Source organism: Shewanella donghaensis (genome assembly GCF_007567505.1).
Classification (GTDB): Bacteria; Pseudomonadota; Gammaproteobacteria; order Enterobacterales; family Shewanellaceae; genus Shewanella; species Shewanella donghaensis.
This window is the reverse complement of sequence record NZ_CP041783.1, coordinates 3229602-3287272: the sequence shown is the minus strand read 5'-3', so window position 1 is coordinate 3287272 and position 57671 is coordinate 3229602. Positions and strand designations below refer to the sequence as shown.

Sequence of the window (57671 nt, the reverse complement as noted above, 5' to 3'; positions counted from 1 at the left end):
TGATTAGCATTATCCACTAACACTTGTTGCTGGTTGCGATTTAGTACCGTTAACCCCTCGGGTAAATCTTGGTTATCTGCCAGTTGTACTAAAACAACCTCTTCCCGCAGGGCATCAATTTCTTTAAATAAGATTAATTCACCTTGTTTAAGTAAGGCCACATGGCTGGCAACCCGCTCAATATCAGAGGTAATATGCGATGAAAATAGCACTGCAGAGCCAGACTCTAGTGCCAGCTCGAATAAGTCCGACATGAATTGGCGGCGCACAATGGGATCTAAACTGGCAACGGGTTCATCAAGAATAAGTAATTGCGGGCGGTAAGCCATGGCCATGATTAACGCCAATGATTGACGTTGACCGACGGATAAACGTTGTACTTGTTGTTTAGCTTCTAGCCCAAAGCGCGTTAACCAGTCTGTTTCCAGCTGTTTATCCCAATCAGGATAAAAACTGCTGTGCAATTCAAGGGCACTTTTAACTGAAAAACCTTCATAACCAAATGGCTGCTGCGGTACATAACCAATTTTTTCTTTGGCTTTAGTGCTGAGATTAAGCGCGGGCTCACCTAATGCTGTCACGCTACCAGCATCAACATCTAAAATGCCTAAAGCACTGCGCATTAGCGTAGATTTACCGGCGCCATTTTGGCCCAATAATCCCACAACCATGCCTGCTGATAAACTAAAGCTAAGCTGCTTTAATACCGTTTTATCATCAAATGATTTACTGACTTGATTAAATTCAAGAATCACTTCTGAGCTAGTATCCATTAACTCGTTCCTTGTTATCTGCTGACTCAATATGACCAGCTATATTATTCTTATTTCGTTACTGCTGGTCGTAGGGTTTATTTTATTCGTGAATGGCTTAAAGATTACTTATCCCACTCTTTTGCAAGTAATTGTTGGACTTCTTCCAAGCTAATTCCCAGCTGTTTTGCTTGGCTGATCAAATCGCTGGTTTGAGGTGCTAATAGCTGCAAGCTAGAAGTCGTTGGTGAATCCTGCTTTTGCGCAACCCTCGTTGGCTGACCGCGGCGACGCTCTAGCCAACCTTGCTCAACTAATTGCTGAATGGCACGTGATACTGTCATTGGGTTGACAGCAAGGTGCTCTGCCATCTGCCTAACAGAAGGTAGCACTTGCTCTACTTGTAGCTGCCCACCCACAATCAAACGCACAATTTGTTCATGCAATTGTCGATAAATAGGTTCGCCACTACTGGGGTTGACTTTTATTAGCTCTAGCATTAGCCTTTACTTACTGTATTAATACATTGATACACCGATACACTCATGTTAAGTTAACACAATCATCGTGAAATGCAAAAAGGAAAGATGTTATGAACATCAGAGAGTCACTGTCACAAGGAGAGTTTGACATGGTCAGCCAGCCCATAAAGGCAGCGAGAAAAAAACGTTCTTCATTATTACTGTCGGCATTAAACCTCAGTATTAGTCTCAGTATCGGTATAAGTGCTTATGGATTTTTAAGTAACCCAGCATTAGCCGACGACAGTCAAAGTAAGATTACAGCACCTAATAACGCTATTTTATCAAGTTGCTATCTCGATGGTTTATCAGAGCAAATGCAATGTGGTTCACTTGAGCTACCTGAAAACCCAGCCATGCCGAATGGTAAAACCATCTCGATACATTACGCGGTATTACCAGCAATAAAACCTAGCTTTCAAAAACAAGCCATGTTCGCCATTGCTGGCGGCCCAGGTCAATCAGCCATTGAAAATGCCGCAGGCTTTAACCGTGTGTTAGCGAAAGTGCGCCAAGATAGAGATATCTTACTGGTTGATCAACGCGGAACTGGCCAGTCAAATATTCTAGCTTGTGAAGATAACACCATGTCGGCGCTGTCTTTTAATGATGACAATATCGATATCACCAAAGACACCCAAGTTTGTCTCGATGCCATTGATGCTGATGTCAGCCAATATGGTAGCTTAACCGCGCTAACTGATTTTGAAGCTGTTCGTCAGCACCTAGGTTATGAAAAACTGCACATTTATGGCGTATCTTACGGTACCCGTATGGCGCAGCTTTATATGCGTGAATACCCGCAAGCGATAGCCACTGTCACACTCGACGGTGTGGTGCCAATGCAGCAAAGTGTTATCGCAATTGGCAGTGCCATTGACCGTGGTTACGATTTATTATTTAAAGACTGCCAGCAAAATAGTCAATGTCAGCAGCAGTTCCCTGAGTTAAAGCAAGAATTCGAACAGATGGACTCAGCCTTAGCAAAAACGCCTATCATTACCCAAACCCGTGATCCGCAAACCGATGAGATTGCCAGCTTTACGCTCACACGCGGTAAGTATAATGGCGCGATAAGAATGGCGTTATATATGCCAAATATTCGTGCGCTAATCCCCCATGCTATTCATCAAGCGGCACAAGGTAACTATCAACCTATTCTCGGTATTTATGCCTTAACCACTGACAGCACAGGCATAGCATTAGGCATGCACGCTTCAGTCGTTTGTGGTGAAGATATCCATCGTATTACTGATGAGATGCGCCAACAAGCGCAAGACTCTTATATGAGTCGGACCATGCTAGAGGGATTAGAAGAGACCTGTAAAGTGTGGTCAATCCCGACGGTAGATGACAGTTTCAGCGATGCCATTGAGAGTGATATACCGACGCTTTTACTATCAGGAGAGTTAGACCCAGCAACACCACCAAGTTGGGGCGATATGGCAACAGAAAAGCTCACTAATGCGAAACATTTTACCTCTCAGTATTCGACTCACGGCGTGGCTTATCAAAGCTGTGGTAATGATCTCATTGCTGATTTAGTAAGATCGGGTTCTGTTGACAATATCGATGGTGAATGTCTTGAAAAAGATACTCGCCGCAGTTTTTACCTCAATGCCAATACTGTTGAAACCATTCCAGCAGGGGAAGAATAATCATGATTACCGTATCTAATCTCTCGAAAAAAATTGGTGACGTTCAAGCACTGGATAATCTTAGTTTCAGTGCACACGACGGCCATATTACTGGACTGCTTGGCCCCAATGGTGCCGGTAAAACAACTTGTTTACGCACTGTATTTGGCTTACTTGCCGCTGACGAAGGTCATGCTGAAATTGACGGTATTGATGTCGCCAAAGAACCCACTAAAGCCAAAGCGCAGTTAGGTTTATTCCCTGATCCATTTGGCCTGTATGAGCGTTTATCACCAAGAGAATATATTAGTTATTTTGCTCAGCTAAGTGGCATGTCAAAAGTTGATGCCAAGCAAGCGACTGCCAATGTGATTGCACAACTTAAGTTAGAAGATATTGCCGATAGACGCTGCAAAGGTTTCTCACAAGGTCAACGAATGAAAACGGCATTAGCCCAGGCCATAGTCCACCAGCCAACCAATATTATTCTAGATGAGCCAACACGCGGCTTAGATGTTATGAGTACTCGCCTATTACGTGACATTCTGGTCGAACTCAAAAAAGCTGGGCACTGTGTGTTGTTCTCAAGTCATGTGATGCAAGAAGTTGCTGCGCTATGTGACCAGGTGATTGTTATGGCTGACGGTAAGGTTGTGGCCACTGGCAGCCCTGAAGAGTTATGCCAACAAACTGGTGAAGATTCACTAGAAGAAGCCTTTATTAAACTCATCGGAACTGACGAAGGGATCGCAGCCTAATGAAAACTGTAATAGCCATGGTTCAAAAAGAACTTATTGACGCAATGCGCGACAAACGATCGGTGATGGCGGGATTATACTACGCCATCGGTACGCCTATTTTAATGTGCGGCATGTTCATGGTGCTGATTGGACAACTCTCTAGCCCAGAAGATTTAAACATTAACATCAGCAATGCTGACAATGCCCCGGACTTAGTACGCTTTTTAAATAATCGCGGTATTAACCACAGTGATGATAAAGACACCAAAGAAATTGAATTGGTGATCAGTGATGAATACGCTGCGCAAATGGCAGCAGCAAAACCTGCAGAAGTCACCCTGATTGCTGATAACTCCAATGAGAAACTGCAAAAATCAATTCGCCGCGTAGAAATGCAATTACAAGCATATAGCAGTGAAATGGGCAGCTTACGCTTAATTGCTCGGGGTATTAATCCTGCAGTCGTTCAGCCAATTAAAGTGGTTGTAGAAGACCAAGCGACACCTGACTCAAAAGGCGGCTTTATACTTGGTATTGCGATTTTTACGATGATTTATTCTGTATTTATCTCAGGTATGAACCTTGCCATTGATACCAGTGCAGGTGAACGTGAACGTAACTCACTGGCTTTATTACTCAGCCATCCGATTAGTACTCGCCAGTTGGTCATGGGGAAAATTATCGCAGTTACCTGCTTTGCCTTGCTCGGATTAATCTTGATTTTAATCGTCTCTAAAATCGCTTATGCCTTTGTGCCTTGGCAGCAACTGGGCTTTAGCGTCACCATTTCACCAGACTTTATGGCATTAATGTTACTCATTGGCACGCCATTAGCCATCATGGCAGCAACACTGCAATTGTTCGTGTCATTCATGGCTAAAAGCTTTAAAGAAGCTCAGTCCTATCTGACGATGGTGTTATTTGTTCCGCTAGCATTATCAATGGCCGCCAGTTACAACATCGCCCCAGATATACTTGAGTGGCTGCCAGTCTCAGGTCAACAACAAGCGTTAATGGCCTTTATCAAAGGACGTGAAATTCCAATGTTGCAGTTATTAGCGTCGTCATCTGCCACCATTGTGCTTTCCATCGTATTAGCATTGGGGTTAGAACGACTGTTAAAAAGTGAGAAAGTGGTCTTTGGTCTGTAATTGAATTTGATAAATCAATCGAGGATGACTGGCTTAAGCATTATCGAGTCAGTCATCCTTAATTTAACTAACGTTGGGGCATCTCAACGATCGAGAAGGAGTTTGGTATGGAACAGGAATATGCGATTTTAACCTTAGTGATTGTCATCACTATTGGTACTACGGCTACAGAGATGTTTAAGCACTATATCAAGTCAAAAAATAGTGCCAACGCCAGTAATAATAACAATGAGATGAACTCATTACGTCAACAAAACAGCGAACTACTGCAGCGAGTGGCCACCCTAGAGAAAATCGTTACTGAACCTGATTATGACTTAAAGCAACGTATTGATGCACTGTAATATCTGTTTGATTGAAAGAAGCCAAACAGGCTTAACAGCAAGTATGAGTATTGAATTTTTGTCGATAAGCACGCGGGGTTAAACTGGTTAACTGGATAAACAGCTTTCGAAAAGAGCTAACGTCTTCATAACCGACCCGCTCGACTATCTGCTCAATCCCGAGCTCTGTGGTCTCTAATAACCTTTTAGCTTCATCAACGCGCAGTCGTTGCATATAACTTGCTGGCGTTTCATTAACGGCTTTTTTAAAACGCCTAATCAGGGTGCGTTTACCCACAGCAAATTTATCGGCTATATCATCTAATAGCCAATGCTGACTTATATGCACTTGCATCCACTGCTGCACTTTATGAATTAGCTCATCTTTATGTTGTTCTGGATTAATTGCCATAGTCATAAACGGTTGCTGAGAACAACGATTAGGATCAATCAGTAATATCTTCGACATCTGCTGCGCCATTTGCTCACCAGCAAGAATCGATATTAAGTGCAATGCTAAGCTTAAATTAGAGGTGGTCGCGCCTGCTGTATGCAAATGACCATCAGACACAACCAGCGAATCCATACATAAATTCACGTCTTTAAAGTTGCGTTCAAACATTTCACTCAACCACCACACCGTCGTCGCACGCTTTTGATTAAGCAGCCCTGATGCCGCTAACAATAATGTGCCAGAACAATAAGCTGCCACCGGTTTTTCTGTTGCAGAAAAGGCCACTAGTGGCGCAAATAATGGTTCAAAGTCGGTTAAGAATGCTTGAAATTCTTCGCGATTAGTCACAAATGCCGACGCTAAAATAACTGCGTCTGCCGCCAAAATATCATCAGAATGCTCGAGCCCTTTGGCGGGGATTTCAAAACCTTGATTGGTTTTTACATTTTCCCCATCACTTGAAATAACATGACAATGAAATAAGTCCTCTGTGACATCGGCATTAATACGCCGCCAATAACTATTACAAAAACTAAATACATCTAAAAAGCTCACGAGCCCACTGGCTACGACAGTCCCTGCCGTTAAGATATAAACCGTTTTCATAATAGAAACTCCAAACTTGTCATTTTTAGCCTTATATTTGTCAATAATGACACTTATTATTTTTTTGTCTAGTTTTTATACTGAACACACTAATCATTGAGATACTCAGTAAGGAAACGAGTAATGAAAAAAATCACATCACATATGGCAATCAGTCTTGGCTATCTCTCAATAAGTTGGGGATTATTACTTTGGCTTAATTTCAGTACCGAACCCAATGTATTCGCCCACCTAATCGCGATACCTAGCTTGGTATTATTCACAGGATACAGTGCAAATTTAATCGTCAGAAAAGGGATATAGTCGATGGATTACAAACATAAAAAAACCAGCCATAGCTGGTTTTATTCAATCGCGATAAATGCGTAGCGGCAAATGTTCCGCTAACTAACGTCTTATTTAGCTTTAGGTCTAAATGGCTTGATGACTGACTCATCACATACCAAGAAAGGACCATCCATCAAATCAATACAGTAAGGGATCGCTGGGAATACCGCATCTAAACATTCACGGATAGACTTAGGCTTTCCTGGTAGGTTAACGATTAACGAATCACCACGTAAACCCGCAGTTTGGCGCGATAAAATCGCTGTTGGTACAAATTTAAGCGACTCTGCACGCATAAGCTCACCAAAGCCAGGCATCATTCGATCACACACTGCTTCAGTTGCTTCAGGGGTAACATCACGCTTTGCAGGGCCTGTTCCGCCAGTAGTGACGATTAAGCTACAGTTTTGCACATCAGCCATATCAATCAAGGTTGCTTCAATAACGTCAGTTTCATCTGGGATAACTTTATAAACAGGTTCCCAGTCAGACGTTAAGTACTCATTTAGTACATCGATAATGGCCTTACCTGATAAATCTTCGTACACACCTGCGCTGGCACGGTCACTTACGGTAACAATACCAATTTTAGCTTTAGTCATGGCTGAATCCTTAAACTTAATCACGTCAATAATGACGACTTTAGATGAGGCTAAAATAACATAAATTTTCGATTAAGGCGGAGAGATTGATCAAGAGTTAGGGGACATACAGTTAAATGCGACTCGCGAACCAGTAGCGCGGCTTCCAATAAACGTTATCCATACTGGAAATAATAACGCCCTTCTTGGTGGACACATGTAAAAAACGATTGCCTGACAAATACACGCCGACATGTCGTCCCGAACCCGTGGTTTTAAAAAATACTAAATCACCACTTTGAAGCTCGCTACGATTTATTTTTTTACCCAGCGTAGTTTGCCCTTTGACGGTGCGTGGCAAACTGGGTCCCACAAGATCTTGATAGGCAATATAAACTAAGCCTGAGCAATCTAATCCGGACTTAGTTAAGCCACCATAGCGATAGGGTGTCCCTTGCCACTGGCGATGAAATTGCAGCAACTTAACTTCATTCCATAACTGCGTATCGGTCTTAGCTGAACTCACATATTCTAAATGAGTTGCTGAATGAATTGTTGATTGATGTCTCACAGGATCGGGTTGTGATGAGCAAGCACTAATAAAAAGAAGAACGATTAAGACTAATAACTTACCCAAGATCCTCTCCTTAATTTATTCCGCTACATTTTCATCATTAATAAGCATATTCATCAATTGATAACACCTTAACAGTTTATTGAGCGTCGTCGACACGAATACAGCATGGCAAATACTTAACAATCAGATCAAGATGACATCAAGCCAAACTCGTTACTTAACCCGCGTTCACAAGCTGTTAGCTATTGTCGCAATTGTTTACGCTATCTATATGAATAAAATATAAAATTCGCTGCCATTCTGCTCAAAATACTCACAAAGAGGTATATTGTGATTCCGATGCAGTTTCACCGCAAATGATTATGCTAACTTCAGCTTAAATATACGCTTGCTGATGTGGAAATGACTTATGCCAAAACAACTTTCAAGATTAGACTACTTTACGCTAAAAGTACTGATTGGCTTATTTGAATATAAGAATGGCAGCATTGTAGCCGAGAAGCTCAATAGTACTCAGCCTAAAATAAGCCGAGCATTAAGCACGATGCGCGAAGTCATCAATGATGAGTTGTTTATTAGGCAACAATACGGCTTGCACCCTAATGCGATGGCAGAACGCCTGTATCCATTAGCTCAAGCGATTGTCACTGCTTATGATCACATGGCCAGTGCAGCAAAAACGAAATCAGAACACCAAAAAGTATTGCAAATCTCTGTCCCTGAACATAGCGCATAAAAAAGCCATTATTTTAACAATGGCTTTTTATCACTGAATGCAAGCTTTACCCTATCATTTGTTAAGCACTATTCTGTGATACTAAACTGAGATCAGGAATCGATTAAACCACCACCTGATTAAACAAGTTTTGCACAATGAATAACCCAACAAAACAAGCTACGGCAGATAAAATAGGCGTAATCACCCAACCCACTAAAATCTTACCTAATACCGGCCACTGCACCGGCAAACGCTTTAATAATGCAATCCCAATTACTGCACCAATAACCGCTTGAGAACTCGACACAGGTACTAATGGAATCGCGGGTAAACCTAAGCTCACAAAGCCATTAGATAACGATTGAGATGAGAAGATAAATAACACGATAGAGTGTGCCATAACGACCACCCATGCGGTGACAGGCGTCATCGAAATCAAATTACCACCGACGGTCATCATCACTTTTTTAGAGTAGGTAAATACCCCGACACTGATCGCCACAGCCCCAAGAAAAAACAACTGCATTGCGCCAGTAAATTCAATACCTGCAAAATCAAATGCTTCAAGTGGGGCACTTAATACAAATACGCCCATCACATTAGCAATGTTATTTGCCCCTAAACTGTAGGCACCAAAAGCCCCCGCTAAAATCAAACCAATACGCGTCCATTGATCCAGCTGAAATAATCCAGGTCGCCACCAACCTATCGCTTTGGTCACTGCTTTATACAAAATAACTGCAGTAAAGGCTGCGAGTATTGGGCACATGACCCAAGTACTTAATATTTTGGTCAACACTTCAGGATCTGTCGATAAACCGGTAAACAAATTCCAGCCAATAATAGCACCGACAATAGCTTGCCCAGTTGACACAGGTAAGCCTGACTTTGTCATAAAGTAGACCGTAGTCCCAGCTGATAACGCCACCGTAAAAGCGCCACCAATAGCAGAAACCTTGCCTAAAGCGCCTAACGTATGCGATGCACCAGCACCGCTAATCACCGCGCCAAGAATAACCATCACCGAACAAATCATCGCCGCGGTAGAGAACTTAACCATGCGCGAACCAACAGCGGTGCCAAATACATTGGCTGCGTCATTAGCCCCTAATGACCAACCTAAAAACAATCCACTGGATAAGAATATCCAAATCGCAATATCCATTGGTGCTCCTTATTGCACGCGTTTAAGCGTGAAAATAGCAATGCGGTCACTGATGTCTTCAGCAAGGTTCGCCACCTGATCAATACGGTCGAAGAAGTAACGCAGCTGCACTTTATTGATTAACGGAAGATCAGTATCAAACAAAATAGTTTTAGCGCGGGTGCAGGCTTTATCGGCATCTGTTTCAAATAAAATCACCTTCTGATGATATTCTTGCACTCGCTGTAAATCGGTAAAAAAACTTTTTGCACACAATAAGGTATGGTCAATGGTGTTACCGACGGCAGCTAACAAAATCATTAAGTCAGCTTCTACCGCTTTTGGAATAAGCGGTTTTTCAATTTTTAAATGTAAGCCTATGGTTTCCTGCTTATTGATCAATCGATCGGTTAAATCAATTAAAGAGGCCACATCAGTACGTAAATCAGGGATTAAAGTTTTACGATATAAAGTTTGTTCAATTTCACGCTTAAGCACATCAGCTTCATGCTCAATGGCTTGCAGTTCAGTTAATGCACTTTCAAATTCTTCACTACTCGGACCGTGGGATAAATACATTTGCCACATATACACAAACTTATGTTGAGCAAGGGTGACTTGATCGAGAAATAAATACACGTTGGTTTCGGTAGACTGGCTCTGAGAAAGAAGCGTAGTGATCCGAGAAAAGCCAAACATAGGCATCTCCTGTTATAAATAATATGGAAGGGAAATCAGAGAGGTTGACCGAGTATTAATATGGGAGTGAATCATAATACCCGGTCAGGGGTTAACCGAAAATGAAGCTAGTTAAATCCTTTACTCATTTTAAAAGTCGAACTTGTTTTTGAACCATTGTGTCCTTGTTCATACGGCACCTTTTCTACAGCGTCATACAAATGTTGGTACATTTCTTCTAACTGAGCTTTGTCTTTAACATGCCCTTTAAAAGAAAACTCATGGAAACTAATTCGTGGTTTACGGTAGTACGGAGTCCACACTTGAAAGTCGACTTCTACATTATCAAAACGCTGGTCATTTAATGTGCCCTCCCAGCCATGAGTGCGCATTACCATTGTTTGAATAAAATCTGCTTCGTTGGCTTCATAAATATCACCAACAATATCCCACATCACAGAGTTACGTTTTAAGATTTTAAACACCGCTGCAATATCGACATTTTTAACATCTATGTCAGTAGGTGAATAAGGTACGTCGTAGCTCACACTGTAAGCCGCTTTACCATCGGTATAATCAATTTCAGCTTTACGGTAATTGGTTAACTCACCAAAACTTTCAGGGTTCTCAGCTCTTAACTTAACTGTGATTTTACTTTTACGTGGCTTACTGACATCTTCACGTACGCGGATATTAATATCTTTGGCTTTTAAAGCACGATTTGGAGTATCAATGTAAGTCACTAATTTAACTTTCAACCGTTCTTCTAGGCCAATAAAATCAAACGCTTTTTTAAACTCATCCGTTTGCTTAGATGCCGCATAAGGAAGTGTTTTACCGACACCCGTGTTTACATGGTATTCAAGTGAAGTAAACGCATCCGGTGATAAGGCATAGGCACTTGAGCTTAAACACAAATTAACCAAACCCACTAACAACAAGTTGTTTCTCATAAGATGTTTTCCTTCTGTTAAAACGCAAACTGCAATCTAGCTTGGAATATATTGCCATCTTGTTCGTACATCTCGATACCGTTGATATCTGTGTATGGCTTTTTATAATCCGCTTGAGTGTGAACATAGTTAAACTGGGCTTTAAGGTTGTTTTCTAAATACCAATTAACACCGACGATATAATCTGTTTTCTCACCGCCAGTAACACCGGCATCGGTATCATCAAAATTAGCAATATCGACACGTGCAGCTAATTCCCATGCGCCATAGCCACCGGCAGAAATCGCATTAGCAGGTTTTATTGATTTAAAGGTGCCCTTCTTGCTGCCATATTTCCATTGCTCACCTGTTAGGGTATACACAGCTTGTAAATAGAACGCATCAACAGAGATAGACTCGTCTTCAATTTGATCCGCTTTTGAGGTTATGTATTCGGCTTGTACTAAGAAATTTCTGTGTTGATAAGCCGCTTCAACACCATAAGTTTGCACAGAATCAGCATCAAACTTACCAGTATCAATAGTACGACCTACAGGCTTACTACTTGGACGAGCACGATAACGCATTTCTACTGCAGTGCTATTATTCTTGGTATACATACCACTGGCACCAATGTGTAATAAATGGTCACTGCTTTTAATTGGCGCCATGGTCACGCGGCCATTAAACACATCTTGCTTGAAATTCAAGTCATCATCATTGATGTTGGCACTGGTGCCATAACCCATCATCACATTGTAGTCATTGCCTTTATATAACCACTGCACCCCAACATTACGATCTGGCGCAAAAATATCAGTACTCGCACGTTCTAGAAAAGCGAGATGCGCTGAACTGCCTGTCGCTTCAAGACCAAAACCGTATTTTTGGAAACCAAAGGTTAATTCAGAGTTTTCCCATCCTCGGTAACTTACGTTAGCATCTTTAACTTCAACTTCTGACTCGCCATCAAAATCAAATTCTAATGAATACTTCCATACATTTGAAAAGTAACCTTCGAGCCCAAATCGAACCCGGCGAAAATCAACAGTATTAGCGCCGCCTTCAAACTCACGTTTGCTACCAGTATAAAAATCATCAGAGTTAACGTAATCAAGCTGAATACGACCAGTAAACTCCATAGTAGACTGACCGTCTTTAGACATCAGTTCTGGTGAAGGGCTACCATTAGAGAATTTAACGCGATCAGTTTGATTTACAGCATCCTTCGCTTCAATCAACTCCATCTCTAACGCATCTAAACGCTCTTCGAGTTCTGTTACACGGTCTGTATCAGCGGCAGCAACCACGCCTGAAAAACAAAACAATGATACAGCGACAGCTTTAGCAACGTTCGAAACTGAAAACACATTTTCTTTGTTCATCTTTATCATCCTTAGATTATTTATAATATTTAATGTGGAACAAAAACGTTTCAATCTTGTTAGCTATAGATTAAGTCTTCGCTCATAAAAAAAACATGATCAACATCAACTAATTACAACTTAATCGTACAATTATTCCATATAGTTGATCTGTGGTGTTTTATGAAGAGCGCAAAAAAAGCGCGGATTAATCCACCAATAAAATAATGGCAGTCAGGAATGGTGGAAGAAGATATAAAAATCATAAATAGCTTATTTAAAAGGCTTTATAAGAAACAAAACCCCTTTAAATACTGATTAAAATCGCTTTTTAATTCTAATCTAGCTTCTCTAAACGATGAATACCTTTGCGGCTAGTGGTTAACTTATATCGCTGATATATCGACTCTCCGTCGGTTTTAATAGCAACGACTAAATTAATAGGATACACAGTATGAACCTTAATACTTTTAACATTTACGTCACTTTCAGACCAATGTTGACGAATAGATTGCGGTAAAAAACGTAATCGCTTACTTAAGTTAATTGTCAGTTTATCTTTAAACTTAAACTGAGGGTTCTCATCAGAATTGATATGCGATACATAACGTCGTTTGTACACCAAAGCATCACGAAAACTACGGCTATCCGCTCGAGAAAATAACTTACGTAACTGATTCACCTTTTCAGGCAGCTCTTCGGGACTTTGTCGATACATGGTCTCCTTGGCCTCAAAAATCAGCTTGTTTCGTTCACTCTGATAAAAGCGATAATGATGCTGTGAGTAGCGGGAAAAATACTTCTCCATTAAGTAATTGCGCCCAAGCTCCTTTATCCGGTCTTTAAAAATGTATGACAGCACCAAGGAGATAAAAAACGGTGTCGAAAAATTACCAAAGGCTCTTTGAGTCGAAAACGCGACACCTGTAGCAAACGCCATTGCTAAGGCTGCGGCAAAGCCAAAAATTAATTGTTCGACTACTTCGCCATTTTTAAGCTTTTTGCGGGTTAATTGATAAGGACGATTGATCACCCTTTTAGCTATGTGTAAGCGATTAAGGAGGTTTTCTCTGCCGGTATCAGTGTCATGGGTTAATCTGAGGTTGTGACGTTCGGCTAAAGCAGCCACTTTAACAATTTGCTGGGTAAACCAAATTTTATCGGCTTTTTCGGCTTGATGCTTAGCTTGTAATAAAGCCTGGTGATAATAATAAAGCAGTAAATGAAGCGCTAATTTGTATATCTTTGCTTGCGTTAGTTTTCCTTCATCATCGTGAATGCGGGCAAAATCTTCAATTCTGTCAGCGATATAAGCCAGCTGATCACCATTGGTGCTATTTAATACCTCAAGCATACCGGCAATAAATTCAGACAACGCCCATTTATAGCGAGTTTGATTGGTTTTTGCGGTGGCATAAGCAGTTTGCTTAATGATCATTAAGTCTTTATCAATGGTCTCGCAACTGATCGGCACCACTTTGACTAATTGCTGCTTCTGCAAAATATTGTGATAGAAGTTGGTTTTATCCATCACATCACTATTTTCAGCTAGCTTTGCAGGAAAGAAAAAATACACCTGCAATTGCAAACCACTTAATTCAGGCGGAATTTCCACCTGAATATTTAAGTGGTATTGGTCAGCAATTGATAATGACAACATCGCTAATTACCTGCATTTACCATTGGGTAAATGGCTGCTTCATTAGCATTGAGTTGTAGTAACGTGAATCACCCGTCACTTCTTCTGCTAACCAAGTTGGTTTATGAACGGTTTGCGCTTCATCCGTTAATTCTACTTCTGCAACGGTTAACCCTTGGTTACTGCCATAAAATTCATCAACTTCAAAAATATGACCTTCGTGATCAACCAAGAAACGAGTTTTATCAATTACACCTGGTTCGCAAATTTTCAGTAGTTCCTGCGCTTCTTCAACTGAGATTTCTTTTTCGAACTCGTACCGCGACGCACCTGATTCATTACCAATACCTTTTATTGTTAAGAAGCCTTTATCACCTTTTACGCGAACGCGAACAGTGCGCTCTGGGATACTGCATAAATAACCTTGAATAATTCGCACAGACTTTGCAGCTGATGCTTTAAATTCATCACTTGAGACTAAAAACTTACGTTCGATTTCTTGAGCCATGATCTTTATATCCTATGGTTGTTGGACTGACATAACAGGCCAACGAATGAGTTGTTATCGCGCCAATGGCGGCGAGTTTCTCATGTTGAGAATGAAATAGCCGAATAAGTCGCAAAGGGAGAAAGCACTTATTACGCCCTATTTAAAAACTAAACATGAGTCACTCTAATTGTCAGCGTTATCTAATTGATATGACATTAAAATGCTATTAGTTAGCTAACGGTAAGTTCTTCATGCCGATAACACGTTTAATAGCCTGTAGGTAGTTGATGTTCTCAACTCCTTCAAGGCGTAAGTCTTTCACTGTAGTTTGAATATCATCTAACTCTGTTGACTCACTGTTTACACTCACTAAACGTGCACCATTTACTAATACATTCGCAACTTCACAAATGGTGTTGTTAACCATGTAGCCAAAGCGTTCTTTATGGATTTTAACCGCTTGTAAATCGGGGTGCGCGTCAATGATGGCAATAAATTCATCAAAGCTATAGTTGTCTTGGGACAGCTCTGGTTGCTCTACCATAAATGCAGGGAAAATTTCTTTAATAAGCTGTTCACGAGAAATTGGAAATTCAGCTTTTAGTTTTGGATCCCACTGCTCCAGCCCATCAACGGTTTGCACATAGCTTTTTACATCCATTTTTCCGTCACGGATTTTAGTGTTATTTAAATCATTAGTGCGAGACATAATGTAAATTTCATCACTTTCACGACGCCATACTTTTTCAGGTACAGGTAAAGAAAGACGTGCCATACGCTCTGACGCCTCAGTAAAATCCTGACCAAAAGTACGGAACTCAAAGCGTGGTTTAGAAATTTCACCAATTGTTAACTCAGACATAATGTTTCCTTTCATCCAAAATGATTTGTTATTAAATTCCCATTTACTGTACGCCCTAGAATTATAAAAAAACCCGATCTAGATCAACTTTTATAAAAATTAGTTTAAACCTAATCTTACAGGTGCAATAAACCCACAAATAAACAGTCAAATTAAATTCATTAAAAACAATAACATGCACACCCACACGTAGTTTCCACCAAACTACAGTAAAATATTTATTATAAACTAATCGTTCAATATGTTGATCTTGATCTATTTTTGTAACCAGTTAAAGGGTTAAGGTTATTGCAAATGGACTATGCGCTTAAGGTAAATAAGAATGAATAAAGAATCGCCGGCGAATATTGACCCGCTTGATATGAATCAATACAAGATGGAACGGCTTCCTGTCAGATCAAAATCTAACTTTGAGCTAATACTTGCTAAAAGTGGTGTATGGATAGCGCTGGCAGCTTTTATCTTTTTACTGACAGGTAATCCGGCCAACTTTTTAACCGATTTTGACCCTAGCATGCTGAGTAAGACGGCCTCTGAGCATTTTCAAGAAGTTGGATTAACAGAATTCAGTTGGCATGGTCAGGCAATGCTAGCCATTTTTTGTACCGCAGTTATTCTATGGATAACCGAGCCAATCCCTAATTATTTGACCTCATTAATGGTCATCATTGCCTTAGTGCTGACTGGCGTTTTACCTGAAAGACAAGCTTATGCGCAACTGGGGCACCCTATTATGTGGCTCAACATCTTATCTTTTATCTTAGCTTCGATGTTGGTGTCCTCTGGGGCAGCTAAGCGCTTTGCCTTATGGTTCATCTGCCGTTTTGGTACCAGTGCTACGCCTATCTTTTTTAGCTTCATGGTCATTAATCTTGCCTTATCAGCCTTTATTTCAGCAACCACGGCTAAGGCCGCGATATTAATGCCTATTTTCATGGTCATTGCCGCAGTATATGGCGCCAGAGGTGGCGAGAATAAGAATAATTTTGGTCGAAATTTAGTACTGCAAAACCTATTGCAGATAAACCTGTGCGCCGGTGCATTTGTGACGGGTTCAGGGGCCAATTTATTAGCGGCAAGCCTGATTGCTGGCGCCATTGGTGGTAGCTTCTTCTTCGCCGACTGGATGATTGTCGCTATGCCGATTGTGATATGTATGATTGTCATCGGCTGGTTACTGGCAACCAAGATTTTCTTCCCATTAGCACCAGAAGAACGCTTACCACAAATTGAAGGCGGTATGGATCGCCTCAAAGAAGAGCTTGATAAAATGGGTTCAATTTCACTACGTGAAATAAAATCCATCATTATTTTTGTCACCATTTTAATATTCTGGGCGACTGATAAATATCATGGCGTTAGCGCTACAGCGATTGCCTTTATCGGTGCAATTGTGGCCTTATGTCCTCGTATCGGTGTCGTCAACTGGAACCAAGTGGATGTGCCTTGGCATTTATTATTGTTCTCTGCTGGCGCATACACTTTAGGTGCGGGTTTTAAGCAAACGGATCTACCCAACTTAGCGGTTAATTTCAGCTTAGAATACTTTGGCATGGACGAATCAACCTCTTTTAGCGTGTTCTATATAGCACTAACTGGTGCAATGCTATTGAGTTCACTGGTATTCCAATCAAAAACCATGCGAACCATGTTGTTTGTGCCTATCGCCATTGGGATTGCACAGCGATTTGATTTCCCAATAATGAGTCTGGCGCTACCAGTCGCACTGCTAATTGAGCATGTTTATGTACTGCCCTTTAACAGTAAGCCTGCATTACTCTTGTATTCAACCGACCAATACAGCTTAAGTGATAGCTTTAAGTTCGGCTTTACTATGCTGATGATCGGCTGGGTCACCAGTATTCTAATGGGAGCAACCTGGTTTAAATGGCTAGGATATACCCCGAACGGTGTTTTTTGGTAAGATGAAGATAGTTGGCAAATACTTAACGATAATAAGCAGATATGAATTCAAATAAAAATGAAATTCGCAGCAAACTCGCTCTGCTTCAGTTAGCAACTGAATTAGGGAGTATCAGTAAAGCTTGCGACATTATGGGTTATAGCCGAGACAGCTATTACCGCTTTAAAAAACAATACGAAGAAGCTGGTGAGAGAGGCCTTAAAAACCTGTCACGTAAAAAGCCCGCGCTTAAAAATCGTGTTTCTCAAGAGGTTGAAGATCAGGTCATTGAAATAGCCCTCGATTACCCTAATTACGGTCAAGCCAAAGTGGCGGAATTACTGACAGCGCGAGGTTGTACCATATCAGCCAGTGGCGTACGTACCATTTGGGTTCGCCATAACCTTGAGACCAAGAAGAACCGTTTAGTGGCGTTGAATAGTCGTTTGCGCCAACAAAACCAACTCAGTTTTAAAAGTCAGCACGATATGGAACAGCTCTACAAGCTGGAACAGACAGAGACAGCATTAGAATGTAAGTATCCCGGAGATGTCTGCGTACAAGATACCTATGTCATCGGCGAGATTGACCCAATCGGTCAGTTGTTTCAACACACATTTATTGATGCTTACAGCCAATATGCCATTGCGATTGTCAGTGACCAAAAAGATTCTGTCTCTGCGGCAGAGTTTTTAACTGACGATGTATTAACTTGGTACCACCAGCAAAATATCAACATCAATAATGTATTAACCGACAGAGGGGCTGAGTTTTCTGGTAAGCAAAGCGAACCTTTTAAAGCCATTTTAGAACGTAATAACCTCAACCATATCCAAATGCGTGCTTATAACGGCCCGATTGTGAATGGTCTTGCTGCGCGGTTTCAACAGCTGGCATTTGATGAGTTTTATGCGCCCTACTTGAAAAGTAATCGCATTACTTCAATTATTGAACTCAATCGAGAGTTACAAAATTGGATTCAAAGATATAACCACCAATATGCGATTGCGGGTCGATATACCTTAGGTAAAACTGCCGTTGAAGTGCTTCAGCTCAGTAAACATCTTATCCAGCCATAAGGGCTACGATGCACCTCATCCGGAAATAAGTGACAAAGCCTAACGACTGTTAGGCTTTTTAGTATTTACATAAATATACGCTCTGCTTGTATCAATCATTCTCTATCCCATGTAAGAATACCGTTAACAATCTAATTACATTGAACAAGGAAGCGTTATGGAGTTTTCCGATGGTATTGTGCAGTTAAATTCATTTTTCACTGTCACAGTCGGTATTATCGTATTGTTTATCGGTAGACGACTTAATCAAGTCGTTGGATTTTTGAAAGAATTTAGCATTCCAGAACCGGTATCTGGTGGCATTATTTTCTCGATTTTATTTACCCTGATTTATCTTGTCGCTAGCATTGAGATTAACTTCGACTTAATGGCGCGAGATATATTACTGGTGTACTTTTTTACCACAATTGGTATCAACGCCAGTTTAGGCGACTTACTGAAAGGCGGAAAACCACTGGTAATTCTGTTAGTCGTCACCATTGGTTACATGATTTTGCAAAATCTAACCGGTATTGGGGTGGCAACATTGTTTGGCCAAGAACCTATTGTGGGTTTACTCGGTGGTAGTGTGTCATTAATTGGCGGTCACGGGACTGCTATTGCCTGGGCTCCCAAGATTCAAGAACAGTTTGGCTTATCAAGCGCCATGGAAATTGGTATTGCCAGTGCCACGTTCGGTTTAATCCTAGCAAGTTTAATGGGTGGCCCCATTGCGAAATACTTGATAAATAAACACCAATTAAAACCTTCAGTTGATTTAGAAGCCTCAAATACCCAAGGCAAAGAAACCGATACAGCAGTCAAAATGACCTCGTTTGATTTCTTAGATGCGCTATTAGCAATTCATATCTGTGTCATTTTAGGCTTTATATTAAATGAAGCGGTCAGCAGTTTAGGGCTAGACTTACCCTTGTTCGTTACCTGTCTATTTGCCGGTATTGTAATGACCAATCTAATCCCTAAAAACTACCCCCGCATTACTGGCACAGCTTGGCCTACTCGTACTGCTGCTATTGATTTAATTGCAGACATGTCTTTAGGAACATTCTTAGCCATGTCGCTAATGAGCATGCAACTATGGACGCTAGTTGATTTGGCAGGGCCTATTTTTGCCATTCTAGGGATGCAGTTTATTGTCGCGATTGCAGTTAACTTATTTATTGTATTCCCAGCAATGGGGAAAAATTATGATGCAGCGGTTATCTGCTCAGGTTTTGGCGGGATTTCATTAGGCTCGACGCCGACAGCTATGGCTAACATGTCTGCTGTATCGATGCGTTATGGTTACTCAGCACAAGCCTTTATTATTGTGCCGCTGGTATGTGCGTTCTTTATTGATTTAGCCAACGCATTAATCATCCCTTACTTTATTGGGTTAATGCAGTAACTTTTATGACTTAGTAAGAATTGAATTTAAAAACGGTAATCATGATGATTACCTTTTTTTTGGCGGTCGAACTGAACGGTTATCAATAACAAACTTAACGACCACCAGCAATGTCGATAAAAGTGCCAGTAACATAAGAAGCTTCATCGGATAATAACCACGCGATGGCGTTAGCCACCTCTTCAGGTGTACCGCTTCGCTGTAAAGGCGTTGTAGCCCCTAATCGATATGCTCTGTCTGGTTCACCGCCATCAGCATGTATATCAGTATCAATAAGCCCCGGCCTTACAGCATTCACACGAATACCTAAAGGCGCAATCTCAAGAGATAAACCTGTGGTTAGTGAGTCAATGGCTCCCTTTGAAGCTGCATAATCAATATATTCATTAGGCGCTCCTAGACGAGATGCTGCAGATGAAACATTAACGATGGCGCAGCCCGTACTCATGGACTTTAATGCTTCGCGACAACATAAAAAACAGCTAGACACATTCGTCGTTAATACTAGGTTGAATCGCTCAAGGCTCATATTCGCTAAGCGAGATTGTTGATATAAAATGCCAACGTTATTAACCAAGTGCGTCACTTTACCTAAGCCTTGCTCGACCTCTAAAAATAGCTTATTCACTTCAACCTCTATAGCGACATCAGCTTTAACAGCAATAGCTTGACCACCAGCGGCATTAATATATGCAACAACCTCATCTGCAGCATGGCTCTGGCGTTTATAGTTAACACAGACAGCATAACCTTGGCTTGCGTAACTTTGCCGTAGCAGCCCCAATGCCTCGACTTGCTCCTGTTACTAATGCCACTTTATTCATGTCTTTTCTTCCATGCTGTTGGTTTTAGGTTCTAATTTCGAGCTTCGAGCTTTAAATTAAGCAATTAAGCAATTAAGCGTAATTAGACATAAATGGTGCCAAGTAGATATAAAACGCCATAGCCAGAAACCAATACCCGATCACCATCCACCTGACAATGTAATACCCCGCCACGCTTTGATGCCTGTCGAGCTACGAGCTTGTTGGTACCAAGAATCCCAGACCAGTAAGGCGCTAAACCTGCATGAATAGAGCCAGTAACCGGATCTTCATCACCACCATTAGCTGGCCAAAAATAGCGAGAAACAAAATCGAATTGCACATCCCTCGCGGTCACAACCACATCATAAGGAGCGAGGCTTTTAAGGATTTCAGATTGAGACTCAACCTCTTTAACTTCAGCTGCTGACGACATTACAGCAAAGTAGGCTTGCTCATTTTTGAGCACCGCTTGTGGCGCTATAGATAATCCAGCCAGTAATGCTTCAGGCACTGCGTTAATTGGCGATGGCGCGCAATTAGGGAAACTCATTTGAATGCGTTTATCAGCTAACTGAGTCACTGTTAAGCTCCCCACTTTGTCAGTGATAAACTCAATCTCACCATCACAACTCAAATGTTCAAACAACACGAACGATGCAGCAAGGGTGGCATGACCACAAAAGTCGATTTCAGTCATAGGTGAAAACCACCGAATTTCATATCGATTGGCAGAGAGTGATTTTATAAACGCTGTTTCAGATAAGTTGTTCTCAGCAGCAATGTTCTGCATTAAATCCACTGATAACCAATCAACAACCGGCACCACCGCAGCTGAATTACCACCAAACTGATTATCGGTGAAGGCATCGACCACAAAAATTTCTAATTCCATTTACGCGATTCCTTATTTTAAAAGTTATGTTTTCTTAGACAAGTCACCTGAACGTCCGACAGCTAAAAGTAATTTCCCCGCCAACCAACTACCAATAGCCGTAATACCAAAACCAATAATAGACACACCTTCATATAATGGCGGCACTTCACTGCTCAGCACCATACAACCTCCCAGAAAAATAGCCCCACTGAGTACCCCATAAACAAGGCGATTAATGATGGTATCTAAACTTCTATGGTTAAGATTAATATCGAACTGACCATTACTGACTTTTTGAGTTAATTGCTCAATATCTTCTGGTAACTTATTAATAATCCGCTGCCAACGAATCGATGAGGCGACAGTTTGTTTAAGTACATTTTTAGGTGCGAATTGAGCCGCTTTCATCTTAAACGCATAAGGGCTGATGGCATCAGCTAAGCTGATATTATTATCAATTTGCTTTGATAAGCCCTCAAGCATAATGAGAACTCGAATTAACATTGATATTTCGGTTGGAATAACCAACTTATGTTGTTTGATAATTCGTACAAACTCAGTTAATACTTCAACTAATTTAACTTCATTCATTTCAACGTCTAAGTATTCATAAACGAATTCACTGATGTCCTTTTCAAGAAGGACTTTATCAAGTTGTGGCTGTGCCTGACACAATTGAATCACTTGATAAGTCAATTCTGCAGGGGCTTTTTCAGCTATCGCTATCAGCAGATGTTGCAAGCGTTGTTGAATACTTTGACTCAAACGCGCTGTCATTCCCCAATCGAGAATACCTAATTGATTATTTTCGAGTCGCCATATATTACCGGGGTGAGGATCTGCATGAAAAAAACCAAGTTCGAAAATCATATCCAAATAGACTTTAATTCCGGTAGTGGCAAGCTTACTTGTGTCAGCACCTTCGTGCTTATGAAGTTGGGCTTTCGTTATGCTATCGCCTTTTAAGCACTCCATAACCAGCACCCGCTTACTGGAATATTGACGATAGACTTCAGGGATATGCACATCTGCATTTTGACTAAAGAAACTGCTCGCCCGCTGCATGCTGCGAGCCTCTTTTACATAATCAAGCTCATTGAGCAGCATCTTAGTAAACTCAGCAATCAAGCGAGATGGCTGGTAAAACTTTAGCTCTTTTTGGTACATCTCAGCCAACGGCATTAAGCGCTTTAAAATTTCCACATCAGCAAGAATTTTATCTTCGATCCCGGCATGCTGTACCTTCAACACCACTTCTTGACCATCGACTGTCGTAGCTTGGTGCACTTGTCCTATTGATGCTGAAGCTAAAGGGGTAAAACAAAACTCGCTAAACATTTCATCAAATGACGGTTCGAATTCAGACTCAATGGTTTGTATTACGAGGTCTTGGCTATCAGCGGGAGTATCGGCTTGTAGCCGAGTCAGTTCATCAGCCACTTCTTGGCCAACCAGATCTGCACGGGTACTGAGTATTTGACCCAACTTAATAAAGGTGGTTCCCAGCTCGCCAAATGCCAGCCTTAACCTCACAGCAAAAGATAACGACACTAATTGCTTACCAGTATCATCAACAAAAACGCTCTTAATAAACTCTGGATTATTCTCTTTAATCCAGTTAGCTAAACCATATTTAACTAAAACAGTAATAATTTGCCGAGAGCGCTCGGAGTGATTAATTAGTTGTTTGATATCAGATAACTTCATCAAAGCCCCTTGATTATATTCTCATTATTATGGAAGCGTATACTTGGTCAATTATCGAATTCAGCCCCCAACAATATTGATAATTACTTTAGTTGATATGACCGAAAACAAATACTAAAACTTGGATAAAAAGACAAAAGATTCACACTAGAAAAACGGATAAGGAGAGGGTTTAAAATAAATACATCTGATGGAAGAAAAAAGAAGAGACACTAAATAGTGTTTGACCACTATCGCAGTCAAATACCATTTTTATAAAGGGTTTTATTGAATCAAATATATAACAGTTAAACCGCCATTCCAGCAGCAACACCAGAGCTCCAGGCCCACTGAAAATTAAACCCTCCGAGCCAGCCGCTTACGTCCATAACTTCACCAATGAAGTAAAGGCCAGCAACATTCTTAGCTTCCATAGTTTTAGACGATAACTCGTTAGTATCAATGCCGCCTAGGGTCACTTCAGCGGTGCGATAGCCTTCAGTGCCATTCATGACGATATTCCATTCATTGAGGTCTTGTGCTATTTGGTCACGTTCACCATGACCTAACTGATTTAACGCCTTATCAAGCAAGGCTTCATCAAATAATGTTTCAACTAAGCGCTTGGGTAACCAATGACTTATGGTATTACGTAAGCTTTGTTTAGGGTGGTTAGCAAGTGCCAGTTCAATTTTATCCTTCGCAGATTCGTTAGGTAGCAGGTTAATACTAATGCCTTGCCCCGCTTGCCAGTAATTTGAGATTTGTAAAATTGCAGGGCCTGATAAGCCGCGATGAGTAAACAGTAATGCTTCGCTAAATTGAGTGCCGTCTTCTGCAGTGATTGTTGATGGCACCGCAATACCAGATAACGGTTCAAAGCGCTCTTTTTGCTCTGCATGCCATGTAAACGGGACTAATCCCGCTTGAGTCGGTAATACGCTTAAACCAAATTGTTCAGCTAGCTTGTAGCCATAGGGTGATGCACCCAGCTTTGGCATTGATAGTCCGCCAGTCGCTATCACTAGTGATTCGCAGCTAAAGTCACCGTTTGAGGTAGTAATTTCAAATTTCCAGCTATCATTGCTTACCGTTTTAGTCACTGACACAATATCGGTGCGCAGCTGTACTTGAGCACTAGCCCATTCACACTCTGTCATCAGCATACTGACGATTTCTTTTGCTGAGTCATTACAGAATAGCTGCCCATGATCACGCTCATGGTATTCAATACCATGACGTTCAACCAACTCAATGAAGTCACTTGAGCGATAGCGTGCTAAGGCTGACTTAACAAAATGACTGTTACCACATAAGAAGTTATGGGGTTCCACTTTTTGATTAGTGAAGTTACAACGACCACCACCACTAATGAGAATTTTCTTGCCTGCTTGCTTAGCATTATCCAGCACCAAAACATCACGACCTCGATAGCCCGCTGTAGATGCACACATTAATCCTGCTGCGCCAGCGCCAATAATAATTACATCATGATGTTTCACAAGCTTACTCTCTTCTAACAATAGTTTGGGTCAACATTTATGGCATTAAAAAACGATTATTAATATACGCCTTAAAGGCATACTTGGGTTTATTTCGACCACAAAAAAGGGCGCTATATTAGCACCCTTTTAATCGCATTCACACTTACACTAGTCTGAGATAGTTTCAGACTTTTGCTCACGGCCGAGGAGCTCTTTAGCTGCATCGACTGGTGCTTTACCTTTGTAAAGCACTTGGTATATTTGCTCGGTGATAGGCATTTCAACATTAAGACGTTTAGCTAAAGTGTAAACCTCTTTAGTATTGCGATAGCCTTCAACCACTTGACCAATTTCGACTTGAGCAGTATCGACATCGCTGCCTTTACCTAGTGCTAAGCCAAAGCGACGGTTACGAGATTGGTTATCAGTACAGGTCAGTACTAAATCACCAAGGCCCGCCATACCCATAAAGGTATTAGCATCTGCTCCTAGCGCGACACCTAAACGAGTGAGTTCAACTAACCCGCGAGTGATTAACGCTGTGCGTGCATTAGCACCAAAACCGATACCATCTGACATACCTGCGCCAATTGCGATAACGTTTTTAACAGCGCCACCTAATTGTAAACCAGTAAAGTCATCGTTGGCATAAACACGTAAACGCTTAGGACTATGCAATAGCTCCACTAAATCATTAGTAAAGTCAGGGCAAGTACCCGCCACCGAAATCGCTGTAGGCATTCCTGCAGCAAGCTCTTTTGCAAAGGTGGGGCCTGATAATACTGCTAACGGAAATTTATCGCCTAATTGTTCCAGCGCAACGTCTTGCAATAATCGACCTGTTTCAGGCTCTAACCCTTTGGTTGCCCAAACAATGCGAGCATCATCTCGTAGCAAAGGTTTAGCCTGTTGCAGTACTAAGCCAAATACATGACTTGGTACAACAACCAATACATTTTTACTCGCAGCAAGCGCTGTGGCTAAGTCATCAACAATTTCAAGACTATCAGGGAATGTAATCCCAGGTAGAAATGCATTGTTAGCACGATCATTAGCTAAAGCAGCCATATGCTCAGCCTCATGACCCCATAGTAAAGTCTTGTGACCACTACGAGCCAGAGAAATGGCAAGGGCGGTGCCGTAAGACCCCGCCCCTAATACTGTAATTTCGGCAGTATTATTCATATATTATGCGTTTGCTTCTTCAGCTGCAGGTGCTGCAGCAGCTTCTTGCTGACGCTTTTGAACATATTGTGCAAATAATGCATCAAAGTTCACTGGTGCAAGGTTTAGCTGTGGGAAAGTACCACGAGAAACTAAGTTTCCTACAGTTTCACGAGCATATGGGAATAGTACGTTAGGGCAGTATGCACCTAAAGAATGAGCAAGTTGTTGCTCAGTTAAACCCGTGATAGAGAAAATACCAGCTTGTTGAACTTCACATAAGAAAGCAGTTTGCTCACCATTTTGTGCAGTAACAGTAAGAGACAGAATCACTTCATAAACATCGTCAGAAAGTTTGTTGCTACGAGTATCAAGATCTAGCTTAACTTCTGGATTCCATTCTTTTTGGAAAACTTCAGGGCTGTTTGGCGTTTCAAAAGATACGTCTTTTGTAAATACGCGTTGGATGTTGAATTGTGGTGCTTGCTCTTCGTTGTTTGCTACTTCTTCAGCCATGATTTCCTACCTTCAAATGTTTTATTTAGCTCTTCTGTGAAGCTAATAGTAAAATTGGGTTTATCACTAAGATGTGGTTATTAGGCGACATCTTAGTCCATCCCAGTAAATTGGTCTCACCAGTTTGTAATCTTACTTCTTACCTTTAACAACAGGTAAGTTTGCCGCTTGCCAATCACCCATGCCACCTTTGAGGTTACTTACATTTTCGTAACCCTGGTTTACAAGAAGATCAGCAGCTTGTGAAGATGTCATTCCAGCAGCACATACAATAATAATGGGACTGGTTTTATACTTTTCAAGGGTAGTCGCTTTATTATTTTTAATTTCTGCTAATGGTACGTTTAGCGCATCGACGATATGGCCTTTACGAAAATCGTCTTGTGAGCGCACATCAACCACTTTAGCCCCTTGCTTATTCATCAGCATGGTGAGCTCTTGAGTGTTGACACTTTTAACCTTTGATGTAGCAGACTTAACCGTCATGACAACGACAGCCAAAAACAAACCCACCCACGCAATACTGAGTACTGGGTTTGCTTGAAAAAATTCCATATATTCTTGCATCTTCTCTGCCTACTTTAAAAATGACTAAAATTAATAAGCCACAGAGTATACCGATTGCATCTTTATAATGCAGCAAATTCAGGCCTAATCATCACGCCTAGTGTGGCATGAGCAACACTTTAGCGGTTAAATATTGCATTTTTTTAACAACTATCGGCTAATTTTTTGTAAATGTGGCCTTGATTGCAAACTATTCATCTTGCCGTCGATTCCAAGAAGAACAAGCGATTGATAAAAAATTCTGAGAGCTGAACAATTCGTTATAGGTAAATCGCTTTTTCAGCGGGGGTTTAAGTAGTAATATCCATACCATTAAAATTTTAACTTTCTTTTAAAACTTTTTCTTTTAAAACTTAAAGGTACTCCCATGACGACAACAAAACGTCCACTGGCATTACTTATCTTAGATGGTTGGGGTCATCGTGAAAATACGCACAAAAATGCTGTATTTCATGCGAAAACTCCTGTTTTAGATAAGCTAACAGCTCAATATGCAAATAGTTTAATTTCAGGCTCAGGTATGGATGTTGGCTTACCAGACGGGCAAATGGGTAATTCTGAAGTGGGTCATATCAATATTGGCTCTGGCCGTATTGTTTACCAAGAATTAACCCGTATCAGTAAATCAATTGCTGATAATGAGTTTAATAAAAATGAGGCTCTATGTGCCTCTATCGATAAAGCCATTGCTAACAATGGCGCTGTTCACATCATGGGACTCATGTCGCCAGGTGGCGTACATAGTCACGAAGAGCATATCGAAGCCATGTGCCGTATGGCCGTTGAACGCGGTGCTACCAAGGTTTATTTACATGCCTTTTTAGATGGACGTGATACACCTCCACGTAGTGCTAAAAACTCACTCACCCACTTTGATGAGCTATTTGCAAGCTTAGGCCACGGTAAAATCGCTTCATTGATTGGTCGTTACTATGCCATGGATCGTGATAACCGCTGGGATCGTGTAGAAAGAGCTTTTAAATTAATCGCACAAGGTAAAGGTGAGTTTAACTATGACAGTGCTGTTGATGCACTAGACGCTGCTTACGCCCGTGATGAAAATGATGAATTTGTGGCTGCATCGACTATTGGTGAGGCGGCAAGCTTAGCTGACGGTGATTCGCTCATATTTATGAACTTTCGCGCCGATCGTGCTCGTGAGATCACCCGTTGTTTTGTTGAGCAAGACTTTGATGGCTTCAAGCGTGAAGTTACCCCTGCGATTAACTTCGTGATGCTAACTAATTACGCCAATGACATTAAAGTACCAGTGGCTTTCCCGTCTACGGATTTAGTTAACACCTTAGGTGAAGTATTACAAAACCAAGGTAAAACACAGCTACGTATTTCTGAGACTGAAAAGTATGCGCACGTAACATTCTTCTTTAACGGTGGTAAAGAAGAGCCATTTGAAGGTGAAAGTCGCATTCTGATTAAATCACCTGATGTGGCGACTTATGATTTACAGCCAGAAATGAATTCAGCAGAGTTAACTGACAAGTTAGTAGCTGCTATTGCATCTGCAGATTATGACGCCATTATTTGTAATTACCCGAATGGCGACATGGTAGGTCATACCGGTAATTTTGATGCTGCAGTTAAAGCGTGTGAAGCTGTCGATGCTTGTATTGGCCGCGTAGTCGAAGCACTGGCTAAAGTTGGCGGTGAATGTCTTATTACGGCAGACCATGGTAACGCTGAGCAAATGACTAACGAACAAACAGGTCAGGCTCACACAGCACATACCAGCGAACTGGTTCCATTTATTTATGTTGGCCGTGAAGCCACCATTGCAGAAGGCGGACGATTAAGCGATATTGCGCCGACTATGTTAACCTTAATGGAACAAGAAGTGCCGCAGGAAATGACCGGCCGTTCAATCATTAAACTCAAAGAGTAACTAGCCACTCGTGAAAAAACGACTTTTGTTTAAAGCCAGCATTTTTGCTGGCTTGATGATCCTTACATCATCAGTTCAAAGTGCCGATCTTGGTAAGCGTGAATCTGAGCTTAAAGCCATTCAAGCTCAGATTAACCAACAGCAAAGCTCTTTGAAAGACACCAGTCGTCAACGAGAAAAGCTCATGTCGTTACTTAAACGAGATGAGCAAGCTATCTCTAATGCTGCACAAAAAGTCAATCAAACACTGGCGTCGTTATCAGGCGTGAATAAAAAACTGCTTGAACTTGATTCAGAAAAAATCAACTTAGATACCTTGCGTCAAACCCAGCAAAAAACCTTATCAAAGCAACTATCCAGTGCTTATCTTGCGGGTAATCATGACTATTCAAAAATGATGCTCAATCAACAAAATCCCGCCACAGTAGAGCGAATGTTGGCATATTATCAATATCTCAATAATGCCCGCATTAAGGCGATTACCAGTCTAAAAGTGACCATAGAGCAAATTGAAACCATTGAGGTTGAACAGGTTTCTGAGCAACAAAAGCTCAATGCATTGATTCTAGAGCAACAAAAACAAGCAAAACAACTTGGTAAAGAGAAGTCTCAACGCCAACTCACTTTGGCACAAATCCAGCGTACACTGACCAACAAAGGTGCTGAGCTAGAGCAGTTACAAATAGAAGAAGCCAGTTTAAAACGACTAATAGAACAAGCAGTTTTAGCTGCAAAAAGCAGTCCTTCGATGGACGGATTGGCAAAACTTCGAGGCAAATTAGGTTGGCCAACAAAAGGCCGTTTAGCTTCAAAATTTGGGAGTAGTCGCTCAGGACAAATTAGGTGGAAAGGTGCTGTTATTGCCGCGCCAGAAGGTCAAAATGTCAATGCCATTGCCCATGGTACGGTCATTTATGCGGATTGGTTACGAGGTTTTGGTATGGTGATGGTAATTGATCACGGTGAAGGTTATATGAGCTTATACGGCCACGCACAAACATTGCTAATTCAACCAGGTGAAACGGTTAAAAAAGGCGAATCCATTGCACTTGTTGGGAGTTCAGGCGGACAAACAGAATCTGGCCTATACTTTGAAATAAGACACAAAGGGCAAGCCATTAACCCAGCGAAATATTGTCGGTAACATACTAAGCTTAAAGTCATTTAAGCCCAAAGGCATCCACCGCCTTAAACTGCTACCAATCGTTGAATAACCGACGCCCTAATCATACCGCAAGGTATCTAAGGGGCTGTTATGATGCAATTTACACGTTATGTTATGTGCTTCATATTGGGAATTACCGTTGCATTTTCACTAAACTTATCTAGCTCAGAACAACACTACAAAACTCAATCCGAATATACTTATTCATTATTACTCGATGTCATTGATACAGTGCACACTTATTATTTTAATGACGTCGATCGCCAAGACTTAATCGAATACGCCATTGAAGGTATTTTCACCCGCCTAGATCCCTATTCAGGCTTTTTAAATGCCACCGATTATCAAAGTATTAATGACAGTAATAATGGCCAATACTTTGGTTACGGCTTCGAAGTTGCCACTGACGATGACCAAATCACTATCATTACACCTTATGCCAATTCCCCAGCTGCGCGCGCCAATATTTTACCTGGCGATAAAGTTCTGCAACTTAACAACACTCTTATCGATCAAAGTAACCTTACTGAAATTCTGACTGAAATTAAACAGCACAGTATCAATAAACTCCCTATTGAATTGACGATTGAGCGTGAAGCAGAAGAAATCGTTCACTTCACCTTAAACCCTGAATTAATCCATATTGAATCTATTACAGCGAAAATAATGAATAGTAATATTGGCTATATAAGGCTCAACTCATTTCAAGACGATGCGACAACAGCCATTATTAACCAAGCTAAATTGTGGGAACAACAAGATTTAGGCGGCATCATAATAGATGTAAGAAACAATCCCGGCGGTCTATTAGGTCAAGCCATCAGTATTGCAGATTTATTTTTACAACAAGGATTAATCGTTTCCACAGAGGGTCGGTTTTTTGATGCTAACGAGAATTACTATGCCTCCCATCCAACCATTTTTGAAGGTATTCCAATGGTTGTATTGATCAATAAAGGCTCAGCATCGGCATCCGAAGTGCTCGCAGCAGCATTACAAGAAAATAACCGTGCGACCTTAGTGGGTGAAACCAGTTTCGGTAAAGGTACCGTGCAAAGTTTGATCCCTATGCTGGAAATGGGTAATGCAATAAAACTGACTATAGCAAAATATAGCACCCCAGATGGTAATGATATTCACAGTAAAGGGATAGAACCTGACATAAAAATATCAAATGATGCTATTCTAAATTCCGATTATCTGGATATAATTGAACAAACTACGGCGCAATATGATGAACCACAGGATGGTCAGATTTCTTCAGCTATTGCATGGATAACAACTCATAACTAAAAAGCAGACTTTGTGCGCTATATATTTTTATTCTTAGCTTTATTTTTTAATGGATCAGTTCAAGCAACTCAAATCGCGATCATCATTGACGATATAGGCTATCGTCAAACTGATGAGGCGGTTTTGACTCTACCAAACGCCATTACCCTTTCTGTATTACCACATACTCCTTTAGGTCAACACCTCGCAGAACAAGGTCATTATAGAGGTAATGAGATAATGCTGCATATTCCGATGCAATCTCTCAATGGTAAAAAGCTTGGCCATGGGGGCTTAACAAATGAAATGAACGAACAACAATTAAAAGATCAGCTTAAAGTTTCTATTGCCAGTATTCCCTATGCAAAAGGGGCTAATAACCATATGGGAAGTTTACTTACTCAGCTTGAAAATCCAATGACTTGGTTAATGGAGAGTTTAAAAGAACAGAATTTATATTTTGTCGACAGCAAGACCACACGATTCAGTATCGCAAGTGCCCAAGCAGAGCAATATGATGTGCCATTATTACGTAGACAGATATTTTTAGACAATGATGTCAGTGAAAAAGCACTAGAAAAACAATTCAATCGAATAATGGAGAAAGCGAAACGCAAACAAAATCTAGTTGTGATTGCTCATCCTTACCCTGAAACGGTAGAGTTTCTGAATAACAATTTACATCGCTTAGCCGCCAATGGCATCAGCCTAGTGCATACCTCAGACTTACTCCCAGCCAATATAGCTAAAAGTACACAGAATAAGTCAACAGATGTAGCATCTGCTCAATTAGAAGCTTCAATAGTAACGAATGACGCTAACTCAAATAATACCAAAACTTCTGGTGCTAGTTCAGCTCTAATATTGAAATAGAAGTGTCTGGTAGGGTTTTTAACAACTCATCAGCGTTAACGACGATATCTGCAAGGGTACATTCATTTAATACCGCCATATAAGCCTCAACAGCCCGGCCCAATATCCCTTTCAAACTGCATGCTGGCGTAAAACGGCAATATGGTTCGCTACAATTAACCGGGGCTAACGAAGGCTCAAGCTCACCAACCAATTTCCCTAGATTAATGTCACTTGGTTTAACCGCTAATCTAAAGCCGCCGCTCTTGCCACGAATAGTCTGTATATAACCAAGTTTACCCAAATGATGAATAATCTTAGCCACGTGATTAGATGACAGCTCAAAGACGTCTGTTACTTCAGCAATACGAAATAACGTTTCTCTTTTAGGCTGTGCGGCTGTGTACATTAAAATACGAATGCCATAATCAGTATATCGAGTCAGTTGCATAAGGTTATATCCAAACTATTAAAGGTACATACTAAGACGTAGAAGCTTCGAGCTCAGTGATCAAAATCAATGCTTGTTCATTTGTATCACTACAAACGTCAATCGTTGCAGTAAACTCTGCACAAACAGCAGGTCTTGATGGATCACCAAATATTTTACATAGATTATCGTCATTCAATTGAATACAACGAACACCTGCAGGTTTACCTTTAGGCATTCCAGGTATTGGACTAGATATTGAAGGTGCAATACAGCATAGGACACACCCTTGTTTTAAAATTTAGAAATGCTGTCATAAGTCCGAATTATGGGTGTATATTTTTCTAAATAAACACTCATATTTAGTTCTATATACCTGCATATAGCTCTAAAAATTTCTAATAACAAGTATATTATATATGCTTTTAAAAAAAATTAAATTTAATTTTTGCTTAGAACTAGCCATTTTGTCTTGCTTCTAGTTGTCGGATAGGCAACACCTATTACTAAGTGTGCGTTTATATATGTAACTAAAAGTTAGAAAGCCACCACAGACAAGATTTGCGAGTCGATTATCTAACTTCGTGATTATTTTGTTCATAAGTAATGAGAGCTGTTAGGTACATAAAGGCTATCTAAAATAGCTCCAACGCCCATACAACAAATTGGTCTATATCTGTGTAATAGGTAGTTCTAAGTAACTTGGATTGAAATGCAGCAGTAAGAGCCAATACTAGGGTTAGGAGTAACATTAGCTGTGACTGCCACCTTGATCGTCTTTCCTTGTGTATCTCTTCAAGTAGGTGCTCATAACTTGAGAGTGCTTTTCCTTTAATCCTAAAGTTATGGGCATCTACTTTTTCTAGCTCACCTGATTCAGCTAAGGACATTAACACTAAATGAGTCCCTTGCTTTAGGGTTGGGTATTGAGGGTGGAGTATTACAAATGTACCAAACATACTACTGACCAAACGCCCACTGTCGAATGTCATGTTATGGTTGTCTTCAGTTAACTTTATGCTCGCAGCTAAAGCCTTAAGTCTATCAGGTCTTTTTAGTCTCCTTTTACTGAAGAAGAACTTAGGGATAGTGTACTTCCACAAGGTGTATTTAGAACGGAAAAAATAAGCGTAAGTCAGTTCACTTAAAAGGAAACTTAAAGGCGTCTTATAAGTATGAGTAACGAGGCCATGGTAATGGCTAATGTCAAAATTTAGACAATCTAAGTCGGTTAGGTCTATCTTCTTAGGGTTCTTTGCGACATGACTTCTTTTCTCTTCGTCCCACCTTTTACCTATTAAGAGATTCCCCTTAACCTTCTCAGCTAGGTAGCTACCATCCCTATCTGTTACGTATACCGAGAAGCAGTCTACTTTCTCACCTTCAGGTCCACTTCTAGGAATAGTGTTTAAACTAGGCTTGTCTAAAGCTTCTTTTAACTTCCTAATGAACAGAGAATTAAACCATTCCATTGCCTAGCTCTTCATGTATAAAATTTGAGTCAGCATAGCATGTTATAACAGTTTGTTTTACCAGAAGTATTGGATTGATGTATCTATTCCTTTCTTCATTTAAATCACCAACCTAAAACTAAATATTTTGAATTAAGTGACAACCTTTCCGTTAGTCGTATAACTATTTGCTATAGTTAGCGAGGTGTAATTACTGACCACTGACTTAACGGTGTTCTAGCTTATTGATGGACAGAAGCTTGTTGGATTTGAAGCTCTTAAAGTAATGAGTCCTATTAGGAAATGTATGGCAAGTGTATATATCGTAACGCCCCAATAAGGGGCTAAAAATTGTTTGCTAAAATGTTGAGGAACGAAAACAGCAAACTGTTTTTAGTCCTGCTTAATTGGCTTGTTAGGGCGTAAGTTATAAGGTACGCCTTTATTTTGACCGAATGCACCACCATAATATTTATTGAAATCTAAGCCTATATCTTTTTTAGTTTTATATTGAAGGAACATTTCATCATTTGCTAACGCTGTTTTTGAACCAGACAAAGAGTAACCTGTATCAACCTTGGTAATAGGTAAATGTTCTAGCATTTGAAAATCTATCAATAAATTTTTGAACTCACCTGAATCTGAAACACCTTCTATACAATTTAAAAATAACAGCGCCAACTCTTTCGTTGAAAGTTGAGCTCTAAGAATACTGGTATATTTTCTTTTTTGATCAGGGGATAATTTATTTTCTTCATATCCTTTAAGAACTTTTAGAGCTTGATATAAATTTCTAAAGTAATGCCCCAATATATGATTGTGGTGTGTTTGAATATACTTATATCGTTCTAGTGAATCTTCAGGTGATTTAGCTTCAACTGACAAGAAATTCAACATTTCTTCAAATACAGCTCGACCTTGTACTTTTGTGTTCTGTGAAGTAAAGCTAGTACCTATTTGTGATTTTATGAGTGAAGCCGTAATACCTTTAATTATTTTTTGGGATTCCGATTTATTACCTAACTCTTCTAAGTCAGCTTTTAGGTTATCTACTATTTTATGATGAAGATCTATGATATTAAAAAAAGTGGTTTCGATGGCTTGAGTACTTAATGCATCAGCTGTTTTTTCATATTCATGTCTTGCAAGGCGAAGCTCTTGTCTTTGTATTACTATGGTTGCAATTAGCCCAAACAAAGTAAAAAAGGTTAAAACTGGATTTAAAACGCCACCAAGAAAGTCTCCGAAGACACCTCCTCTATCAGTGAAAGTTATCAATGCTAGGTTTATTAATAATAAAGTTCCTGCACAAAAAATTGCTCCGGAGAGCATTTTATAAAGTATTTTATTTAAGGGAGGTTGCGAGTTACCTTCTTCCTCGTCAGAGAACAACTTTTCAAAATATGGGTATTTATCATCTAGGAATTGATTTGTATTTTTTAAACATGATTTGAGCCACTCTTTCATCGTACTACTTCCATAATTGATCTATACACCTTGGAGCCCTAACGTTTTAGTATTTATGCGTTGCGCTGTTTGCAGGGCATAAATCGCTTGTTGGACTTGGCCGATGCCAAGTTCAGGTTAATTTGGTATGCTTTATGCTATAGGAATTTGCTTTTTTTGATGCTGGCTCTGGGCTGTAGAGCTGTTTTGAATTGATTATATGGCTTGATATCTACTTTTTTCATTGAAATTCCCTTGTCATTGTTGTGTTCCATCACATCTTTTTAAGTCTAGCTGATTCAATGAGGATAATATACTCGATTAAGTCCTCATTTGGCTCCGCGCAGCGGCTTAGTTCAACAGTATATTAGGCTGAATTCCAAATAAGAACGGTCTTAATAAGAACAGGTCGCCAGTACTTTAATCACTCAAGACTAACAGTAAACCACTGTATCAACAATGAGTTATAACATATAAAGAACTGATTCCCAGTTTATCTGCCTGTGTGAAACAAAGAATTGCCATCATTGCATAAAATGCAATGTTCACGCAGGAAGAAAAGTCACTAGGCTCCGGCCTATATGATAATTCGGGGCAGGTCTTATATCTTGCGTCCCACATTAGCTTATATAAGGCCAAAGCTTTAATTGCGCTACTAACAACTTCTATCAGTGAAAATCATTTTGGGGCATAAACGTTTTAGAGCTAAAGCTTTTCGAGTGAAGAATTTCATTAGGAGAAATGGCAAACTAGTATGCAGTAACGCCGCAGATAAACGTCTAGTGCCCCTGATATTTCAAAGGATTGAAAAGCGTCAGGCAGCGATAAGATCGCACTAAGAGAGCCTCTATATGTGTTATGTGTTCCTCAATGCTGATTTATTATTTTTCAGTCTTGAGTTTTACACGGGTTTTATTGTAATTATCTGATTTGTCGATAGCTTTATTTAGGTCTTTAGGCCTCGCTAATAGATTTGGGTTTTTGAATTCACTATCAGAGTATTCCAGCATTTTTTGCACTAAGGTTGAGCAAATAAACTTATGATCTTCATCACTTAGCTTTTCGCCAATTTTTGTATTTGTTAGCTTTAATCCATTATAAAGCTTCGCCATCCGCTCAATAGTTTTTTCTTGAGTTCCAAAGTACTTTTCTATAACTGAAAATATGCTGCTTCCAAAAGCCATAGATAAAAGAGTTAACGGTGGTGCTGAAGATAGGCCTGCCATTGTAAGTAGAGTTAACCCTCCAGTTAACACCCAAGAATATAATTTCGCAATGGGAAATATTCCTGCTGCCACTATCGCGGATTTTCCATATTCAGAACTAGCATTTTCAGAGTTAACTATTTGCTCTGCAATTTCTCTTAGTTTGCTTATGTTTTGAATAGGTTTGATAGGTACTAAGAATTCAACTTCATGCACGCCTTTTAGTGCTTTTGTCAAAGGTACAATTTGAGCTCCATTTTTAAGGTCCGTCTCTATTATGTCCCCCTTATCAATACACATAAAGACATGCGACCATATCGAACCTTGACCAGCTTGTATAAACGTCGATGAATTTAATCCTAGCTTTGTTCTGGTAAACCCTATGGTTCCTGGAGGAATCTGAGAAATAAATTTGGAGACATTTTTTGAAGTTAGATCTAAATGTATTGTTGCCGAAGAGTCTTTCATTAAACTACCTAAAAATAAATTTTAAAATAAAGTAACTTGTTCGGTGAACAATACTTTAATAAAAGCGCTCGGTTAAAGAATGATAAAAAGTACCATTACCACCAAGCCCACCTTGATCTTGAACTTTTACCCAAGCAGAGCCGCAATCATAACACTGGTAAAAAGTGTGATGTGTATCTCCAACTTTACCTCCTTGTATGTGAACCTGTGAACCCACCTCTTGCCAGCTTTTCGCTGGAGTTTTATTTTCACAATTTTGACACTTACCAGTATATTGAATAGTCATTGATAGCTCCTTGTTATACATGGATATTAAAAATTAAAGAACAAATCCCATTAGATATTTAGTTGAGGGCTGTACTGGTCAACCAAAATCGGACACTTAAAGTTGAGAATTGTCAAACTCTACTGGTGACAGATCATCATTAGAAGAATGTAGCCATTCTATTGTCAATAAACTATATGAAACAAGTTATTGAGAACAAATATTAGGTAACCTAAGAGCCCAGGGTAACCGCATGAGTGTGCATTTTTTGTTCAGCATGTTCAATTCGAATACTTAATCACTTTTTAGCAACCTAAAAATGAATATTTACTGAACAAAATCAAGTTTAAAAGAGCACTATAACTGTTCAAAAAATGTTCGTGATCTTGCCCTACCTAAGAGCCTATCTTTTGATATTTAAAGCTCTTTAATTCATGTTTAACAGCCATGTCTCTAGCTTCTTTCTTTGTTGAAAAGTAGGGTATTTGGTGCTTGTATAACTCTGATATTGCCTGCATAGGATTTGCTATAACAGCTTCAGATCTCCAACCGTTGAGTGTTTCATTTGTTAGCCTGATGGTATCGACGTCAATAGGCTCTTTACCATCAAACTTATAGTATCTAGGTTTTGTATGTGTTGAGATAACAAAGTACATTTTTAATTCACCTAGATGTTAAGTACTATTATGTTCAGATGCATCAGGTTTAGATGGCAAATTATCAGGACTGGGAACTATTGGCATCCATTTTTGATGAGTCTGAAGTGTCAACTTTGCTACATTTTGAGCTAGTAATTTATCTGCGCCCTCATTACTATCGTATTCTCCAAGCTGGTATTTATGTTTAACTAGCTGATCTTCGAGTTCCCGCTGCGCTGTACGATATAGAGTCCATAATTCTTGTGGTTTTCTTAGCTGGATCCAGGCAGTACAAAATGCAGCAAGTGCCGATAAAAAGGAAGGAAGTACTTTAGATGACCAGACCTCTGGTCCTAAAGCAACAAATAGAGGAACTAATAAAGTACTCCCCATAATGAGACGAAAACACCATAAAGCTTCTGTTTTGTTATGAGCAGCTTTTTTTTTAAAATGTTCAATCTTTTGTTGGCAATAATTAGTTGAGTCGTTATTTTGTGAGTTCATTAGCTTTCTTTATATGTATATATTTTAACCGTGAAATTCTGACGTTTTCTCTTAAACAACGCCCTATGTTTGCGAATTACACACCAGAGGCGATTAATTCATATACTGTTTTTGCTGAAAGTATGCAGGCAATTCTGTGAAAATTATCACTCTTCAATTCATTTCCGTTATCAACAACAGATTTAGCACTAAAATATCTTAAGTTTTTATTTGAAGACTGACGTGCAGCTTCATAAAGAGCATAAGATTCCATTTCAAAAGATGCATGTTTCCGATGTTGAGCTTTGACACTTTCTAAGATTTCTTCAGAGGCTATAACCGAGCTTCCACTAGAAGTAGGGCCAATAATTATGTTAAAATTAAGCTCTTCTAAATCGGTTGGGAACTCACTTCGTTTTAGTATAATTCCTGACGCTATATTAGTTTTAAAGTTCGGTTCCTTGATCAATTGATTGATCAAAACATGAGTTTCATGAGGCACTTGTACAGAATAAACCTCAGGTAAAAATCCTTCTGATGTCCATTTCCCTGCATCATGTTGATGACACATTTCTGAAATAACTACATCATAAATATTGGCTTTTCCTTCAATTCCACCACAAATCCCACTCATACATATCAATTCGGGGCTAAAAGTATCAATTGCTCTAGAGCAAGTTATTGCGGCATTAACTAACCCCATTCTTGGAGGTACAATAATAACCCCTTTTTTATCATTAACTTCTATGGTTCTACAACTCAACCCTTGTATGCAATTCAATTGACCAACTGTACAATCCAAAGTATCAAATGCTTCAGCTTCCTTTTCTAATGCACAAAAAATGACAAAATCATATTTCTTTGGAGGGAGACTATTTTTAATTTTTAAAAGAAAAGCATCTTTCCAATCATTAGAATCTTCAGAATAATGAATAATATTTATATCTAGTCTATTGAACTGTTCGTAGTTTTGTTCGGCAACGTCGCTAAAACCAGTTATTGCAATCACCGGTGTAGAAAAGTTAGGAGATTCGATATCACGAATTGTGCCTATGATATCTTGAGTTACTTCATAAAGTTCAGTAGTATCTTTGTGCATCGGAACTAAAAAATCTGTTACGATTAAATCAAATTTATCTTTGCTTGACTCGATTACAAATTTTGAAAAATATTCACTGCGCCTGATTATGCAATCAGAAATGTCCCCCAGTAATGTAGCTTTTATATGGGAATACTTAGTGTCGTCATCTTCCAATATTAAGACAATCATTTAATTTATATAACCTTTTCCAAATCAATAATCCACTTCGGATCATCTACAATATAATATATACAAGCCAAGACATTACAGTTTAGCAGAGCCTTAAATTGCTTAGGAGCTTTGTCAAGAGGGTAATGCTCACCAGATATTTCGATACTGGGATATTGAGTAATGACTACACAAATATCTGTTCTTTCCATTTCAGAAAGTTCTAATAGTATATCTATTCCACCAGTTAAGAGAGACATAGGAGCTCCTTCTCCATGCTCTGCTGTATGACTAGGTATTGCCATATCAATAAAGATCAAATCAAATAAGCTTTCATCAATTTTATCAATAGCTTCTGCTAGACTAACAGCTATATCTATTGTGGGAGCATCATATTTGTTTTTTACAAATTTTATTATATCGTCTGCTTTATATTCATCGTCTTCGATAATGAGTACTTTCATAATTAATATCCCAATTCATAAGAAAACTCAGTTACAACATGTCTATTTTTGCAGTCAACAGCTTCTACTTTGAATTTATTATCCATAATTTGGAGGTTATGAAGCTTTTTTATACCGCTTCTATTTTCGATGACTTGAGCATTATTTATATCTTCATCAGGAAGAACTCGAAGTCGCTGGGATACATAACTTTCTGTGTGTGAGTCTTTTATTTCAGAATGAATACAAAAATATAGTGATTTTTTATCGTTGGAATCAATGATATTAAAATCACGAGTTAGGTTACCTTCTGGTTTTCCATGTTTTGCTGCATTAAATATGATTACATATAAAGCATCATAAAAAATGTGGTATACCCCACCGTAAAGTTCTATATCTTCGCTTTCTATAAAGTCAGTATCAGGATTAAAGTTGTCATAAGTTTGTTGAACCTCAGAAACTACAGCTTTGTAAAGTAAACTTAATGAAGCTTTAGGAGAAGCACTTTGGGGTTTCTTAAACCACGTGCATATAGTATTTAATTTTTCAGAAATTAAACTCTGTAATTCCCTTTCAAATTCTTTAGCTTGTTTGATTCCATCACTACCTAGGTTAAGGTTATTCAGATTTGCAATAACAGAACCATTAATAAGATGTGGTTTTTGGCTTTTAATATATGAATTAAACTTCTTTAGATCTACCTCTGCAATTCTCCAGCAGGATTCAATAATAATAGCTTCTGTACCAACTATATTTCCAGCAATTTCAAAATGCTCAATTATAGTTGAAATACATTTTGTGACGATCATTTTTTTTGCTGAATCTCTTAGATTTGGATAGAGGAAGCCTGATTTCTTTTGTGGAGAATTAATATACAACTTGTCATTGATAATCCCCATCACACGTTGTTCATAGCTACTTTTCCACTCTAGCCATTTAGGTTCTATATGAGAATTTGTGATTAAGCTCGAATATTTATTCTCAATATTGTTGATAACGCTTGAATATAAATGGCCTCTGAACGTTCCATGTCTTATTCTTCTTCCTAAATATGAAGCTATACCAAAAAAGCTATTTGTACAAAACTCATTGAAACACTTATCAATTAAGTCTATTAATTGAGGGTTCTCGATCTGGCTTAAATCGTTATTATTGTCTAAAATTAACAGTATAGAGCCCATTTGTGATGAAATATTGTCAACGAACCATTCTGAAAACCTAGTGGTATCAACATAAATTCTGTTGTCGTCAATTTCACCACGTATTTTATTTATTTGACTATTTATCTTCAGGTTACGTGCACGATCTAAATATAAATTTTCACCTGAGTATTCCCCTCGCCATGAGTGTAAGGCGGCGCGAGTTTCTGTAATTTCTTTTGTAGTTTTGATTACCCTCGTCATTCTGGCAATAAAATCTTCATTACATGTTTCATATAAGTAAAATGCTAAAGCTTCTGATTTTATAGACATATTTTCTACTAAAGCTACTAAACTGCCGTTATATTTAGCTTTAAGTATTTTTTCCATCAAACTTTTCAGTGGTATATGATCTATTTCACTTCTACTCTTCTTGGCTATGAGAAGTCTAAAAATCAACTTAGACTCATTAGATTGGAGCATTGGAAGGATAAGCTTCATTGATGTTACATGAATGGTCCTATCTAAAGCACTGGTTTGGCACATTAATTGATATAGTTGCTCTTCTGAAACCACTAAATTACTTTGTTGTGTAAAGACTAAATAATTAAAAATAGCTGAACGAGTTACACCACCTTTTTGCTGTGCGGAATGTAACTTTTCGCCTATTTCATTCATTAATTTTGCGGGAGAAAGAAGGCTCTCTATATCTTTGCTTCTAATCTCGCTTCCTGCGAGCTCAATAAGCTCCTTCGTCATTTTAAAGTAGTCAGAATCAGGTGAGTCATAAAAATGATCGATTAAATATCTGTAATTTATTATTTTAGAGCTTTCTAACCAGGCTGATGACTGTTTTATGAATAGATATTCCGTGTCTTCATCATCACCATTTAAACTAACCATTTCATCAACACTTGGTGAAGTGCTTTCTAATTGTTCTATTAATTTTGTGATGTATTTATACTTAGATAGGTCGATGAGTCTTGCATTGACCTTTATGATTATTAAGGCGTCTAATAAAGATGATTGTAGATTGCTTTGGATTAAATCATTGAGTTCATTGGAATCTACTGCATGAACATGAAATGTTAATCGTGAAATATCCCTAGTGTATTTGTTATCATCTCCTCGGTTCGCGAGTCCCATTATAGAGCGTTTTATCCCTAAATAGTCTTGCTCTTCCTGATAACAATGCATCACGCTAGCTGCAATAACTTTAGAATTTGAAACCGCTTCATTAAGCAAGTCTAGTAAGTATTCATCTTGAGTATCATCCAGATAAAGTTCTCTTATTAAGACTATTTTCCTTAATAAAAAGTGACTAAACCCAAATTGATCGACTATTAATTTTATTTCATTGTTAGCTGCAAAAAAATTACGGTTAACAATTGCTTGATTTAGTCTTCCAATTGAAATTATATAAGATTCTAATTTAGCGATTTCTTTCTGGGATATTACATCTACCAGTGATAAATGCTTATTTAATTGAAGAGGGTCTAAACGTACATAAGACTCGTGAGTTTGAAATGATGTAGGAAAATTTTCTGGTAGTATGGAAGCATCACCATGGAATGCTGAAATGGCTGTTTCCACATCTAATAATCTTCTAACAGGCAAATCACGCCTTAATTTATTAAGAATTTTGATTGCATCAGCGTCATCTGAGGTAAAGATGGCTCTAACTTTATTTCTTGTCTCTACATTTAATTTTTTTAAGCTAGTCATTAAGTCAGCATTATATAGCTTACCAAGTATCTTTCTAGAATTTATTGCATTCATATAATGATCTTTAAGTTATTGTTATTTATGACTTATAAATGTCTAAACTGAGGCTAAAACGTAATCAATGTATTAATGAGATAATTTAGCTTCCAAGGGTTTTACTAGCAATTTGGTTACTAATTTATCCCGTTGTTTAGCATTTGTATTTAGTCAATAATCATTTCTTTTCCATCTAAGGTCAAGTGATTAAAGATTATGATTTATTTAGTATTTATTGAGTAATCATTCACTGACTTTCAATCGAACAAGTACAATTTGAAACAAGCTCACTGGGTTGTGATATAAAAACTAAATTACTTTGTACCACCCTTAACTAACCCTCTGTTTTCGTTAGATATAATAATAAAAAACTTATATCAAAATGGGGAGTCAAAAGTCGAAATAACTTTCTCTCTAAACCTTCCTAAAATATCTATTGATAGATTGACGGTATAGGTAGGTGGAGTACTTTTTTTTTTAAAGGTGGTAATAAATTAGCTTGTTTTTTATCGTAATAATCACCAATAGTAAGAGTGAAAAAATCAGATTTTATGGGAAATTGACTAGATTTTTTTTCATAGGTGAGTGTTGTTAACTCCATACCTTTTTGAGGTTTTAATTCTTTAATCACAACATGGCGATCTGGGAGTTCAAGCTCAATTCTATGTGCAAATTCGGCTAGCTTGGGTTCAGCAAAAGTGAACAGCCATGCTTGTTGATCTAAAGCTCTAGTGGTTCGCAATATACGCCCCAGAATTTGTCTGAAGTACAATTCAGTTTTCACCCTACTTAGATGGCAACAAACCTGTAATCTCGGAATGTCAGTACCTTCGCTTATCATTCCAACACTCACTATCCACTGTGTATTGTCATGTTTAAATTTGTTGATAGTGTCCGATGGAGCTACTTCTTGATAAGTCACAATTGTTGCTGTTTGCTCGAATGTTTTTTTGAGCATTTCTAAGATATGGGACGCATGTGCAATTGAGGATGCGACTACTAACCCAGCAGCGCTAGGATTTAGTTGTCTGATATTCTCTAGCTTATCTATTGCTAGGCTTAAAACATGATGAATTGCTAGATTATTTTTGATGACCGATTGGTATGAAATTGAAGAACCTTTGAAAAGAGCCTCAAGGCTACTGAAAGTTTGGATTTCATTATCTTGGTTTGTAACTGATAGCTCTTCGTTATCAATTAATACTATTTTTGGGTTCCGGCAAACGCCATCTCTCACGGCTTCTTTTAAGCCGTAAACATAGTCACATTGAATTTGGTTATCAGGGTCTAGATATCGAGATAAGACAATAGGGGCTTGATCTGAGCGCCAAGGTGTACCAGTCAATGCCAAGGTGTACTGTGCTTGATCTTGTATATTGAATAAGATCTCTTCTCCCCAAGCATTCGCATCCTCAAGAGTGCTGCCAGAGCAATGGTGGATTTCATCAAAAATGACTAGTACCCGATTCCGTTTTAGTAACTGCCAGAAGTCTTCTTTAAAAGACAGCATACCCTGGTAGGTGTATGAGCAGCCAACAGAACCTATTACCCCATCGAACCGGCATTCCAACCGGTGTGAAAATGTTTGTTGGATGCTTTGCAAAATATTCACAGAAGGTGAAAAGCAAAGAACGAAATCGATAAGACCTTGTTCAAATAATCTGGCAGCTACCTCTGCGGCCATAACTGTCTTTCCAGCCCCAGGAGTGGCTAAACAAAGGAAATGTCTTTGATTGGTATGAAAGTGCTTTAGAGCGTGATTGACGCACTCTGATTGCCATTGTCTTAATTGCATTGGGGTTACTTCTGCTGATGTGCGATTACGGACTTGATAGCTTTGATCTGACCAAGTAGTTTTGAGCTACTTTCACGAGCAAGCATGTATTGAGACTCAAGGTGTTCCTTCATCTCTGGGAAGGATTTATATAACCGCATATATTCTTCTGACTCTCCAATGCAGGCTAGCAGATCAACTTCAGATTGCTTGAGGCGTTCTTTTAGCTGCTTGATATCGTCATGTTCGGGTTTATCTTTTGACTTTGGTGATAGCTTAATGTCTTCACTAGGTTCGTTTATAACAAAATGAATTTGATTGAATAACTCTGTTTTTTGGTAAGCCGCAGGTTTAGATTTTTTGCTATTAACTTTTCTTAAGCCCCCTTTTTTAACAAGCCTGCTGATCTGCCGGTAAATAAATTTATAGGTTTCACTGACACTTTGGTTACTAGTTGAAGTGGCAAGAAATGCATCGCGCAGCTGCACTACTTGGAAATTATTAAAGTTCTCGTCCTGGAGAATAGTATGCAAATTAGGGCATATTTTGATTGAAACTTTTGTCATGACTTTCTCACAAGGGGTTAATCGTTAGTTCTAAGTGGTAAAAGAACATTATAAACCAAATGCGGATTATAATCCGTGGCTTTATAAGCCGCAACTTTGGATAGTCTTTATCTTTAACGAGATGAAAAATGAAAGACTTAGCAATCCAATTTGGCTTGAAATTACGGAGCAAACGCAAAAAGTTGGGGATATCTCAAGATAAATTGGCACTTTTAGCTGAAATTGATCGTAGTTATGCGGGGAGAATAGAGCGCGGAGAAGTTAATATCACCCTTGAAAAAGCATACCAGTTAGCAGAGGTATTGGACTGTAACATTAGAGAATTACTACCATAAATTTATATTCTAGAAAGTTATTTGCTCTAAATCAGTAAGGATCTTTATAGCTATTGCCGAACCAGAATAACAAATATCCTTATCACTTTTGAACGCTAAGCAGACTTTAGGTCGTTCTGGTAATCCAAAAAGTCGACATAAATTGCTTTCATTTAACTGAATACACCTCTCTCCAGCAGGTTTACCATTTGGCATACCTGGAATAAAAGAACTTATTGATGGGGCGATGCAGCACGCCCCACAGCCTTTGCCATTATCAGTTACACAGGGCATCCATTTAGACTTATCACCTATAATATCAGGCACTTTTGACTCTCCATCAAACTATTCATTGTTTAAAACCTTTAAAATTTAGTTGTTCGTAATACATTAGTTTCTACCGAACAACTCTCTTCTAGAGTTATCAGATACTTTTGGAGGTGATAAAGTTGATACTGAAGTTCTAAGCGCTCACCTTCTGAAACTCTAAGCATCTCTCTAAGTTTATTTCTTTCTATACGATATTTCTCTTTTAAGTTCTTTTCTTTATCTAAGTGAATCAGGTCATTACCATCTACCCTAAGGCTATTATTAGAAGATATTTTTGCATTTAAAATCTTATGTTTAATATCAGCATATAACTTATGTTGATAATTTAAAGCACCATTAGCTAAGCCTGCTCTTTGCTCCACAGCAAGTTGGCTAATACTCTTTCCTTCAGCAATAATCTCAAGAAGAGCACGCTCTGCTTTACTTGCACTAATTACAACGCTACTCATAATATAACTCCGTAAAAAGTGAGTGCTTGCATATAAAACTCCATCTCTAAACGTAAAAACTCTTGGCTTGCTTCTGGTTTCTTTTCTTCTACCGACTTTAGATACAAAACCCGATACCTATTGTACCTTGAAATCCAAATAGGTATAGATTCCTTATCTGCAACTAAATTTTCACAACTAGCTTTACAATTTGATGATTGAATTACAGACTTAAAATCACAGTCGATACCATTTAAACAATACATTCCATTGCCTAAAGACATTACTTTCTTCTTCTTTCTTTTCGCCATAGATTTTGCATGGTTAAAAGATTGGAATGTTAAACTCTTAATATCATTTTTATTTTGGTTCTCTAATTGTTTGCCACCAGAGCCAAACAAGCCCTTCCCAAATTGAAACTTCATCGCAATATTTGCAGAAAATTCTAAATCAACTTTGTCTAACTCTTTAGCAAATGAGTCTGATATTCGTCCTATATAAGAGCTATTAGCTAAAGCACCTTCCGAATACCAGTCTGTAACAGTCTTCCCTATATGCTTTAACTGAACTGACATTTGATTCATTGTAACTAGATCCAGTCGTCGTATATGAACTGCAATACTTCTACGATACTGGTGAGATTTAACAGGCCAAGTCATCCCAGCCTTAATGACTTCTCTAACTACGTCTGGTCTTTCAATGTTGGGATTAAGTTGCCAAAACTCTTCAATATCCTCTCTAACTAGAACGATGTTATTACTACGAGACCAATTTAATAAATTTTCAGAGTTCCGTTGAGTTCTCATTAGCACTAAAGAGCCATTAGACATATAAACACGAGCATCAGTCTTAATGTACAAACTTTCCAAGTCACTATCTAGAAACAATTCTTTTGCCAATACTCTTATGAATTTAAATACTTTTTTTATATAAGGGGCTGCTGCCCACCATTCCTCAATACCACCTTCATCTGCATGTTTATGAACGATTGACTTAACTCCGACCCAATCTTTTTCATCAATCAAAGAAGAAATTTTAGTAGACATGGCCTCACTTTTTCTCATTCCTGTCATTGCTTGGATTGCCTCACAAGCAATCAGAGCATTTCGATTATAGAAATCGAAAATATCATCCGTCCTGACAATAAACTCAGGAAAACGATTACCGTATTTTTTCCTTCCTTCTAATTTTTGTTTAATAACCAAGCTACTCAAAACACAGCTAGAATCATTATGTATTTCTGATAGCTTGTTTTGACACATTTCAAAAAGATACTTCAACCAGAGACTATGGTGTTTTTTATGATTGTTATCACTCAAATATTGAGCGTATGACCTGTGTAGGCTAGTCAGATATCGCCAGTTCTTTGTATTTACGTTACAGTTATCAAAATAATCTATGTATGAGTTCCAATATGAATTTAATACTCGAATTGGCATGCAAAATGTTTGGTTATCCTTTCGACCTGGTGATAAGTATTTATAATTAGTCTTGAGAAAAAAACCAAAATCACCAAAAAAGGTATACTTCATATCACATATTTTACTCAATGATTTGAAGTAGTTATCAATTGTTCCTTCTGATCTGTTTTTTGAAAATTCAATAATAAATTGTTCTTTTATAGGTTCTCTATCAAGCCAAAAAATTGATTTTATTTTCAATTCAGATAAATGTTTTGAAATGACTATTAAGTTTTCAATGATTCGAATTAGAGAGCTTAACTTTGCTTTCTGGAAGTTAAACCACAGCAAGTAGACTCCAATAACTTTAATCTCATCTTTCAATGGTTTTGGAAGACCTATAAAGTTTGCTCTTCTATACCCTTCAGCTTCGCTCTTAAGGTTCTTACTTGTCCAAATATCATCAAGAAATTTAATTGGAGAATGAACATCAGTCCCTGGAATTACATTTATATTATTCAGCTTATCAATGTTTTGACTCGATAAAGCTTCTTTTATAATTGCTAAGGATGGTGACTCATCACCTTTTAAATTAACTTCTGATGGCTCCTCAATAGATGCATATAAATGCCCATTTTCTAATTTTTCCATTCTTCCGCAACTCCTTCGCTTTGAAGTCTAGACCTTGCTCTTGCTAAAATTATCGGGTCAATAAATGCTAGCATTAAGTCAATTCTCTCTACTAAATATCTATACTTTTCAGACGCATTTTTTGAACCAATATAAACTGATTTATTAAATTCCACCATATATTGAAAACTTAGTAATTGGTAAATTGCGTTCTCATCCTCTATCACTGCGCAATGAGAACAATTAACACAATTAGATAAATCAGCACACAGCTTTGGAGTTCTGCCACTTTTCTCTTGCTTACGAATGAATGCTTTCGAGGTCTTAGAGTCCCCTTCCAGATCTAAACAACCAAATCCATTTATCTGATAACCAATTGAATTTTTATCTAAAAGATTAATGTTGTAATCGCTAGCCATTTCTTGTCTAGTTTTAATATTCTTTTCAGATACGGCCGCTTCTGTTAATTGCTTTAAAGCTTGGCTAATTTTTTGTCTAGCTTCAATAGGATTACCAGAAGCATAACTTTTACGGTAAGTATCCCAACTATGTTGTGCTTTATTTAGTGTCAGAGTTGGATTTTTTAACTCATTATCGGCAAATTGTTCAACTGTCCTTCTGATTCGTCTCGTTGAAATATTCGGAATTTTAAAGCCAAGAGATATAGCTTCAATAAAAAGAGAATGAGTCTTAAATGAACTAAAGTATGGTTTTAATCTACGTATTTCATAACTTTTAGCATTTATTGAAAACAGTAATGGCTCTCCTAAATTATAGGAATATCCTTTCTTATTAAGGTATAGATAAAGTTCTTTCCTGACGGATAAAAAATTTCTATAAAATTCCATACCAGTTTTATCACCTTCTAATCCAGAAACCCCGATACTTAATCGAACAAACTTAGAAGCCCTAGCTTTGAACAGCCATTTTGATTCAATACCTTCCTCATCAAAATTGAATTCACTAGTGTCTAATTCAACTAATTGCTTTTCATTGCTCCATGTATAAAAACAAAGAAGAATGTAGGAACATTGCATAAACCAATAAACAGGATTTCTCAAAACATAATCAAAAGTAATATCAGGCTCTTTAAAACTTGCAATATTTATCGAAGAAACCTGAGAAAGAGGTATGTTCCTAAAACCTTGTTTAGACCGTTCGAAATGCTCTTCAAGCATTTTTGAAGAATCTTGATAAAGCTTAAATGTGACACTAATTATGCTCTTTAGCTCAGTGGCGGTATAAGTTCCATTCGAGTGAAGTCGGTTCCTGACCTGAAATGAAAATTTAAATTGTGATGAAATATCCCCTGTATACATTAAAAATTTATTAATAGAAGATAATTGAGACTCGCAGTGTATTTTGCCAAACTCACGAGTGTATATTTTGGATTGAAGAAAGACACAATAATCAGGTAAACAACTAGGGTCTCTTAAACAAAGTGCTTTATCTACTTGAAAATCGAAGAAATTCACTAATCCATTGAAAATAGTTCTCCTTCCTGCATTCCTATACGTTAAAAGAAATTTAGAAACCATCTTCGCATTCTCATAAAGTGAGGTTGAAAATTTTTCTTTGACCGAATCTATATACCGTTTAGAAATACTTGATGGTGAATGTTTTACGTCTGCATCCCTTCCGAAGAAACCATCTAATGACAATAAATTTAAATCTATTATTCCTCGACCATCACTAATTTCATTAGTATAAACAATAAGATCTACATCATAAGTGCTAGAACTCATCTCATTCTCCTAAAAATTGAATTATTAACCTATCCATGACAACCGCAACTTCATTAACCATCTTTTTTCTATGCGTAAACTTAATATACTTAAGAGTCGTAGACTCATTTTTATGCCCCATGTAATATCTTGTTATATCCAAACAAGCTTGTTGATTGTTCGGCTCTATTTGCATAGCAAATGTCATTATATTTGTTGCAAATGTTGCCCTTAAATCATGAGGTTTATGAATGAATACTTCTCCATAGAGATCAAGATAATCTTTTTTCATCCTAAACCAGGCACTGTAAAAAGCACTTTTCGAAAATGGCTTACCGTTAATGGTAAAAAATAAAGGAGGGGGGTTAACATTAATTTTTGAATCAGAAGAAAATACAGATTTTTTTAGTCTTTTTAAGTAACTGTTCGAAAGTTTGTAATTAATAGCTTTATCAAGCATACCTACCGTTAAAAACAGCTCTCTTTCAATGAGAAATTTTGTTTTGACACCGCTACTTGGGCCAATAATAATACCTTTAACAATTTTTTCTAATTCATTATTTGGACAGCTATTCTCATCAAATATTTGGCCAGGTAAACTTAAAACCTCACCTAATCTCAAGCCTGAATGAATCATAAGGCTAAGTAACAAAGAAAATTGAGAATCTGTTTTAGCTAATAACCCTTGAAGTTTACTCTGTGTATCTAGACTAAGTGGGTTCAGCCTGTCATCTCGTCGATTATCTACTTTAATTGCTAAATCAGAAGATTGAACCTTTCTATAACCATCAACAATACTTGTTTTGGATTTAAAAAATATACCCATTTTGACTACACTTTCTTCTTCCAACATTTCATAGAAGTTTTTAATGGTCAAAATGTAACTATTAGCTGTACTAGATTGTAAATCTTTCATTTCACAAACTCTTTCTAAAAGAAAGTATCTAAAACCGTAAGTAGGGCTTTCAGCTTTTGATTTCGGAAATGAAAATGGGTCTATAGATTGTGCAAGGAGCCATCTGACCCATAATTGAAATGCTTTTGCTGCCGAGGATAAATCTTTACTTCCATTTGAAGCTTTACTAATCAGATATAAATTTATAAATTTTCGAAGTTTAGGATCAAAGTTGCCAATAACAATAGGGATATGCACAAGATTGTGACCTCCCACCATAGAAATTCTACTTGAGGGAGTAGAAAGAATATCAACCTTACCTAACTTAATAGGAACATTTTCAAGAATGTCGATAAACATAAAGCCACCACTTTCTAATTTAATAAACTAGGGTAGCAATTCTAAGTGATCAAAAATAGGGTGGCTCCACAACCTAAACGACAATCCATACTTCCACCTAGTAGTTCAATCGAGCAATATATCTTACTCATCACTAATATAAAAACATCTAAATCAAAAAAAGTACATTAAATACATCTTTTAATTCAAATTGAGAGATTCTAATGTCATTTTACCGATGACCTCGACAAAATCAGAGGCAATAAAGCTCAAATTACAAACAACTCAAACACTAAAAAGCCCTAACTTTGTGGTTAAGGCTCTAATAAATGCTCAATATTCAAACTCAAGATTACCATTTAGTGACGATATTTATTCGACACAACGAAAAAAGCCTCATCTTTCGATGAGGCTTTCGTCTTTATGTTGGCGGAGCGGACGGGACTCGAACCCGCGACCCCCGGCGTGACAGGCCGGTATTCTAACCAACTGAACTACCGCTCCTTTAGTAAGTTGCTTGCGCAATATACTAAATTCTTTTTAAGTCTCTAACGTGTCAAAGTTAGTAGACTTGCTTTATCGTGATAAAGCTACTCTTTCGAGTAAATTAGGCGCTTGGCGATGACCTACTTTCACATGGGGAGACCCCACACTATCATCGGCGCTATTGCGTTTCACTGCTGAGTTCGGGATGGGATCAGGTGGTACCACAATGCTATTGTCACCAAGCAAATTCTTGCTTCATTTACCGCAAACGCAGTAAATAATAATTCGGAAATCTGATAACTCTTTCGAGATTTTTTGAGTTCGCACTTCATTAAGCGCTTTATATTCGTATCTAAGTTCGACTTTTCAGTCTGTAATAAATCTAGTTACCACAACTCACTCAGATAAAACTCATCTGGGTTGTATGGTTAAGCCTCACGAGTCATTAGTACAGGTTAGCTCAACGCCTCACAACGCTTACACACCCTGCCTATCAACGTCCTAGTCTCGAACGGCTCTTTAGAGAGATTAAATCTCTAGGGATGACTCATCTTAGGACTCGCTTCCCGCTTAGATGCTTTCAGCGGTTATCGATTCCGAACGTAGCTACCGGGCAATGCTATTGGCATAACAACCCGAACACCAGCGGTTCGTCCACTCCGGTCCTCTCGTACTAGGAGCAGCTTCCTTCAATCATCCAACGCCCACGGCAGATAGGGACCGAACTGTCTCACGACGTTCTGAACCCAGCTCGCGTACCACTTTAAATGGCGAACAGCCATACCCTTGGGACCGACTTCAGCCCCAGGATGTGATGAGCCGACATCGAGGTGCCAAACACCGCCGTCGATATGAACTCTTGGGCGGTATCAGCCTGTTATCCCCGGAGTACCTTTTATCCGTTGAGCGATGGCCCTTCCATACAGAACCACCGGATCACTATGACCTACTTTCGTACCTGCTCGACGTGTATGTCTCGCAGTTAAGCTGGCTTATGCCATTGCACTAACCGTACGATGTCCGACCGTACTTAGCCAACCTTCGTGCTCCTCCGTTACTCTTTGGGAGGAGACCGCCCCAGTCAAACTACCCACCAGGCACTGTCCCGAACCCCGATAAGGGGCCGCGGTTAGAACATCAAAACTACAAGGGTGGTATTTCAAGATTGACTCCACTCCATCTAGCGACGAAGTTTCAAAGTCTCCCACCTATCCTACACATGTAGGTTCAATGTTCAGTGCCAAGCTATAGTAAAGGTTCACGGGGTCTTTCCGTCTAGCCGCGGGTATACGGCATCTTCACCGCAATTTCAACTTCACTGAGTCTCGGCTGGAGACAGCGTGGCCATCATTACGCCATTCGTGCAGGTCGGAACTTACCCGACAAGGAATTTCGCTACCTTAGGACCGTTATAGTTACGGCCGCCGTTTACTTGGGCTTCGATCATGAGCTTCTCCGAAGATAACCCAATCAATTAACCTTCAAGCACCGGGCAGGCGTCATACCGTATACGTCATCTTGCGATTTTGCACAGTACTGTGTTTTTGATAAACAGTTGCAGCCACCTGGTATCTGCGACTCCCAACAGCTTAGAGAGCAAGTCTCATCACCGTCAGGAGCGTACCTTCTCCCGAAGTTACGGTACCATTTTGCCTAGTTCCTTCAGCCGAGTTCTCTCAAGCGCCTTGGTATTCTCTACCCGACCACCTGTGTCGGTTTGGGGTACGATTCCTACTAACCTGAAGCTTAGAAGATTTTCCTGGAAGCATGGCATCAACTACTTCATCACCTTAGTGACTCGTCATCAGTTCTCAGCCTTAAGTAAACCCGGATTTGCCTAAGTTTACAGCCTACAACCTTAAACGCGGACTACCAACGCCGCGCTAGCCTAGCCTTCTCCGTCTCTCCATCGCAGTTAGCAGAAGTACAGGAATATTGACCTGTTTCCCATCGACTACGCCTTTCGGCCTCGCCTTAGGGGTCGACTCACCCTGCCCCGATTAACGTTGGACAGGAACCCTTGGTCTTTCGGCGAGGGAGTTTTTCACTCCCTTTATCGTTACTCATGTCAGCATTCGCACTTCTGATACGTCCAGTGTGGGTTACCCCTTCACCTTCAACCGCTTACAGAACGCTCCTCTACCGCTTGCTAGTAAACTAGCAAACCCATAGCTTCGGTGTATTGCTTAGCCCCGTTAAATCTTCCGCGCAGGCCGACTCGACTAGTGAGCTATTACGCTTTCTTTAAATGATGGCTGCTTCTAAGCCAACATCCTAGCTGTCTAAGCCTTCCCACATCGTTTCCCACTTAGCAATAACTTTGGGACCTTAGCTGATGGTCTGGGTTGTTTCCCTTTTGACGACGGACGTTAGCACCCGCCGTCTGTCTCCCGAGTAGTACTCACTGGTATTCGGAGTTTGCAAAGGGTTGGTAAGTCGGGATGACCCCCTAGCCTTAACAGTGCTCTACCCCCAGTGGTATTCGCTCGAGGCGCTACCTAAATAGCTTTCGAGGAGAACCAGATATCTCCGAGTTTGATTGGCCTTTCACCCCCAGCCACAAGTCATCCGCTAATTTTTCAACATTAGTCGGTTCGGTCCTCCAGTTGATGTTACTCAACCTTCAACCTGCCCATGGCTAGATCACTCGGTTTCGGGTCTACGCCTTGCAACTAAACGCGCAGTTAACACTCGGTTTCCCTACGGCTCCGCTATTCGCTTAACCTCGCTACAAAACGTAAGTCGCTGACCCATTATACAAAAGGTACGCAGTCACGGTCTCAAGAACCGCTCCCACTGCTTGTACGTACACGGTTTCAGGTTCTATTTCACTCCCCTCACAGGGGTTCTTTTCGCCTTTCCCTCACGGTACTGGTTCACTATCGGTCAGTCAGGAGTATTTAGCCTTGGAGGATGGTCCCCCCATATTCAAACAGGATGTCACGTGTCCCGCCTTACTCGTTTTCATCTATGGTTAGTTTTCATGTACGGGACTATCACCCTGTACCGTTAAGCTTTCCAACTTATTCCACTAACACCCCATAGACTTAAGGGCTAATCCCCGTTCGCTCGCCGCTACTAGGGGAATCTCGGTTGATTTCTTTTCCTTCGGGTACTTAGATGTTTCAGTTCCCCGAGTTCGCCTCATACAGCTATGTATTCACTGTATGATGACCACTTATGTGGCCGGGTTTCCCCATTCGGATATCGTTAGCTCAAGTGCTTATTACTAGCTCGCCAACGCTTTTCGCAAGTTATTACGTCCTTCATCGCCTCTGACTGCCAAGGCATCCACCGTATACGCTTAGTCACTTAACCATACAACCCACATCAGTTTCATAAATGAAAACAAGTGTTGTTAAAGCGGGTAGCCTTAACAGTTATATCGTAACTAGCTGGTTTATTACATAATTTGCATCTCTTTCGAGTACACAAATTCGCCTTAGATTTTTAGAATATTCAAGACACTTAATAAAGTGTTTTGAGAACTCAATGTATTATTGAAAAAGGATTAATTTCCCAATAATACGATTTTGTAAATAACACAACGACAGACATCATCATGTTAAATACTATCAGCTTTCCAAATTGTTAAAGAACAATGCTAACCGGCTCGCGGCGCATTTCGCTCAACTTCCGAAGAAGTTAACAAGCAATCTGTGTGAACACTCAACAAACATTAAGTTAGTCGTATAGGTAAGGAGGTGATCCAGCCCCAGGTTCCCCTAGGGCTACCTTGTTACGACTTCACCCCAGTCATGAACCACACCGTGGTAAACGTCCTCCCGAAGGTTAGACTATCTACTTCTGGTGCAGCCCACTCCCATGGTGTGACGGGCGGTGTGTACAAGGCCCGGGAACGTATTCACCGTAGCATTCTGATCTACGATTACTAGCGATTCCGACTTCACGGAGTCGAGTTGCAGACTCCGATCCGGACTACGACGTACTTTGTGAGATTAGCTAGACCTTGCGGCTTTGCAACCCTCTGTATACGCCATTGTAGCACGTGTGTAGCCCTACTCGTAAGGGCCATGATGACTTGACGTCGTCCCCACCTTCCTCCGGTTTATCACCGGCAGTCTCCCTAGAGTTCCCGCCATTACGCGCTGGCAAATAAGGATAGGGGTTGCGCTCGTTGCGGGACTTAACCCAACATTTCACAACACGAGCTGACGACAGCCATGCAGCACCTGTCTCACAGTTCCCGAAGGCACCAAACCATCTCTGGTAAGTTCTGTGGATGTCAAGAGTAGGTAAGGTTCTTCGCGTTGCATCGAATTAAACCACATGCTCCACCGCTTGTGCGGGCCCCCGTCAATTCATTTGAGTTTTAACCTTGCGGCCGTACTCCCCAGGCGGTCTACTTAATGCGTTAGCTTGGGAGCCCAGTGCTCAAGGCACCAAACTCCGAGTAGACATCGTTTACGGCGTGGACTACCAGGGTATCTAATCCTGTTTGCTCCCCACGCTTTCGTACATGAGCGTCAGTCTTTGTCCAGGGGGCCGCCTTCGCCACCGGTATTCCTTCAGATCTCTACGCATTTCACCGCTACACCTGAAATTCTACCCCCCTCTACAAGACTCTAGTTCACCAGTTCTAAATGCAATTCCCAGGTTGAGCCCGGGGATTTCACATCTAGCTTAATGAACCGCCTGCGTACGCTTTACGCCCAGTAATTCCGATTAACGCTTGGACCCCTCGTATTACCGCGGCTGCTGGCACGAAGTTAGCCGGTCCTTCTTCTGTAGGTAACGTCACAGCTAACGGTTATTAACCGTTAACCTTTCCTCCCTACTGAAAGTGCTTTACAACCCTAAGGCCTTCTTCACACACGCGGCATGGCTGCATCAGGCTTTCGCCCATTGTGCAATATTCCCCACTGCTGCCTCCCGTAGGAGTCTGGGCCGTGTCTCAGTCCCAGTGTGGCTGATCATCCTCTCAGAACAGCTAGGGATCGTCGCCTTGGTGAGCCATTACCTCACCAACTAGCTAATCCCACCTAGGTTCATCCAATCGCGAAAGGCCCGAAGGTCCCCTCCTTTCCCCCGTAGGGCGTATGCGGTATTAGCAGTCGTTTCCAACTGTTATCCCCCTCGACTGGGCAGATCCCTAGGCATTACTCACCCGTCCGCCGCTCGTCACCTCAGGAGCAAGCTCCCTTGTGTTACCGCTCGACTTGCATGTGTTAGGCCTGCCGCCAGCGTTCAATCTGAGCCATGATCAAACTCTTCAATTAAAGTTTTGTTAAAGCAGTCATTCTTATAAATAAGAACGTCGCTTCGGCTCAATGAATTCTGATTTCGATTTAAAGACTCGGAAGAATCTCTAAAACGTTTGTTACATATTGCTATGAACACTCATCGTTACATTGAGTAAATAATTTTGATTGCTACATTCTTTACTAGAAAGAAGTAAGCAATTTCGATTAACTCAACACCTGTGAGTGTCCACACAGATTTCTTGTTTGATTGTTAAAGAGCGTTGGTATCAATCTTTCAGATACCGCCGTTAGACGCTAGGTCGTTGGCTTAGGGATGCGTATTCTACACTTCCCGTTGTGGGCGTCAAGTCATTTTTAACGTTAATTTAAAATGCTTTTCAACCGGTTAATTATGACGCTTTAAAAGTATCTTAATTAACGCTAACACGTTG

The 57671-nt window shown here is 39.5% G+C and carries 50 protein-coding genes, 1 tRNA gene, 3 rRNA genes and 1 pseudogene (1 of these 55 only partly in view); 14 read left to right on the top strand and 41 right to left on the bottom strand.

Annotation, left to right across the window (positions count from 1 at the left end):
• On the bottom strand, positions 1-773 hold the 5' portion of the coding sequence (locus FPK91_RS14000; RefSeq protein WP_144211822.1) for an ABC transporter ATP-binding protein. It extends 73 nt beyond the left edge of the window; the window shows 773 of its 846 coding nt (coding positions 1-773); it begins with the start codon at positions 771-773; its stop codon lies beyond the left edge, outside the window.
• 104 nt (positions 774-877) lie between these two features.
• The gene (locus FPK91_RS13995; protein WP_102531645.1) at positions 878-1252 is read right to left on the bottom strand and encodes a GntR family transcriptional regulator; all 375 of its coding nucleotides are present in this window, start codon (positions 1250-1252) and stop codon (positions 878-880) included.
• A gap of 92 nt (positions 1253-1344) precedes the next feature.
• Here FPK91_RS13995 and FPK91_RS13990 point away from each other — a divergent pair, with 92 nt between their 5' ends.
• The 4 genes from FPK91_RS13990 to FPK91_RS13975 all read left to right on the top strand — a co-directional run bounded on the left by FPK91_RS13990 (position 1345) and on the right by FPK91_RS13975 (position 5145).
• Positions 1345-2931 carry an alpha/beta hydrolase gene (locus FPK91_RS13990; protein WP_405127313.1) on the top strand — a complete coding sequence of 529 codons (1587 nt, stop codon included), beginning with the start codon at positions 1345-1347 and terminating at the stop codon, positions 2929-2931.
• 2 nt (positions 2932-2933) lie between these two features.
• Positions 2934-3668, top strand: a complete 735-nt coding sequence (locus FPK91_RS13985) for an ABC transporter ATP-binding protein (protein ID WP_144211821.1) — start codon at positions 2934-2936, stop codon at positions 3666-3668.
• Positions 3668-4801, top strand: a complete 1134-nt coding sequence (locus FPK91_RS13980; protein ID WP_144211820.1) for an ABC transporter permease — start codon at positions 3668-3670, stop codon at positions 4799-4801. The genes FPK91_RS13985 and FPK91_RS13980 overlap by 1 nt, the downstream gene beginning before the upstream one ends.
• 107 nt (positions 4802-4908) lie before the next feature.
• Positions 4909-5145 carry a hypothetical protein gene (locus FPK91_RS13975; protein ID WP_144211819.1) on the top strand — a complete coding sequence of 79 codons (237 nt, stop codon included), beginning with the start codon at positions 4909-4911 and terminating at the stop codon, positions 5143-5145.
• A 31-nt stretch (positions 5146-5176) separates the two neighbouring features.
• Here FPK91_RS13975 and FPK91_RS13970 read toward each other — a convergent pair whose 3' ends face one another.
• A complete protein-coding gene (locus tag FPK91_RS13970) occupies positions 5177-6184 on the bottom strand; it encodes a GlxA family transcriptional regulator (RefSeq protein ID WP_144211818.1) in 1008 nt (335 codons plus the stop codon).
• A 123-nt stretch (positions 6185-6307) separates the two neighbouring features.
• Between FPK91_RS13970 and FPK91_RS13965 the strand changes: the two genes are divergently transcribed.
• A complete protein-coding gene (locus FPK91_RS13965) occupies positions 6308-6487 on the top strand; it encodes a hypothetical protein (RefSeq protein ID WP_144211817.1) in 180 nt (59 codons plus the stop codon).
• A gap of 92 nt (positions 6488-6579) precedes the next feature.
• On the opposite strand, the gene mog is transcribed toward FPK91_RS13965, so the two are convergent.
• Positions 6580-7113 carry a molybdopterin adenylyltransferase gene (gene mog / locus FPK91_RS13960; RefSeq protein ID WP_144211816.1) on the bottom strand — a complete coding sequence of 178 codons (534 nt, stop codon included), beginning with the start codon at positions 7111-7113 and terminating at the stop codon, positions 6580-6582.
• A 112-nt stretch (positions 7114-7225) separates the two neighbouring features.
• Positions 7226-7729: a C40 family peptidase gene (locus FPK91_RS13955; protein ID WP_227006578.1), complete on the bottom strand. Its 504-nt coding sequence runs from the start codon at positions 7727-7729 to the stop codon at positions 7226-7228.
• 349 nt (positions 7730-8078) lie between these two features.
• Here FPK91_RS13955 and FPK91_RS13950 point away from each other — a divergent pair, with 349 nt between their 5' ends.
• On the top strand, positions 8079-8405 hold the full coding sequence (locus tag FPK91_RS13950) for a LysR family transcriptional regulator (RefSeq protein WP_144211814.1): 327 nt from the start codon (positions 8079-8081) through the stop codon (positions 8403-8405).
• 103 nt (positions 8406-8508) lie between these two features.
• On the opposite strand, the gene FPK91_RS13945 is transcribed toward FPK91_RS13950, so the two are convergent.
• The 7 genes from FPK91_RS13945 to FPK91_RS13915 all read right to left on the bottom strand — a co-directional run bounded on the left by FPK91_RS13945 (position 8509) and on the right by FPK91_RS13915 (position 15496).
• Complete coding sequence (locus FPK91_RS13945; protein ID WP_144211813.1) at positions 8509-9552, bottom strand: inorganic phosphate transporter; 1044 nt, start codon at positions 9550-9552, stop codon at positions 8509-8511.
• 9 nt (positions 9553-9561) lie between these two features.
• A complete protein-coding gene (locus FPK91_RS13940; protein WP_144211812.1) occupies positions 9562-10230 on the bottom strand; it encodes a DUF47 domain-containing protein in 669 nt (222 codons plus the stop codon).
• Positions 10231-10337: 107 nt separating this feature from the next.
• Entirely contained in the window at positions 10338-11162 is an 825-nt protein-coding gene (locus FPK91_RS13935) for a hypothetical protein (RefSeq protein WP_144211811.1), read from the bottom strand.
• Between the two features lie 17 nt (positions 11163-11179).
• A complete protein-coding gene (locus tag FPK91_RS13930) occupies positions 11180-12526 on the bottom strand; it encodes an OprO/OprP family phosphate-selective porin (RefSeq protein ID WP_144211810.1) in 1347 nt (448 codons plus the stop codon).
• 316 nt (positions 12527-12842) lie between these two features.
• Positions 12843-14165, bottom strand: coding sequence for a hypothetical protein (locus FPK91_RS13925; protein ID WP_144211809.1), 1323 nt, complete (start codon positions 14163-14165; stop codon positions 12843-12845).
• A gap of 16 nt (positions 14166-14181) precedes the next feature.
• Positions 14182-14652 (bottom strand): CYTH domain-containing protein, encoded by a 471-nt coding sequence (locus FPK91_RS13920; protein WP_144211808.1) that lies wholly within the window; start codon positions 14650-14652, stop codon positions 14182-14184.
• Positions 14653-14860: 208 nt separating this feature from the next.
• On the bottom strand, positions 14861-15496 hold the full coding sequence (locus tag FPK91_RS13915) for a hypothetical protein (protein ID WP_144211807.1): 636 nt from the start codon (positions 15494-15496) through the stop codon (positions 14861-14863).
• 322 nt (positions 15497-15818) lie between these two features.
• Between FPK91_RS13915 and FPK91_RS13910 the strand changes: the two genes are divergently transcribed.
• The 3 genes from FPK91_RS13910 to gltS all read left to right on the top strand — a co-directional run bounded on the left by FPK91_RS13910 (position 15819) and on the right by gltS (position 19865).
• A complete protein-coding gene (locus FPK91_RS13910; RefSeq protein ID WP_144211806.1) occupies positions 15819-17420 on the top strand; it encodes an SLC13 family permease in 1602 nt (533 codons plus the stop codon).
• 41 nt (positions 17421-17461) lie between these two features.
• Entirely contained in the window at positions 17462-18478 is a 1017-nt protein-coding gene (locus FPK91_RS13905; protein ID WP_144211805.1) for a helix-turn-helix domain-containing protein, read from the top strand.
• A gap of 157 nt (positions 18479-18635) precedes the next feature.
• Positions 18636-19865 carry a sodium/glutamate symporter gene (gene gltS, locus FPK91_RS13900; protein WP_144211804.1) on the top strand — a complete coding sequence of 410 codons (1230 nt, stop codon included), beginning with the start codon at positions 18636-18638 and terminating at the stop codon, positions 19863-19865.
• 94 nt (positions 19866-19959) lie between these two features.
• On the opposite strand, the pseudogene FPK91_RS13895 reads toward gltS, so the two are convergent.
• The 7 genes and pseudogenes from FPK91_RS13895 to FPK91_RS13865 form a co-directional block, all read right to left on the bottom strand.
• Positions 19960-20689 (bottom strand): annotated as a pseudogene (locus tag FPK91_RS13895) (SDR family oxidoreductase).
• Between the two features lie 82 nt (positions 20690-20771).
• A complete protein-coding gene (locus FPK91_RS13890; protein WP_144211803.1) occupies positions 20772-21563 on the bottom strand; it encodes a PhzF family phenazine biosynthesis protein in 792 nt (263 codons plus the stop codon).
• Positions 21564-21587: 24 nt separating this feature from the next.
• Positions 21588-23252, bottom strand: coding sequence for an ABC1 kinase family protein (locus FPK91_RS13885; RefSeq protein WP_144211802.1), 1665 nt, complete (start codon positions 23250-23252; stop codon positions 21588-21590).
• Between the two features lie 287 nt (positions 23253-23539).
• Positions 23540-24733, bottom strand: coding sequence for a BaiN/RdsA family NAD(P)/FAD-dependent oxidoreductase (locus FPK91_RS13880; protein ID WP_144211801.1), 1194 nt, complete (start codon positions 24731-24733; stop codon positions 23540-23542).
• 150 nt (positions 24734-24883) lie between these two features.
• A complete protein-coding gene (gene gpsA, locus FPK91_RS13875; protein ID WP_144211800.1) occupies positions 24884-25900 on the bottom strand; it encodes an NAD(P)H-dependent glycerol-3-phosphate dehydrogenase in 1017 nt (338 codons plus the stop codon).
• A 3-nt stretch (positions 25901-25903) separates the two neighbouring features.
• Positions 25904-26395: a protein-export chaperone SecB gene (gene secB, locus FPK91_RS13870; RefSeq protein ID WP_144211799.1), complete on the bottom strand. Its 492-nt coding sequence runs from the start codon at positions 26393-26395 to the stop codon at positions 25904-25906.
• A 132-nt stretch (positions 26396-26527) separates the two neighbouring features.
• Positions 26528-26962 (bottom strand): rhodanese-like domain-containing protein, encoded by a 435-nt coding sequence (locus FPK91_RS13865; protein ID WP_144211798.1) that lies wholly within the window; start codon positions 26960-26962, stop codon positions 26528-26530.
• Positions 26963-27329: 367 nt separating this feature from the next.
• Between FPK91_RS13865 and gpmM the strand changes: the two genes are divergently transcribed.
• The 4 genes from gpmM (at position 27330) to FPK91_RS13845 (ending at position 32172) form a co-directional block, all read left to right on the top strand.
• Positions 27330-28862, top strand: coding sequence for a 2,3-bisphosphoglycerate-independent phosphoglycerate mutase (gpmM, locus tag FPK91_RS13860; RefSeq protein WP_144211797.1), 1533 nt, complete (start codon positions 27330-27332; stop codon positions 28860-28862).
• 10 nt (positions 28863-28872) lie between these two features.
• Positions 28873-30006, top strand: coding sequence for a murein hydrolase activator EnvC family protein (locus FPK91_RS13855; protein ID WP_168926925.1), 1134 nt, complete (start codon positions 28873-28875; stop codon positions 30004-30006).
• A 111-nt stretch (positions 30007-30117) separates the two neighbouring features.
• The gene (locus FPK91_RS13850) at positions 30118-31320 is read left to right on the top strand and encodes a S41 family peptidase (RefSeq protein WP_144211796.1); all 1203 of its coding nucleotides are present in this window, start codon (positions 30118-30120) and stop codon (positions 31318-31320) included.
• A 12-nt stretch (positions 31321-31332) separates the two neighbouring features.
• Positions 31333-32172 (top strand): divergent polysaccharide deacetylase family protein, encoded by an 840-nt coding sequence (locus FPK91_RS13845; protein WP_144211795.1) that lies wholly within the window; start codon positions 31333-31335, stop codon positions 32170-32172.
• Here the strand turns inward: FPK91_RS13845 and FPK91_RS13840 are convergent.
• From FPK91_RS13840 to FPK91_RS13780, 13 genes are all read right to left on the bottom strand, one after another.
• Positions 32147-32602, bottom strand: coding sequence for an Rrf2 family transcriptional regulator (locus tag FPK91_RS13840; RefSeq protein WP_144211794.1), 456 nt, complete (start codon positions 32600-32602; stop codon positions 32147-32149). The genes FPK91_RS13845 and FPK91_RS13840 overlap by 26 nt on opposite strands.
• A gap of 31 nt (positions 32603-32633) precedes the next feature.
• Positions 32634-32882, bottom strand: coding sequence for a YkgJ family cysteine cluster protein (locus FPK91_RS13835; protein WP_144211793.1), 249 nt, complete (start codon positions 32880-32882; stop codon positions 32634-32636).
• A gap of 334 nt (positions 32883-33216) precedes the next feature.
• Positions 33217-34053 carry a hypothetical protein gene (locus FPK91_RS13830; protein WP_144211792.1) on the bottom strand — a complete coding sequence of 279 codons (837 nt, stop codon included), beginning with the start codon at positions 34051-34053 and terminating at the stop codon, positions 33217-33219.
• 372 nt (positions 34054-34425) lie between these two features.
• On the bottom strand, positions 34426-35499 hold the full coding sequence (locus FPK91_RS13825) for a putative phage abortive infection protein (RefSeq protein ID WP_144211791.1): 1074 nt from the start codon (positions 35497-35499) through the stop codon (positions 34426-34428).
• Between the two features lie 860 nt (positions 35500-36359).
• Complete coding sequence (locus FPK91_RS13820) at positions 36360-37151, bottom strand: hypothetical protein (protein WP_144211790.1); 792 nt, start codon at positions 37149-37151, stop codon at positions 36360-36362.
• Positions 37152-37206: 55 nt separating this feature from the next.
• A complete protein-coding gene (locus FPK91_RS13815; RefSeq protein WP_144211789.1) occupies positions 37207-37437 on the bottom strand; it encodes a hypothetical protein in 231 nt (76 codons plus the stop codon).
• Positions 37438-37811: 374 nt separating this feature from the next.
• Positions 37812-38072 carry a hypothetical protein gene (locus tag FPK91_RS13810; RefSeq protein ID WP_144211788.1) on the bottom strand — a complete coding sequence of 87 codons (261 nt, stop codon included), beginning with the start codon at positions 38070-38072 and terminating at the stop codon, positions 37812-37814.
• 18 nt (positions 38073-38090) lie between these two features.
• Complete coding sequence (locus FPK91_RS13805; protein ID WP_144211787.1) at positions 38091-38558, bottom strand: DUF4231 domain-containing protein; 468 nt, start codon at positions 38556-38558, stop codon at positions 38091-38093.
• 76 nt (positions 38559-38634) lie between these two features.
• Positions 38635-39807, bottom strand: a complete 1173-nt coding sequence (locus FPK91_RS13800) for a 5'-methylthioadenosine/S-adenosylhomocysteine nucleosidase family protein (RefSeq protein ID WP_144211786.1) — start codon at positions 39805-39807, stop codon at positions 38635-38637.
• 5 nt (positions 39808-39812) lie between these two features.
• Complete coding sequence (locus FPK91_RS13795; RefSeq protein ID WP_227006577.1) at positions 39813-40250, bottom strand: response regulator; 438 nt, start codon at positions 40248-40250, stop codon at positions 39813-39815.
• Positions 40251-40252: 2 nt separating this feature from the next.
• Positions 40253-43147 (bottom strand): hypothetical protein, encoded by a 2895-nt coding sequence (locus FPK91_RS21125; protein ID WP_227006576.1) that lies wholly within the window; start codon positions 43145-43147, stop codon positions 40253-40255.
• Between the two features lie 415 nt (positions 43148-43562).
• The gene (locus FPK91_RS13785) at positions 43563-44924 is read right to left on the bottom strand and encodes a DEAD/DEAH box helicase (RefSeq protein ID WP_144211784.1); all 1362 of its coding nucleotides are present in this window, start codon (positions 44922-44924) and stop codon (positions 43563-43565) included.
• A gap of 5 nt (positions 44925-44929) precedes the next feature.
• The gene (locus FPK91_RS13780; protein ID WP_144211783.1) at positions 44930-45469 is read right to left on the bottom strand and encodes a response regulator; all 540 of its coding nucleotides are present in this window, start codon (positions 45467-45469) and stop codon (positions 44930-44932) included.
• Positions 45470-45597: 128 nt separating this feature from the next.
• Between FPK91_RS13780 and FPK91_RS13775 the strand changes: the two genes are divergently transcribed.
• Positions 45598-45804 carry a helix-turn-helix domain-containing protein gene (locus FPK91_RS13775; protein ID WP_144211782.1) on the top strand — a complete coding sequence of 69 codons (207 nt, stop codon included), beginning with the start codon at positions 45598-45600 and terminating at the stop codon, positions 45802-45804.
• A 9-nt stretch (positions 45805-45813) separates the two neighbouring features.
• On the opposite strand, the gene FPK91_RS13770 is transcribed toward FPK91_RS13775, so the two are convergent.
• From FPK91_RS13770 to FPK91_RS13730, 9 genes are all read right to left on the bottom strand, one after another.
• The gene (locus FPK91_RS13770; RefSeq protein WP_144214418.1) at positions 45814-46077 is read right to left on the bottom strand and encodes a YkgJ family cysteine cluster protein; all 264 of its coding nucleotides are present in this window, start codon (positions 46075-46077) and stop codon (positions 45814-45816) included.
• 71 nt (positions 46078-46148) lie between these two features.
• Positions 46149-46562: a hypothetical protein gene (locus tag FPK91_RS13765; RefSeq protein WP_144211781.1), complete on the bottom strand. Its 414-nt coding sequence runs from the start codon at positions 46560-46562 to the stop codon at positions 46149-46151.
• Positions 46559-48592 carry a hypothetical protein gene (locus FPK91_RS13760; protein ID WP_144211780.1) on the bottom strand — a complete coding sequence of 678 codons (2034 nt, stop codon included), beginning with the start codon at positions 48590-48592 and terminating at the stop codon, positions 46559-46561. The genes FPK91_RS13765 and FPK91_RS13760 overlap by 4 nt, the downstream gene beginning before the upstream one ends.
• The gene (locus tag FPK91_RS13755; protein ID WP_144211779.1) at positions 48580-50316 is read right to left on the bottom strand and encodes a hypothetical protein; all 1737 of its coding nucleotides are present in this window, start codon (positions 50314-50316) and stop codon (positions 48580-48582) included. Before FPK91_RS13755 ends, FPK91_RS13760 begins: the two co-directional genes overlap by 13 nt.
• Position 50317: 1 nt before the next feature.
• On the bottom strand, positions 50318-51550 hold the full coding sequence (locus FPK91_RS13750) for a site-specific integrase (RefSeq protein ID WP_144211778.1): 1233 nt from the start codon (positions 51548-51550) through the stop codon (positions 50318-50320).
• A gap of 406 nt (positions 51551-51956) precedes the next feature.
• A tRNA-Asp gene (locus FPK91_RS13745) sits at positions 51957-52033 on the bottom strand.
• A 109-nt stretch (positions 52034-52142) separates the two neighbouring features.
• Positions 52143-52258: ribosomal RNA gene (gene rrf / locus FPK91_RS13740) — 5S ribosomal RNA — on the bottom strand.
• A 181-nt stretch (positions 52259-52439) separates the two neighbouring features.
• Positions 52440-55333: ribosomal RNA gene (locus FPK91_RS13735) — 23S ribosomal RNA — on the bottom strand.
• 379 nt (positions 55334-55712) lie between these two features.
• Positions 55713-57255, bottom strand: a 16S ribosomal RNA gene (locus FPK91_RS13730).
• The 16S, 23S and 5S rRNA genes sit together here with 1 tRNA gene alongside, the layout of an rRNA operon.
• Positions 57256-57671 lie beyond the last annotated feature (416 nt).

Bases quoted from the DNA above. Each gene is read 5' to 3' on its own strand.
- mog (WP_144211816.1), bottom strand. From the start codon at position 7,113: ATGACTAAAGCTAAAATTGGTATTGTTACCGTAAGTGACCGTGCCAGC.
- FPK91_RS13815 (WP_144211789.1), bottom strand. From the start codon at position 37,437: ATGACTATTCAATATACTGGTAAGTGTCAAAATTGTGAAAATAAAACT.
- FPK91_RS13940 (WP_144211812.1), bottom strand. From the start codon at position 10,230: ATGTTTGGCTTTTCTCGGATCACTACGCTTCTTTCTCAGAGCCAGTCT.
- FPK91_RS13840 (WP_144211794.1), bottom strand. From the start codon at position 32,602: ATGCAACTGACTCGATATACTGATTATGGCATTCGTATTTTAATGTAC.
- FPK91_RS13795 (WP_227006577.1), bottom strand. From the start codon at position 40,250: ATGAAAGTACTCATTATCGAAGACGATGAATATAAAGCAGACGATATA.
- FPK91_RS13805 (WP_144211787.1), bottom strand. From the start codon at position 38,558: ATGAACTCACAAAATAACGACTCAACTAATTATTGCCAACAAAAGATT.
- FPK91_RS13925 (WP_144211809.1), bottom strand. From the start codon at position 14,165: ATGTTGTCATTATCAATTGCTGACCAATACCACTTAAATATTCAGGTG.
- FPK91_RS13935 (WP_144211811.1), bottom strand. From the start codon at position 11,162: ATGAGAAACAACTTGTTGTTAGTGGGTTTGGTTAATTTGTGTTTAAGC.
- FPK91_RS13800 (WP_144211786.1), bottom strand. From the start codon at position 39,807: ATGATTGTCTTAATATTGGAAGATGACGACACTAAGTATTCCCATATA.
- FPK91_RS13990 (WP_405127313.1), top strand. From the start codon at position 1,345: ATGAACATCAGAGAGTCACTGTCACAAGGAGAGTTTGACATGGTCAGC.
- FPK91_RS13995 (WP_102531645.1), bottom strand. From the start codon at position 1,252: ATGCTAGAGCTAATAAAAGTCAACCCCAGTAGTGGCGAACCTATTTAT.
- FPK91_RS13830 (WP_144211792.1), bottom strand. From the start codon at position 34,053: ATGGAATGGTTTAATTCTCTGTTCATTAGGAAGTTAAAAGAAGCTTTA.
- FPK91_RS13865 (WP_144211798.1), bottom strand. From the start codon at position 26,962: ATGCAAGAATATATGGAATTTTTTCAAGCAAACCCAGTACTCAGTATT.
- FPK91_RS13980 (WP_144211820.1), top strand. From the start codon at position 3,668: ATGAAAACTGTAATAGCCATGGTTCAAAAAGAACTTATTGACGCAATG.
- FPK91_RS21125 (WP_227006576.1), bottom strand. From the start codon at position 43,147: ATGAATGCAATAAATTCTAGAAAGATACTTGGTAAGCTATATAATGCT.
- gltS (WP_144211804.1), top strand. From the start codon at position 18,636: ATGGAGTTTTCCGATGGTATTGTGCAGTTAAATTCATTTTTCACTGTC.
- FPK91_RS13970 (WP_144211818.1), bottom strand. From the start codon at position 6,184: ATGAAAACGGTTTATATCTTAACGGCAGGGACTGTCGTAGCCAGTGGG.
- FPK91_RS13810 (WP_144211788.1), bottom strand. From the start codon at position 38,072: ATGTACTTTGTTATCTCAACACATACAAAACCTAGATACTATAAGTTT.
- FPK91_RS13785 (WP_144211784.1), bottom strand. From the start codon at position 44,924: ATGCAATTAAGACAATGGCAATCAGAGTGCGTCAATCACGCTCTAAAG.
- FPK91_RS13750 (WP_144211778.1), bottom strand. From the start codon at position 51,550: ATGTTTATCGACATTCTTGAAAATGTTCCTATTAAGTTAGGTAAGGTT.
- FPK91_RS13920 (WP_144211808.1), bottom strand. From the start codon at position 14,652: ATGGCTCAAGAAATCGAACGTAAGTTTTTAGTCTCAAGTGATGAATTT.
- FPK91_RS13905 (WP_144211805.1), top strand. From the start codon at position 17,462: ATGAATTCAAATAAAAATGAAATTCGCAGCAAACTCGCTCTGCTTCAG.
- FPK91_RS13975 (WP_144211819.1), top strand. From the start codon at position 4,909: ATGGAACAGGAATATGCGATTTTAACCTTAGTGATTGTCATCACTATT.
- gpsA (WP_144211800.1), bottom strand. From the start codon at position 25,900: ATGAATAATACTGCCGAAATTACAGTATTAGGGGCGGGGTCTTACGGC.
- FPK91_RS13755 (WP_144211779.1), bottom strand. From the start codon at position 50,316: ATGAGTTCTAGCACTTATGATGTAGATCTTATTGTTTATACTAATGAA.
- FPK91_RS13945 (WP_144211813.1), bottom strand. From the start codon at position 9,552: ATGGATATTGCGATTTGGATATTCTTATCCAGTGGATTGTTTTTAGGT.
- FPK91_RS13760 (WP_144211780.1), bottom strand. From the start codon at position 48,592: ATGGAAAAATTAGAAAATGGGCATTTATATGCATCTATTGAGGAGCCA.
- FPK91_RS13965 (WP_144211817.1), top strand. From the start codon at position 6,308: ATGAAAAAAATCACATCACATATGGCAATCAGTCTTGGCTATCTCTCA.
- FPK91_RS13930 (WP_144211810.1), bottom strand. From the start codon at position 12,526: ATGAACAAAGAAAATGTGTTTTCAGTTTCGAACGTTGCTAAAGCTGTC.
- FPK91_RS13850 (WP_144211796.1), top strand. From the start codon at position 30,118: ATGATGCAATTTACACGTTATGTTATGTGCTTCATATTGGGAATTACC.
- gpmM (WP_144211797.1), top strand. From the start codon at position 27,330: ATGACGACAACAAAACGTCCACTGGCATTACTTATCTTAGATGGTTGG.
- FPK91_RS13890 (WP_144211803.1), bottom strand. From the start codon at position 21,563: ATGGAATTAGAAATTTTTGTGGTCGATGCCTTCACCGATAATCAGTTT.
- secB (WP_144211799.1), bottom strand. From the start codon at position 26,395: ATGGCTGAAGAAGTAGCAAACAACGAAGAGCAAGCACCACAATTCAAC.
- FPK91_RS13770 (WP_144214418.1), bottom strand. From the start codon at position 46,077: ATGCCCTGTGTAACTGATAATGGCAAAGGCTGTGGGGCGTGCTGCATC.
- FPK91_RS13780 (WP_144211783.1), bottom strand. From the start codon at position 45,469: ATGACAAAAGTTTCAATCAAAATATGCCCTAATTTGCATACTATTCTC.
- FPK91_RS13915 (WP_144211807.1), bottom strand. From the start codon at position 15,496: ATGTCTGAGTTAACAATTGGTGAAATTTCTAAACCACGCTTTGAGTTC.
- FPK91_RS13885 (WP_144211802.1), bottom strand. From the start codon at position 23,252: ATGAAGTTATCTGATATCAAACAACTAATTAATCACTCCGAGCGCTCT.
- FPK91_RS13765 (WP_144211781.1), bottom strand. From the start codon at position 46,562: ATGAGTAGCGTTGTAATTAGTGCAAGTAAAGCAGAGCGTGCTCTTCTT.
- FPK91_RS13950 (WP_144211814.1), top strand. From the start codon at position 8,079: ATGCCAAAACAACTTTCAAGATTAGACTACTTTACGCTAAAAGTACTG.
- FPK91_RS13985 (WP_144211821.1), top strand. From the start codon at position 2,934: ATGATTACCGTATCTAATCTCTCGAAAAAAATTGGTGACGTTCAAGCA.
- FPK91_RS13910 (WP_144211806.1), top strand. From the start codon at position 15,819: ATGAATAAAGAATCGCCGGCGAATATTGACCCGCTTGATATGAATCAA.
- FPK91_RS13820 (WP_144211790.1), bottom strand. From the start codon at position 37,151: ATGAAAGACTCTTCGGCAACAATACATTTAGATCTAACTTCAAAAAAT.
- FPK91_RS13775 (WP_144211782.1), top strand. From the start codon at position 45,598: ATGAAAGACTTAGCAATCCAATTTGGCTTGAAATTACGGAGCAAACGC.
- FPK91_RS13825 (WP_144211791.1), bottom strand. From the start codon at position 35,499: ATGAAAGAGTGGCTCAAATCATGTTTAAAAAATACAAATCAATTCCTA.